The sequence below is a fragment of the Paraburkholderia panacisoli genome, from assembly GCF_008369935.1.
Classification (GTDB): domain Bacteria; phylum Pseudomonadota; class Gammaproteobacteria; order Burkholderiales; family Burkholderiaceae; genus Paraburkholderia; species Paraburkholderia panacisoli.
Genome location: NZ_VTUZ01000030.1, coordinates 57,672 through 115,342, shown reverse-complemented (window position 1 = coordinate 115,342; position 57,671 = coordinate 57,672). Strand labels below are relative to the sequence as shown.

Here is a 57,671-nt window from a genome sequence, read left to right as displayed (position 1 = left end):
ACAGAGGGGCGGAAGGGGTCTCGATAAGGGTCGCCACACGCTTTCGCGTAAATGTTGCAGAGTCTGCGGTGGTTGCGCTTGAGAGTGGATTGGGCATCGGCGAGGTACCTGCTTATTCGGCTGTGAGAGCCTTACGCGACGGAACGCTGGTTCGCGTGCTTCCTGAGTTTACGCTTCGCCCGAGAAGTATTTTTGCACTATATACCCCGAGTCGATATCTCGTCGCCAAGGTCAGAACGTGGATCGATCATGTGAAACATGCGATGCCGCAACACCGGGCGGCAGAGCGAGCGATTCTGACTGCGTCTGCCGCTCTCCCAATCGAAGCCGCGACCTGCTGAGGGAGCCTTGGAGTAAAGCTTTATGTGATCGTTAACCATGCGTCAAAAGTGTCTCAGTTTTTCGCCCCTTGTTGCGTGCTTACGTAAGAGATATGCCGGACTTCCTCCGGCGGCTGGCCTGCTGATACGTGTTCTACGGAACGCCTGTGACCTGCGCGCGGCGTCCGGTATTTCTCGAGCAGGAGCGCATATCACAGACAGCCGCCGTCGATTAACTGCGATGGCCCCTGATGTTGGCTGTCTCGATAGTGCCTGGAACTGTCGACACGTGACACGTCTCGGGCTTGCTGGAAACCCTTACCAATGGAGAACCTGATGTTTTCGACCGACGAGCAGCCTAAGCGTTTCAGCGAAGTTCATGGAAAAAAGATGGCGTACGTCGACGAGGGCGACGGGCGGCCGGTCGTCTTCCTCCACGGAAATCCGACATCTTCTTACATCTGGAGAAACGTGATACCGCACGTGGCACCCTACGCACGGTGTATTGCGCCAGACCTCATTGGCATGGGCGACTCTGAAAAGCTCGAAGAAGGCGATGCGAATCGATACAGTTTTGTGCAGCACCGACGTTTTCTCGATGCTTTTCTGGAAAGCATCGATGTGACTCGTGATGTGGTTTTGGTGGTACAGGATTGGGGAGCCGCGCTTGGGATGGACTGGGCACGGCGCCACGCACGCGACGTGCGCGGCATTGCTTACCTGGAAGCGATGGTGCGCACCAGAACGTTGGACGAAATGGACCCGATTGTCCGTAGCACGTTTGAACGATTGCGATCTTCCAAAGGTGAGGAAATGGTATTGCGGGACAACATCTTTATTGAGAAATTACTTCCCGCTCGCACGATCCGCGAACTGTCAGAGGTCGAAATGAACGTATACAGGCGACCCTACCTCCGGGCGGGAGAAGATCGACTGCCGACCTTGACCTTCCCACGTGAGATACCGATCGACGGGAAGCCTGAGCAGGTGGCCAAAATTGTTGATGATTTTTCACGATGGATGGCCGAGACGGATGTTCCGAAGCTGTTCATTAACGGCGATCCGGGCGGTATCCTCGTTGGCGATATGCGGGAGCTGTGTCGCACCTGGAAAAATCAGGAGGAGGTGACAGTTAAAGGGAGTCACTTCCTGCAGGAGGATTCCCCTCATGAGATTGGTGTCGCAGTTGCGGAGTGGCTTCGGAAATTGGCCTAAAGCAGGAGCTTTATCAGCGTTTTCTCTTGCTGCGGAAGTTACGTCGTTGTCGCCGAACAGCTCACGATGTCCCTGCTGGATTTTTGATGGTTTGTGAACGCGCTCGCGGACGTGGCGTATGCAGGTGGAGAGACTCGGCCGTGTGCGAGCGCACTGCGTCTTACCAACGTAGCCCACATCGGGGGTCGAGCCGTATCGTATCTTGTATAGCTGTGATTCGACAATCATGGCCACGGCGCGATGGCATAGCCCAAAATTCGTCAAGCGGGAACCGGGTAGAGGCTGTCTTCGTTTCGCTGAATTGCCCCTTACTCATTGTTAACGCCCGGCCAGAACTCTTTTGGAGTTTGCTTTCTCGTTTGTTAGCCGCGGTGGGAGAGTGTGATCAATCTCACCCGCGGGCACCTGCAGCCAGCAGAAACACAAGTGCTATGTCGAGACTTTCAAACGCGCTGTCTGATTAAGAGCGTTTCTGGCGGCTCACCTACAATCTTTTTTCGTGGAGCAGCCATGTCCTCAGCAGAAGAGCAGTCCAGAAATTCGTGTGCAATCCTTCAAGAGATTACTTGTCTCGAAACAAACGACGGGCGGACAGTTGTTTCGCTCCATGGAAGCCAGACGTCCTCTGATGTCTGGAAGAGCGCAATCCCTCCCGTGGTACCCGATTCCCGGTATACGACGCTTGACCTGTTGGTTGGTCACGATTGGGTTGGCTGGTCATGGATTGGACATGCTATCGTTCCTTCGCGGCACACCAAAGCGTCTATTTCTAGTGAATCGTGTAGCTGCGGGGCTGGAGCGAAGGTGGCTAGTTCAGATCGTCTTTCTTCAGGCGGCCGCGCTAAGGGGAAGCGAGCAAGATTGTATTGCATGGCAGTCGGTATGTGGAGGAGCTTCTTTCAGGCTACCTCTTGCGGGCGCGATCAGATGCCGAAATAGCGGAGCACCTACTTCTCCATCTTGGTAGCTAGCTTAGAGTGTCGGCCAACTCATACATGTTCCGGTAGCAATTCTCGAATGAGGGCGTACCGAATCGTGTGAGTCCGGCCGTCCAAGTCGGCGCCGAGTGAGTCGCGTTCCGGGGGGCTGGCTAGGATGCCAGATTGATGATTGCGGCAACGGAAAGACGGTAAGCGCGAATTTCAGCACACGCGAGATTTTCGGGGCACGACCCTCGAAGTCGCTCAGAACGGCATTTCGTCGAAGTGAAGCGTTGCGTGCTGACGTTTGACACTCTTCAGCCAGCTCTTGAGTGTCCTGATCTCTTCGAACACCAGCAGGTCTTGTTTCAGGTCGCGTACGCTTTGCTGAATTCCTGAGATGTCGCCCGTGAGGTTGCGCACGACTGTGTCAGGAGAGATGTCGATGAATGGCGGAATTCCATAGGCGTGCCTGAATCGAGCTTCGACATGCAGGATTTCCTGATCCAGTTCGCCGAGTTGCTCCTTCAGGATCGCGTTGTAATGCTTCAGCCGGTCTTCGCTGATATTGTTGATCGCGCTCTGATCGATATGTTCAAGCTCCAACTGCAATTCCAGCAGCTGTAACAGATTGTTTTTGCCATAGGCCTGGTTGGCCCGCTGCATCAGTGTGGTCTTGCGCTGGCGCTCCTGGGGATCCGGTTCACGATCGGGATGAAGGGCACTGGCAAGTTTGCGATAGACCTCGCGGATGGACTGGCTTAGCTGTGCCTGCTCCTGCTCCTGCCGCGCCTGCGCGGCGAGCTGCTTCGCCGACTTTTTCCGTTTGGCACGATGTTCCTCTTTGGCCTGATTTTCAGCCGCTTCCCGCGCCTGTTGCTCTTCCATTTTCGCGTGCGCCCGCTGCAACAGATCTTCCGGTGAGCTCATGTCGATATCGTCGCCCAGTTCCGCACCGAGCATCGCCTCCAGCACAGACTTCATGTCCTCAAGTTCGGCCGCTGCTTCGCTGTCATAGTCGGATTGACTATGCCTGTTGTAAATGGCTTTCAGTTGCGCATCGTCCTGCTCTTCGATCAGATCGCCCGCCAGGCCGGTGATCAGCTCCGAGATCGTGCGGCGTTCGGATTTCGTCAATCCTTTCTGGTCGTAGGCCTGCTCAAGGCAATGAACCATCTTCACCTGCAAATCCGTGCAGATCTTCTCGAGTGGAAGGAACTCGTCGGTGTATTTTTTCTGGAAGACTGGCCCGACCACCTCCCACGCGCCGAGACGGTGACGCCGCTTTTCAATCTGCCGGATGAGCGTGTTGAATGCCTTCTGGCCTTTTGACAGACTGGCCTTGTTGTGGCCCGGGGCAATGCTCACGGACCTGCGGTTCGTCCTGGTCATGGGATGCTTTTCTCCGATTGCTGCGCGAAGTGACGCGAGGCGATATTTTAACCGGCCTCCCGGACCTGCTCCCGCTGCAGAGAACTCCCATCCCGTCGTGCTGTTACGCGCCGGCATCTGCGACACGACTGGCGATGATGGCTTCATAGGGGCGAGCATGGACGCACCGCGAAGTTGTCGCAACGATGACGTCCGAAGCATGCTCTTGAGCAGTGCACTTTCGCATATCAGGGCGTGTTCGTCGAATCCTGCGGCTTCGCATCCCGCAGGGGGTCCTGCGGATCGAAGTTGAACGGCAAGAGATCGCTGACGTCCGCGTCGGGAGCACGCTGCGGCAATTCGGTCAGCACATGCAGCAGGTACGCGTATGGCTCGACGCCGCAGGCGCGGCACGTCAACATCAGGCTGTACACCATCGCGCTTGCTTTCGCTCCGGCAACCGTGTCACTAAACAGCCAGGAGGATCGGCCTGTACACAGTTCGCGATCATTCTGCCCATATCGGGCAGGAAGTTGAAGTCCATTACCGTTGGCATCCTTTGTATGGGCGTCGCGTCAAGGTACGAGACGTCGAGGAGCGAAGCGGCGGTCGCGTGGTGCACGTCGAGGCCAGCCCAGGCGTAGTGAGGGTGGTGTCGGCGTGGATGCTGGATCGCGTCATGTGTTCTGCCATGGCGTTGGGCGAGCCGCGCGTCACAGTTGCGGTGCTGAGCGAACTCGACCGGCTGCTGGTTGACTGGCGCTTGCGAGCACACTCGTCGGACGGTTCCACTACCGTCCGGGAGAAACGCAATGGACAAGCTGCCAAGGGACGTACTGCTACGCCCACAACCGCCTGCACTGACGCTGTCTCAGATGAGTCTGAGGTTCGACACCGCCGAGCTTCAGGGAATGAGCGCGGCACAGCGCGCACGGGCAATCACACACCTTGCGAACGTGCTGCTCCAGAGCGCAGGCGTCGCCATCGGCAAGGAGTCTGACGATGACGAACACTGATCGTCTGCCAGCGCCTCTGCTCCAGCGCAAAGCAGTAGTTTATGTCCGACAGTCGACGCAGGCTCAGGTCCAGATGAACCTCGAGAGCAAGCGTCGCCAGTACGAGCTGGTGGGAGAAGCAAAGCGTCGCGGATTTCGTGACATCGAGGTGATCGATGATGATCTCGGCCGCTCGGCCAGCGGTACGGTCGCGAGGCCCGGTTTTGAGCGGCTGGTGGCGTTGCTGTGCGCCGGCGAAGTCGGCGCGGTCCTTTGTCTGGATGCATCACGTCTTGCCCGCAATGGACGTGACTGGCACCATCTGCTCGAACTGTGCGGTCTCGTTCAGGCGAGGGTTATTGATCTTGATGGTGTGTACGATCCTTGTCGACCAAACGACCGGTTGCTGCTGGGCATGAAGGGTAGCATCAGCGAATTCGAGCTCAACGTACTTCGAACAAGGATGTTGGATGCAGCTCGCGCCAAGGCTCAGCGGGGCGAACTGCGCATTAGCGTACCAATCGGCTATCTCTGGCACCGTGATATTGGGCTAGGCCTGGATCCAGACCAGCGGCTTCAGGAGGTCATACGCCTGATCTTTGCCCGCTTTCGTGAACTGGGCAGCGCGCGCCAGGCCTTCCTGTCGTTGCTGGCCGAACAGATCCACTTTCCAAGACCGACCGACGGCAGGACGCTGACGCAATTCGACTGGACGTTGATACGTTATCGCAACGTCATATCAGTGCTTAGGAATCCGTTCTACGCCGGAGCTTATGCATATGGCAAGAGTGGCAGCCAGACGACCATCGTTGATGGCCGTGCACACAAGACGTACAAGCATCGTAAGCCGTTTGATCAGTGGGAGGTCATACTCAAAGAGCACCACGAAGGTTACATCGACTGGGCGGAGTTCGAACGCAACCAGAAGGTGCTCGCCGCCAACGCCTATGGCAAGGCGGGCGACGTAAAATCTGGACGTGGCGGGCGAGCCCTGCTTGCAGGGATGCTTGGATGCGCGCGTTGCGGCCGGCGCCTGTCGGTGGCCTATACTGGACGCACCCCGCGACCGGTCTATCGATGCTATCGCTTTGATCTGCCGCCGAAGTGCATGAGCTTCGGCGGCTCCCGGATAGACGTCGCGATCGCAAGAGAGCTGATGCGTGTCGTCGAGCCGATGGCGATAGAGGCGGCCTTGCTGGCCGAGCAGATGCGTATGGATTCCATGAACGAGCAGCGGCGGATCATCGAACTTGAGCTGCAGCAGGCCCGATACGAAGCCACGCTGGCAGAGCGCCGCTACGCTGCCTGCGACCCCGATAATCGTTTGATTGCCGCGCAACTGGAGAAGAACTGGGAAGCGGCCTTGCATCGTGTGCAGGCCTGTCAGGCGCGCCTTGAGGCGGCGCTTGCACCGGCAGCATCGGCTCCTGCTCCCGATTTCACGAAGTTGGCCGAGGACCTCGATGCTGCCTGGAATGCTCCAGGCGTCAACATGCGCACACGCCAGCAGCTGGTTCGGGCGTTGATCGTCGATATAGTCGCGGACGTGGACGAGTTGACGCGCGAAGTCATTCTCACGATTCATTGGCACGGTGGTCAACACTCGCAGGTGCGGATCCGCAAGCCCAGGACCGGAGAGCACGGGTGCAGCACCTCCGACGAAGCGCTCGCGGTTATCCGAAGCATGGCAACCCGATGGTCTGATCAGGACATTGCCGCCTCACTAAACCGGATGGGCATACGCACGGGCCAGGGCAAGACCTGGACTGCGCATCGGGTCAGCTCAATACGGCGAGTGCGCGATATCTATGCGTACAAGTCGGCTGAGAAGGATGGTGACTGGTTGACGATGTCCGAAGCGGCGAAAGCGCTTGGTGTTACCCACTACATGATCCGGCGTCTGATCAACGACAAGATTCTTCCCGCCGAGCAGGTAATGCCCGATGCCCCGTGGCAGATTCGCGCGAGCGATCTGCGCACTGAGGCAGTTACAGCTGCGCTGACGCGCAAACATCGCCCGTGTCGCAACGAAGTTGAAGGGCAACTCCCAATGTTTACCGAGGTTTCGCAAGGAGGTGCACAATGAACGCCCCGTCCAGAATGGTCTGATGTCTCGTTCTATGACGTTATTGTCGACGGGGGCACGCCCGTCGCTCACGTAGCGACTGAGATATGTCCACTGCTTGCGTGTATATGAGATCGCCTTGCCCAGCAGGCTTTCTGGCAGGACCTGCGGCGCCTGTTCGTCCAGCCACTTTCTGAACGCTTCGAGTAGTGGCACGCTGTGCTGCTGGCGCAGCCGGTATGTGTAGTCAGCGCGCGTCTCGCCTTCGGGCAGATCGGCTTTGGCCAGCGCCTCGACCTGATAGAGCGCCTTGAAGTATTCCAGTGCCTGCGCGGCACGGCCGCCGGGTTTCTTCATGCCCTTGAGCGCGTCGACGAAGGCTCGACGGGCGTGAGCCAGGCAGCCGAAGTGGGTTGGACCTTCGAGCGTGCGCCAGGCGGCGTATCCGTCCGTCATCAGCAGGCCTTCATAGCCGGCGAGGAACGCTTGAGGATATTCCTGCCCGCGCCCGGGCTGGTAGTCGAACAGCACGACCGGCTGCGCACAGTCTTCGGCACTGCGGTAGACCCACATATACGATGTGCTCTGCGCAGCCTTGCCAGGCTCCTTGAGCACCTGCACTGTTGTCTCATCGCCATGAATCAACGGCTGCGACAGCAGCGTCCTGCGTAATGCCTCATAGAGCCGGCTGTAATGCAGTTCAGCGGGCCGGATGATCCAGTTTGCCAGCGTGCCACGCCCGACTTCGATATCTGCGCGCACGAGCGCGTGAGCCATCCGGTACAGCGGCGTACCATCGACGTACTTTCCTGCGGTGACGGTGGCGATCATCGCCGCACTGGCATTGCTGCCCGGCAACGGCTGCGCTGGCATCGATGCGGTGATCACCGGCGTGCGTTCGGCATGGCGTTCGCAGTGGCGGCACGCGTACTTGAAGCGCACGTGCTGCAGCACGGACGCCTTCACCTCGATATGCAATTGTTCGCTGACCTCTTCGCCCATGCGGTGAAGTGCGTTTGCGCAGCATGGACAGACCTTCTGCTCTTCGGGCAGGTCGTATTCGATGCGCTGACGTGGCAGGTGCGCTGGCAGCGGTTTGCGTCCGGACCTGTTTCGTGCCGGCCCGGGTACATCTGGCAGGCCAGTATTGGGCAGCGCGACCGTGTCTTCGGCATCGACGGCATCATCGTCATCGCGCTCGGTGGCGGCGATCTGTTCGGCCTCGTCGAAGACGCGATCCCTGAGCTTCTCGCTGCTCGGCGCGAAGCGCTTGCTCTGCGCCAGGCGGAACTGCTCCTCCAGTTGGGCAACCCGCTCGCCCAGTTGCCGGTTGCGTGTCTCGAGTTCACGGATATAGGCTTGGGCGGCCGGCGGCAATTGGGAGAAATCGTCTTCGTTCATGCTCCCATGGGTAGCGAAGAACTGCGTGCGATGGGTTTACGGGAATTTGTAACCGTCTAGTCGCTCCGTTGTTTTACCGGCAACGCCCCGGCGTTCAACTCGCGTGACGGTACCTCCGTGATGGATGGCGCCGCACTGCGTCAACGTCAATGCCCTCAAGGAGCCAATGCAGTTGTTCGGTCGTCAACTCGATTACCGCCTGTGGTTGACGTGGCCAGACGAAGTGGTCCTGCTCAAGGCGCCGCAGCAGCAGCCAGAAGCCGGTGCGCTCGTAGAGCAGTAACTTGACCCGGTTGCGTCTGCGATTGTGGAAGGCAAACACGGCACGCGCAAACGGATCGAGTTGCATGGACTGCTCGACCAGTGCCACCAGGCTGTTGATGCCGGCACGGAAGTCGATCGGCTCACGATGCAGGAAGACCTTCAGGTCCGCCTCGAACCGGAACATCAGGACGCTCCCAATGCGGCAACCATCGCGCTCACGAGTGCGGCATCGTGTCCTGAACATTCGAGCTCGAGCTTCACGCCGTTGGGCAACTGAGCCGACAGCCGCGCCGCCAGTGCCGCTCGTGGCGACACAGGCGAGCGCTCCGGGTCAGGCAAGGGCCACGCAGCGCGTGCCGGAGCCAGCGCCGGCGCAGGGTCATCGATCGCGACGACCGGCACGAAGGCTGATGACGTAACGACCATGCCGTCCTTCACAGGGGCATTTGCCTGTTCACGCAACTGAACCCATTTGCGCAACTGGTTGGCATTCACCCCAGCCTTCAGAGCCAGGCCAGACAGCGATGCGCCCGGTTGCAGGCAGGCATCAATCAGTCGTTGCTTGTCCGCACGGTCGAAGCTTCGCTTGCCGCCGGCACCAACGCGTGTCACCCGCAAGGGCAAAAAGGTCAGGTCATCCTGGGTCATGGATTGCGTCCGCAAGTTGGGTTGCGGACGCAATCGTGGACCTTCTCAGGCACGGAAGCTAGGTGGGCAGAAACTCGCGCTTACGAAAGACGCGCCTGCCCGATTCAGACATAATTCCCCATTACAGGCTTTCATTCTGTGATTGCAGGGGATATTTACACCAACGTTCGACTCCCTAGTTGTCCGACAGGGCGGCGCCGTATCTACATTTCGCCGGCGGTTTCGTTTGAAAGACCGCACGTCCTTATTCCAGGAGTAATCGTTCATTGTCGGTCCTTCGGTTGGAAGCTCTAGCTAGCTGGAATCACGTGTTGTGCCAGTGTCCCCTCGCAGCAGGATTTCCACCTCTCTAGCATCAATCAGTAAGAATCCGGAGGTTTGCTGCTTTGCGCCCCGTTTCGCGACTGCGGCGATTGACGCGATTTCTACGCTGCTGTACGGCGAAGGGCTGCCGGTCGGCTCCACGTGCACACAGCCGATCGCCATCGTGACGCAATCGAAGAAAGTAGCATTGCCGCGCCGGTCCTCACCGTGAATACCGCCGGGCAGGAGGTCGGCCGGCGCATAAAAACGCTTCGCGCGCGATTGAACGCGTGGATTGCGCGTGGCACGCGTTCTTTCCAGTCGTCGCTCTGGAACAAAATCAGGAAATCATCACCGCCGACGTGGCCGAGAAAGTCACGGATAGGGTCGCACACAGTGCCACAAGCACGGTCGCGGCGAACTTCAGTACCTCGTCTCCTTGCCAGTAGCCATACTGATTGTTGAAAGGTTTGAAGTGATTCAGGTCAACGTAGCAGGCATGGAAGCCGGCGTCATTGTCGAGTAAGCGGGTGATGTGCGAACTGATTGGGATATTGCCCGGAAGAAAGGTCAGCGGACTGGCGTAACGTGCGGCTTCGATGCGCGCCTCGGTCACTGCGCGCACAAGGGTTTCGCCAGTGCCAAGACCCGCATATTTGCCGTTTTCGGTAATCACGAAACCGTTGGCTAAGTATCGCTGATCCTCGCTTGCCAGGAGCTTGGCCATCTCTTCGACCGTCATTGATCTTTCGACGATCACAGGCGACGCATGAGCGAACTGTAGGCAGGAGCGTTTCCCAAACGGTTCGCGATGATAGGGTAGGGCGTAGCGGTCCATAAAACCACGCCGGTTGATTAGCGTGACCGGTTGGTCGTTCTCGACGATCGCGACCGCATGCAATTCGGGGAGCCGGTTGAACAGCTCGAGTACATCGTTGTTGATTGCATGGCGCGGCAATGCAGGTGCGTGAACCAGCATCTTTGTGGCTGCCATTCCTCCTGATGTCAATACGCGTGTGTCTCTTGTTGGCTCGGGAAACACCGCGATGTGCTTGCTGTGCAACAACGCGGTTGCGTCGGGGTCAATTGAGCGCAATGGCTGAGCATCGGGTTTTCCAAAGTAAAATCCCTGGCCACAGGTGATGCCCATGTCACGTACGACAATTAGATCCGCTATATTATCGATACCTTCGGCAATGAGTCGAGTGCCGCTTGCTTTCGCAAAGTGCTGCATTGCCTTGACCGCTTCGAACTTGAGCGAGTCATTCGCGATCCCATGGATGAAGAAACGATCGATTTTTACGACGTCGGGTCGCAGGCGTACCCACAAGTTCATGCTTGCATTCGCGGTCCCATAGTCATCCAGCGCGAGTTGTACGCCCGTGACTCGCAGTGTTGCTACCGTCGAAAGGAATTTGCCAGTGTCATGGATTATGCTTTGTTCCGTCAACTCAAGCACGACCCGCGTTGGATCTATCCGGGTTTCTCCGAGAGGATCAAGCGCATTACTGGGTCCAACCACGATCTGCTGAAGCGCTTCTGCACTGAAATTGAGAATTAGCTTACCTTCGCACCAAAGTCGTGCGAAGGCTTCGATACAGGTTTGCGCCGACGCCCGCTCCAGGTCAATGGAGCAGCCTTCTGCCTTCGCCTGTGTGAACAGCGCGTTTGGCATCTCAAGTGGCGTGCTCGCTGGTCCGCGAATCAGACTTTCGTAGCCACAGATTGAGCCGCTTTCGAGGTCGACAATCGGTTGGAACACGGCTGACAAGCTACGTTGGGAAATCAGGTTTTTGATTCGCGGAGCTTCCAGTTTCGACTGCATATCATGCGGCATCGGCCGTCACTCGCAAAGTAAGGAATACGAATTTACGTCAACAATCTCCCGCAATTTAATGAAATCTGAGTGAAGCTTAGACGCCCTGGCAGCGCAACATAGTGCGCTGACCGTGGCGGGTCGAAGTTTGAGCTAACGTCAAGAGTGGTGTATGGGCAGCCTGATGGTCGGCGATTTCAAGCGGCGAGTTTCTGCTGAACCGGTTGATCGTCCTGCACCGGTTCACCGTCCCTGAAGGCAATGCCCTCGAGCAACAGCTTGATCTTTTCGGGGCCGTTGATACGGCGCCACGTTTTCTCGGCTTCCTCGATCAGTTTGAATGCCAGACCTAGGAAGGTCGGTCGCGACACGCAGTTGCGTGTACGCGTCGTCCGGTGGCGTACGGTCGCGAACGTCGACTCGATCGCATTCGTCGTGCGCAAATGCTGCCAGTGCTCGGCCGGGAAGTCGTAATACGCAGCAGACTTTCCCGATCCTTCTTCAACGTCTCCGTCGCCTTCGGATATTTCGCCGCATAGACCGTCACGAAACGATCGAACGCGGCGGATGCATCGGCGCGCGTCGCGGCCATCCAGATCGCCTGAAGGTCTGCCTTTGCGCGCCCCTGTTGCGACTTCGGCAGCGCATTGAGCACATTGCCCATCTTGTGAAACTTATTCCGACCTCGGAATAAGTTTCATTACGCCGAATTCCGGATTAGGCCGATGTGGAGTGGGGATGCCACGCCGTTGGCGGTGAGCGTGCAGTAGGCGTCGGAATAATCAGAGCGACTCTAGGAAGGCCAGGAGCTTGTCGGTGGGACAAGATCGACCCGGCTTCGCGGTGGGCATTCGAGCGCGGTCGAGGGCTTGCTCCTTGATGCCCAAATGCGCATGAAGATAAATCGCGGTGGTGTCGACGCGCTCATGCCCTAGCCATAGAGCAATCACTGTGGGATCTACGCCTGCTTCCAGCAGCCGCATTGCCGCGCTATGTCTCAGTACATGGCAAGTGATGTTCTTCTTTCCCAATGTCGGACACGTGGCAGATGCTGTAGTTACGTGTAGTGCGATGCGGCGCTCAATCGCGTCTCGGCTGAGCGCCGCTCCGGCACGCGTTGTGAACAGCCGCGCCGACGGATTGGCGTCACACTCGGCGAGCCAGGCGCGGAGCACGTTGACCACCGGGACAGTCAACGGAGTAATGCGATTCTTGCGGCCCTTCCCCTGGCAGGCGAGATGTGCGCCGACGCCGATGTGAACGTCGCTCTGTCTCAGGCCGATCAACTCTGAGATTCGCAAGCCGGTTTGCACGGCAACCAATAGCAAAACGTGATCGCGGCGGCCTGACCACGAGGCGCGATCGGGCGCCGCGAGCAACGCTTGCACTTCGGCTTCGGTGATAAAAGCAACGATGGCACGCTCAAAGCGCTTGGATTGGATCGCCAGAACTCGGGCGATGGTGGCCGCGTATTCGGGGTTGCGTAATGCCGCGTAGCGAAATAGCGAGTGGATGGCGGCAAGCCGAGCGTTACGGGTGCGTGCGCTATTTTTGCGATCCAGTTCAAGATGGTCCAGGAAGGCACAGACAACCGGCGCATCGAGGTCAGAAAAATCGAGCGCCGAAGGTGATTTGCCGACTCGCTTCGCACAAAAGCCAAGCAACAATCGCCAGGTATCGCGATACGCGGAGACAGTGCATGGGCTTGCGTGCCGCTCGCGGAGGAGCCGATCAGTGAAAAATGCCTGAAGGGTTGTGGCAAGTGCTGTCATGCTCGTTCTCCACGTGGATGCTCCAGACGCTCGGCTGCCTTCGCGAGCAGTTCCGGTGCTGCCGATAGATACCAGTAACTCGACGCGGGATTGGCATGCCCAAGATACGTTGAAAGCAGCGTGAGACGCTGCTGCGTATCGGAGCCATCTCGATACGCGCCAAGTAGCGCGTTGACGGCGAATGCATGGCGCAGGTCATGGATACGAGGGCGACACCGACCTGTGCGCTGGGTAAGAGTGACTTGGCTCACCAGGCGCTGAAATGTCCAGCGAACATTGCAGTACAGGAGTCGATTGCCAGTCGGGGAGATGAATAGGGCCTCGGATCTCGCGGCGAAGGAAATACGGTTGCGGCGGGTAAGATAGCGCTTCAGGGCCGCGACCGCCGTTGGGTGCAATGGAAGTTCCCGCATCTTATTGAACTTTGCCTCCCGGATAATGAGCGTACCGTTGCGCGCATCGAAATCCTGACGATCCAGATTGATCGCCTCGCCGACACGCATACCGGTGACGGTGAGTAACCCAATCAACGTCTGGTAGGTTACCGCTCGCAGTGGCGAGCTGAGCATCCCGGCGGCGTTGATCAGTTCGACAATCTCGTCCTCGCGATACAGATACGGGATAGCTCGGTGAGCCCTCCAGGGCAGCAGGTCCGGCGGCGGCACCTCAACAGCCGGATCGGTGATGTGCAGATAGTTGGCGAAGGCACGAACTGCTGACAGACGATAGGACCACCAGTTGTTACAGGCGTTCTTCGGTTGGCATGCCCATGTCAGAGCATGTTGCGTCGTTATCGTTGGCGCTTCGGTATCCAGAAAGAAGTTAATGAATTGATTTAGCAGCTTCTCCTGTCGTCGCAATTTATACCCCAAGGAGCGACGCAAATTCAGGTAGTCAGCCAGCGCAAGATGTAAATCGTTCATGCTTCACCTCCCGGCCATGCTCGGGCCAGTAGGCGCAATCCCTCGCGGTCAACCTTGGCATAGATTGCCGTGGTCATCAGACGGCGATGGCGCAGCACTTGTGCGACTCCGGGAAGCGCGACACCGGAGCGCACCATTTGAGTTGCAAGTGTGTGACGTAGCCGATGGGCTCGCACGTTAATGAGGCCCGCGCGCGAAGCGGCGGCAGCCACCGCGTCTGTAATACCGACGGACGAGAGTGCGCGGTGAGGGGCCCGTGTACGTACAAACACGGTGCGGCCCTGCGCGGTATCGGGTCGCCCGCGTTGAAGATACGCTGCCAACGCTTCGCCGACATCCGCAGGCAAAGGAAGGCGTTCGAGACGCCGACCTTTGCCTCTGACAACGAGCTCACCTGTGCGCCAGTCGATGTCGTCAAGATTGAGCATACGTACCTCGCCAGCACGCAAGCCCAGACGCGCGAGCAACATCAGGATTGCGAAATCGCGACAGCCGCTACCGGTGCGCCGATCGCAGGCTGCGAGTAGTCGTTCCACATCGCATGGCTCCAGTGCGCGTGGCAACCCGGCCAAGCTCCATCCTGCAACCGACGGGACTGCTGTGTCCAGCCGCTGCGCTATCAGCCCCTCCATGTGCAAGTAGATCAGCAATGAACGTAGTGCGGTAACCGCGAGCTTCGCTGAACCTATAGAGCGTCCGCGGCTAGCCGTGAGCACAAATCTGTTCAGGTGCTCTGGCCGCAAGTCCGTCCAGTCGAGTTCGTCGCTCACAACTCTGTCCGTAACAAGCGGACGTACCATATCTACATATCCACGAGCGCTGGTGGCGACAAGCCCTCGCATATCGAGCAGATATTTGTGATAGCGAGCAAGCAGTGCCTCGTCAGGACCCAACACTGCTGATTCGGTTGCCACGTCGACTCCAGCGCTACCAAGGTAGTCGACCAGCGGCGCCAGCGCTTTGCGTGAGAGCCACAACGTGTAGCCCTGTGCGCGTCGCGCATCCAGGAATTCATTGTTCTTCGTATACGCGTTTACATCCAAGTATGGAGTGCGATTGTTGAGGTGCAACACGCAGTAAAGCGATCTATACGGGCATCGCATGCTGAAATCATTGCTCACGATAGTGACAGGTCGTGTGATGTACCCAAAGGCTCTTACCTGGGCCGCTGCGATGCCCGCGTAGTCGTTGATGCCGAGTCGGAGGTGTCGCTGATAGCCGTGGTTGCTGTGCGATCACTTCACCGCCAGGTAGGACCCAAAGCGACCGCTGATCATAAGCAAACTGATCGTTTTTGATGGCAGGCATGCAGCTTTCGCTCGATGGCGTTCAAGCCTTCATCGCGAACTACGTTGAACTGTAGACGCAGGTGCGATCGTCCGAATTCTAACCGTATGTGTAGACGCCTTTGCCAGTTTTGCGTCCCAAGTGTCCCGCGCTAACCAGTTCCCGCAAGAGGCGGCATGCGCGGTATTTCGGGTCTCCAAAGTCGCGTGCAAGGACGTCGAGAATCGCTAGGCATACGTCTAATCCGATAAGGTCCGCCAATGCAAGCGGGCCGATCGGGTGACTCGCACCGGACCGCATGCCCGCGTCGATTTCCTCCACACTCGCGATACCCTCGGCCAGTAGGAAGAATGCTTCGTTGATCATCGGAAGGAGAATGCGGTTTACCACAAAACCTGGCGAATTTCTTACAACAATCGGCGTCTTGCCCAGCTTCGTCGTTAGCTCTCGAACCTTCTCGGTTGTAGTCGCGCTTGTCTGCAGGCCCTGGATGATTTCTACGAGCGGTAACAGCGGTACCGGATTAAAAAAATGCATACCGATGAAACGGGCTGGATCGGACAGCGCTGCACCGAGAGCAGTGATTGAGATTGACGATGTGTTTGTCGCGATTACAGTGTGGGTTCCCACGACAGCCTCAATTTTTCCCAGTAGTGTGATCTTCGTATCGACATTCTCGGTCACGGCTTCGATGACGATGTCTGCGGACGCGAGGCTCTTGTAGTCTGTCGACGTAGAAATTCGTGCTAGCGCTAGCTGTGCCGCGCCGGCGTCGAGCTTGCCCTTTGCGACAAATTTCTCCAGGCTACGGCTGGCAGACTCCACCCCTTCTTGCAACGCTTTTTCACTGATGTCGACCATGACTGCATCCAGGCCGGCCATTGCCGCGGCTTGTGCAATGCCATTCCCCATCGTGCCGGCACCGAGGATACCGACTGTTTTGATCGTCATATGTCACTCCTGTATTGAATTGCCCTGGAACGCCGGGCCTCTCACTGTAGATTCTCGAAGACGGCGGCGATGCCTTGCCCGCCACCGATGCACGCGGTCACGGGCGAAAAGCGGCCGCTGATACGGCGCAATTCGTAAATCGCCTTGACGGTGACATGTCCGAATACGGCATGACCAACTTCGTTTCCGCTGATACCGGTACGCGTTATCGATTCGCGTACGATCAGTGCACCCAGAGACGTGGAGGGACGTCTTTCAAAGTGCCGCCGAAGGTTCCGATTGCTGTCCGGGCTCCAGAAACGATCATGATTTCTCGTTTCGCGGGTGTGGTCCTCCCAATTGACGAACGCCCTGGAATGGCGAGGTGACTCATTACATATTCGGATAGTTCGGACCGCCGCCACCCTCAGGCGTCACCCAGACGATGTTCTGGGTCGGGTCCTTGATATCGCAGGTCTTGCAATGCACGCAGTTCTGCGCGTTGATCACGAGACGTTCGCTGCCGTCATCGTTCTTCACGAATTCATACACCGCTGCGGGGCAGTAGCGTGACTCCGGACCGGCATAGGTCTGCCAGTTCACATTCACCGGCACTGAAGGGTCTTTCAGTGTCAGGTGAGCCGGCTGATTCTCTTCGTGATTGGTGTTCGAGATGAACACGGAAGACAAACGGTCGAACGTCAGCTTTCCATCCGGCTTCGGATACGTGATGTGCTTGCACTGCGATGCAGGTTTCAGCATCTCGTGATCGGAATGCTGGTGATGCAGCGTCCAGGGCACGTTGCCGCCCAGCAGCTTCTGCTCGACGCCCACCATCAGCGTGCCCAGGTACAGGCCCTTGCTCATCCACTGCTTGAAATTGCGCGCGCGATGCAGTTCGGTGTGCAGCCACGAAGTCTTGAAGCTCTCCGGATAGGCGGTGAGCTCGTCGTTCTGACGGCCTGCCTGCACCGCGTCGAACGCGGCTTCCGCGGCCAGCATGCCGGTCTTGATCGCCGCATGCGAACCCTTGATGCGCGAGGCGTTCAGGAAGCCCGCGTCGTCGCCCACCAGCGCGCCACCCGGGAACACGAGCTTCGGCAGCGACATCAGGCCGCCCGCCGTGATCGCCCGCGCGCCGTACGACAGGCGCTTGCCGCCTTCCAGAATCGCGCGGATTGCCGGATGCGTTTTATAGCGCTGGAATTCCTCGAACGGCGACAAGTACGGGTTCGTGTACGCGAGGCCGACGACAAAGCCCACCACCACCTGGTTGTTGTCCATGTGATAGAGGAACGAGCCGCCGTAGGTGTCCGATTCGAGCGGCCAGCCGGCCGTGTGCATCACCAGACCCGGCTTGTGCTTCGCCGGATCGATTTCCCACAGTTCCTTGATGCCGATGCCGTAGACCTGCGGATCGACGCCTTCGCGCAGCTTGAACTTATCGTTCAGCTGGCGGCCCAGATGCCCGCGCGCGCCTTCGCAGAACAGCGTGTACTTCGCATGCAGTTCCATGCCGAGCTGGAAGTTCTCGGTCGGCTCGCCGTCCTTGCCGATACCCAGGTTGCCGGTCGCGACGCCTTTCACGGAACCGTCGTCGTTGTACAACACTTCGGCGGCCGGAAAACCCGGGAAAATCTCGACGCCGAGCGCTTCGGCCTGCTGGCCGAGCCAGCGCGTGACGTTCGCGAGGCTGATCACGTAGTTGCCGTGATTCTTGAAATTGTCCGGCAACGCCCAGACCGGCACGCTCTTCGAGCCGGTTTCGGTCAGGAAGAGGAAGCGGTCTTCGGTCACGTCCACCGTCAGCGGCGCGCCTTTTTCTTTCCAGTCCGGGATCAGTTCGGTGATGGCGCGCGGATCCATCACCGCGCCCGACAGGATATGAGCCCCGATCTCCGAGCCTTTTTCCAGTACGCACACGCCAAGCTCGACGCCTTTTTCCGCCGCCAGCTGCTTCAGGCGGATCGCTGCGGACAGGCCAGCCGGGCCGCCGCCGACGATCACGACGTCGTATTCCATCGACTCGCGTGGACCGTACTGTTCGATGAGTCTCATATGGGATGAGTTTTCAGTGCTTTCCATCAGAACTGATCTTCAGCGAGAGCCAGTACGCCTTCATTTCCCTTCCCACTGACGATCGACGTTTCAAGCGCGGCGGCCTGCGGAAGCACATGCTCAGCGTAGAACTGTGCCGTTGCGATCTTGGCACCGTAGAACGACGGGTCTTCCTCGCGTTTTTCTGCCGCTGCCAACAGCGCACGTGCCATCTGCCAACCGCCCAGGATGAGTCCAGTGAGCTTCAGATAAGGCACGCTGCCCGCGAACACTGCATTTGGGTCGCGCTTGATATTGGCGATGACAAACTCCACAGCCGCCTCCAGTGAGCGATGTCCTTGCGCCAGTTGTTTTTGCATCGATTCGAACGCTGCCCCCTGATGGCGACCGAGCGTTTCGACCGTCTTTGCGATGCCAACCAGCAGGTACTTCGCAACGGCGCCACCGTCGCGCACCGTCTTGCGGCCAATCAGGTCGTTCGCCTGAATGGCGGTTGTGCCTTCGTAGATCGGCAGGATGCGCGCGTCGCGATAATACTGCGCGGCTCCTGTTTCTTCCATGAAGCCCATGCCACCATGCACCTGCACGCCAAGACTGGTCACATCGATTGACAGTTCCGTGCTCCAACCCTTGACGATCGGCACCAGGAATTCGTAGATCGCCTGATGCTCGGCGCGCGTCGCTTCATTTGGATGGTGATGGCCTATGTCGCAATGTGCTGCGGCTACATATGCCAACGCACGCGACGCCTCGGTCAAGCTGCGCATCGTTGCGAGCATGCGGCGCACATCCGGGTGGTGGATGATCGCGACCGGCTGTTTTGCAGAACTGCCGACGGGGCGGCTTTGCACGCGCTCTTTCGCATAGGCGGCCGCTTTCTGGTACGAACGATCTGATATTGCGACACCCTGTACGCCCACCGCGAAGCGAGCTGCGTTCATCATGATGAACATGTACTCGAGGCCGCGGTTCTCTTCGCCAATCAGATGGCCGATTGCGCCGCCATGATCGCCGAACTGCATCACAGCGGTTGCGCTCGCCTTGATGCCCAGCTTGTGTTCGAGCGACACGCAATGCACGTCGTTGCGTGCGCCCAGCGAGCCATCATCATTGACAAGAAACTTTGACACCACGAAAAGTGAAATGCCCTTAACGCCCTCGGGAGCATTTGGCGTGCGCGCCAGCACGAAATGGACGATGTTTTTCGCCATGTCGTGTTCGCCCCAGGAGATGAATATTTTTGTGCCAAACAGCTTGAATGAACCGTCGGCCTGCGGCTCGGCGCGCGTGCGCACCAACGCAAGATCGGAGCCTGCCTGCGGCTCGGTGAGGATCATCGTCCCGGTCCATTCACCGGAGATCAGCCTCGGCACGTACGCCTGTTTCTGCACTTCGCTGCCGGCAGTCAGCAGCGCTTCGATCGCGCCGTCGGTTAATAACGGACACAGCGCGAACGAGAGGTTTGAAGCGTTGAGCATTTCAAGGCAAGAGGTTGCTATCAGCTTCGGCAGGCCCTGACCATCGTACTCGACCGGATGCTGCACACCTTGCCAACCGCCTTCGGCAAACTGCCGGAAAGCCTCCTTGAAGCCTGGCGTTGCGGTAACGACGCCGTCCTTCCAACTGCTGGGATTGCGGTCGCCTTCAACGTTCAGCGGCGCCAGCACTTCGCCGCACAGTTTCGCCGATTCTTCGAGGATGGCCTGAGCGGTGTCGAAATTGGCGTCTTCGAAACCCGGCAGCGTAGTGATCTCTTCGAGATCCGCCAGTTCCTGCATCACGAACAGCATGTCCTTGATGGGCGCGGTATAGCTCATCGCGCGTCTCCTTCACATTTTGCGAGTGGTTGACTGTCATGCTCGACCAGGCTGGGGGGCAGGGCGGGGGTGAGACAGGGCGGTCAAAGAGCTGATCGTAGCCTTCGCGACTTTTACGGACAATGTCCAAATCTGCCCTTTCAATGACAAAACTTGCCAATTAAGAATGTTGTGTCCCAACACCGTTACCTGTTAATTCGACCAGACGCTGGCGTATACCTCCAGGCATAACATGGTCGTGCCGCGAGGCGGGGAGATGCCGCACGTTCGTGCGACGACCGATTCCGTACCGGTTCCCGACGCATCAAGACCGTGACGAAAGAACTTACCTGGAAGTGACATTGACAGAATCTGTGTGGTCGTGATGGTTGCCGTCGTTGCTTCGGAAAGCGGCACAGCACTATGAGGGAGCAGCGTCATGGCGCGCCGCGTCGCGGGTTTGTAGCAGTAAGTGCTGGGTCTGCTCAAACCTGATCATCGCGTTTAAAACCGGGTCCTACGCCCTAATGCCGTTCAGTCGCTTAACTGAACGGCATTAAGTTCTACACCGATACGGGATGCGACACTTATCAATCGGCGAAGCGGCAGACCAGCTGGGCGTGGCAGTGGGCACACTGCGGCGCTGGCACCGGCAGGGGCGACTCGCGCCGGCGGGGCGCACTGTTGGCGGACATCGACGTTATCTGCACGACGCGCTGCGTTCGGGTCTGGGTGCTACGCCTGCACCAGTGGGCAAAACCGTCTGCTACGCCCGTGTCTCTTCGCATGACCAGGCTGAACAGCTGAAGACGCAGGCGGCACGGCTCGGAAAGCATTGCGTCGACGCCGGCTTCGCGGGTGTCGAAGTCGTGACCGACCTGGGCAGCGGTCTGAACTACCGCAAGAAGGGGCTGCAGCGACTGTTGCAGGACATTTTGCGTGGGCGGGTCGCCCGTCCGGTGCTGGTGACAAAGGGCCGGTTGCTTCGCTTTGGTAGCGAACTGCTGTTTCGCATCTGCGAATTCTTTCACGTTGAAGTTGTTGTCCTCGACGCAGCGGCTGCCGTCTCCCGGGAACAGCAACTGACCGAAGACCTAGTCGAGATACTGACAGTCTTCTCATCGCGCCTGACGGCTCGCGCAGCCGCAAGAATCTGCGGGCTGGGCGCCTGATGCAGGCGACGACCCAGACGCGCCTGCGCTGCCGGCTTCCGATGCGCAACTGCTCGAGCGGATCGCCGGCCTGTACGGCTCGATGAAACGCAAGCTGTACGCGCGTATTGCAGCCCACGGCGGTAAGGCGAAGTCACACAAGACGACGTTCTGCCGGGAGCACGGCATCTCCGCACGCTTGTTCAATGCGATGGCGATTGAGCTGCAGGGCCTCATCGACGGCACGCGCGAGCTGCTCGGCGACGAACGCAGAAGTCTGGAGAAAGGTATCCGCCGACAGGCGGCACAACTCAGCGCCCGGCGCCAGCAGATTGCGCAAATCGATGCGGACCGTCTGCGCATGAAGCCCGGGCGCGAAGCGAAACTACACCGAACGGCCCATCAGAACGTCATGTCCCTGGTGCGCCTTGAATCGAAACTCAGGAAGATCGAGGCGCGGCTCGCTGCCAACGTGCCGGGTATCTGCTTTGGTACGCGCAAGCTGTTCGGGCAGCAGCACCATCTGGAGCTGGCCGGTTTCGACAGCCGCGAAGCGTTGTTGCGCGAATGGCAAGCCGGCCGTTCGTACCGGGTATTCTTTGTCGGATCAAAGGACGAAACGGCCGGCAACCAGCTGCGCCGGCTTCATGGAGCCGCCGATGGCACCTATACGCTGAAAATCCGGGTGCCGGACCGGCTGATCTCGCCCGGCGGTGACAGATACCTGCTCGTGGGCAACGTCACGTTCGGCTACGACCGCGAAGCGCTCGATGCGGCGCTGGAAGCGAATGTCACGCTGAGCTGGAGACTGCACCGCGACGAGCGCGGCTGGCGGGCATTCGTGTCGTTCAACCACGAGCCAGCGGAAAGGACCAAGCTGGATGCTGCGCACGGCGCCGTCGGGATCGACTTCAATGCCGACCACCTGGCGGTGACGGAGACCGATCCGTTGGGCAACCTGCTCAGGACAAGGCGGTTCCCACTTCTGAGGGAGGACGCGGGCACCGGGCAGCGCAACGCGGTGCTTTCTGACGCGTTGACTGCGGCGGTGGTCTGGGCGAAGGGCGCGCGCAAACCGGTCGTGGCCGAGGACCTGGACTTCACGGCAAAGAAGAAGGCAATGGCGCAACTCAGTCCGAAGGGAGCGCGCATGCTCTCGGGTCTGCTCTATGCAAAATACCGGCAACTGCTCGAGTCGAAATGCTTGCGGGCGGGTGTCGAACTGATCAGGATTGGTCCGGCCTACACGTCGACCATCGGTGCGGTGAAATACGCATCGCGACGTGGCTGGAGTGTGCATGCTGCTGCGGCGGGCGTGATCGCCCGTCGCGGGCAGAAGTTAACTGAACGTCTGCCAAGCGCCGGCACGGCTGTCCGTGTTCCGGTGCGGGGTGGTCATCACTCCCTCGAGCTACCTGCAAGGAAAGGCCGGGAATCGCGTGTGGCCGCCTGGCGCGGCGTTCATGCGGCGTACAGCGGTGTGATGCGCGAGCAGTGGCTCGCCACCCGGAGTGGTTCGCCGCGCCGGAGTGCGAAAGGTACCTTTGGTCGCGGCGGCAACGCCGCGCCCCTCAGCAGGGACAACCGTTTGCCCTGCAAAGACAATCTGCATGAGCAGATTTGTGCACGTTGAAACAAACGGCAAGAGGTTAGGCGAGTTCCGGGGACCAATAGCCCGGTTACGTGATCTGTTGCAGTGTGATGACGGTGAAGGAGTCGCGAGCCGGAGATCGGTCTGCCGGCTCGCAACGTGCCTTGTAGGTCAGCGTAGAATCACCGAGAACAAGATCTCTTTGAAGTTGACAACGGGAGTGGGATCTCGGTGCACTTTCGCCATCAAGAATGCGCCCTGCAGAGAAGCCACGATAAACGAGGCAAGTTCCTCGCAATTGGTGCCGGCACCAAGCTCGCGTGCTTTGACTGCCGCCGTCAGGCAATAGGCGACGCATTTTTCGATTTCTGCAAAAATCTCGACGATTCGCAGCCGTATAGATTCGCTGCTGTCGCCTGCCTCTATGGCGAAATTACCGAATAAGCATCCGTTGCGGGAATCGTTCCGGCTTATGTGCCTGATGCTTGCGTCCATATATTTGCGTAGCCTGAGCAGCGGAGCGAGTTCGTCATTGCACAGCGTCTCGCGAAGGTCAAGGCAAGCACCGGCAAAATACAAATCAATCACTTCCAAACCAAACGCTTCCTTAGACGCGAAATGGTTTGTGAACGATCCGTGTGGCACTCCCGCCGCCTGGACGATGTCCCGCACGCTTGCGCCATTGAAGCCGTGCTCATGGACGACACCCATGCCTTTGGCGAGGAGAGTATCTCTGTGTGACGGTCTGGACATGATGATGCTCGTGAATTATACGCTCGTACATATTATAGCGCAATCGAACGGACGTCCTGACGCCTCTTGGTTCTGCACCATTAAAGCGCAGCGGAAGTGGCGCCTGTCTCCGCCAAGATTTTGTGCAGCGCAGAGTCGTCTGGCGGGACAATCGCTCATTGCATGCAAGCAGTAACCTGTGAAGCAGTACGATCCTCCGCTTTTGTCGGGGCGGGCAATGCCGAATTTTTCTCGCCGGCGACGGCACAATCGATGACGGTGCAGCCTGCGGTCGAAAATCCAACCGCCTAGGCGGTTGGACACTCATAGCAAGCGTTTCCTGCCGCCGCGCACTATCGGTTGATCGCCGCCTGCCAGCCCGCGTCTAGGGGTCGAGGCGTAAGCCTTATGAGAATTCGGCAGGTCCGATCTGGCCGCACGAACAACGAAGATGGACGACCGATCACTTGGCTGACTGATCTGGTCGGTCTCGTAGGAGCTCGTTCGTTCTGCTTGCGAAGTTAGCCAGCTGCGTCAGCAGAGGAGGACGCGTCAGCGTCCAACCTGCGGTCTTCGGCGATTTGCGTCCACAGAGTCGGGCAGGGGCTCCCGTGTTGGTGGGGAGACTTCAAAACCGCCATAACACGGGCCCTGCGAATGCCTCTCTTCCTGTGCCAACAAAATCAATATGATCGTACATATGGTAAGTGGGAGGCCGCTGTCAATCGCACAGATCAGACGGTGAGTGAGTTTGCCTGCATTGATTATCCACGGACGATGCGCATCGATTATTGACCTTGAGAAAAATTCATGTTCCAATATGTACAGACATAGTGCTTTTGCGATTGGCCGCGTTCCAATCTAGCGGATATCGTGCAGCCTCGCACGCGAGGCTTGGTCATGCACACTTTGTCCCACGTATCCAGTGACCGGCGTAGCAAGGTCACTGACAGCAGTGCACCAACCCTGCACGCGTTCGTCCGGCAAATTTGTTAGTGCGTACTACGCCCTCCTGCTGCGCTATTGTGCCGAAAGCCAAGATATTTCTGGTTTTGGCGACCCACTTGAGAGGTAGATGGATATGGATCGACTGCAGGCCATGAACGTCTTCACGAAGGTGGTCGAGACCAGCAGCTTCAGTCGGGCGGCCGGCGTGTTGGACTTACCGCGCGCTTCCGTTACGGTAATTATCCAGCAGCTTGAGGCACATCTAAGGGTGCGGTTGTTGCAGCGCACGACGCGCCGTCTGAATTTGACTCCCGATGGAGCGGCCTACTATGAACGCTGCGTAAGAATTCTTGCGGATATCGAAGAAACGGAGAGTTCGCTCGAGAATTCCGGAAAGGCGCCTAGAGGCAAATTGCGGGTAGACATGCCTGGGGCGCTGGGCAGAATGACCGTTATGCCCAGAATTCACGAGTTCCATACCCGCTACCCGGGCATCGATTTGATGCTGGGGTTTGGGGACAGGCCTGTTGACCTGATTGAGGAAGGTGTTGACTGCGTTATTCGTATCGGTACTCTCCAGGACTCCAGGCTTGTAGCTCGCCGCATTGGCGTATACCAAGGTGTAACCGTTGCGAGCCCTGACTATCTGAAGCGATGTGGCGTTCCAGAGTCAGTCGAAGATCTGGAACGTCATGTGGCCGTGAACTATTTCTGGGGGCGGACCGGCCGCATTATGGATTGGACCTTCGAGGTGGACGGTCGTCCGGTCAAGGTGAAGGTGAAAGGGCAGATCGCTGTCAACGATGCGGACGCATATGTCGAAGGCGGCCTTGAGGGAATCGGTATCATCCAGGCTGCCCGATTCATGGCGCTGCCGCATCTGAGGTCGGGAAGGTTAGTAGAAATCCTCTCGCAGTGGAAACCGCTACCTATGCCGATTTCCGTGATCTATCCGCACAATCGCCACCTCTCGCCAACGGTGCGGGTGTTTGTCGACTGGGTCGCTGACCTCTTCAGTGAATGTGAGCTGTTGTCCGGGCAGGGGGATTTGAAAGTGCATCGCAGTCCGACATTGCTCGCCAGCGTAGATGATTCGAACCGGCTGGACGCAGCGACCAACGCAGCAGCGCCCGTCACCTGAGACAAGGATGCGGGAGGCTGAGAGATCGTTGCTCAAATGCTGCTCGCTTGCGGTGCCGCAGCAGCGGTTTCGGCCGTGAAGTCGCGTGCCGACTCGGCCCCACCCCTGTGCGTGGACTCTCACAAAAGTCGAGAATGGATATTGAATCGCCGAATTGCGGTGGCTCCTTACGCTGAGGTGTGCGTGCGGCAGTGCGTCTATCAATCTTAGATTCGATCAACGACGGCTATGGTTTCGTCGCAGCACGTGGATGGGTGCGTAGCTGGCAGATGGGCGACGCTGACCGGATGAACAATCGACAGCATCCACTCGCAAGGTATTTCACGGCGAACACCTCCGTTTAATGCATCCGTCCCGGGCATACATCTCTGCGGGGGCGTTTTCTACGACGCCGTGCAAAAAAATATTGTTGGCCGGGAATGAATTGTGTTTCGTGCGGAATTGGATTTATCTATGTGCCTGCCGAGGCCAAAATGAGCGGATACCATTTAGGGGACTGCGCGAGGGCGTCGGCGCACAACATGGCAAAGCTTACTGAGTTGGGTCTCTGTGTCGAGGATGTGGCAATCACCGGCCATGCCCAACCTATTATCCTGCGTAGCTATCGGCCATCGCACAGCGGTTCCGCTCTTCCCCTGATCATCTATTTTCATGGAGGCTCGTTCACGGGTGGCACGTTGGATGACGGCGATGTCGCAGCGAAGGCCATTGCGCGTGGCACGCCGGCTTGGGTCGTTTCAGTCGGATATTCATTGGCACCCGAATACCCGTTTCCTCATGCGCCAGAAGATGGATGGCGCGCTCTTTTGTGGGCTTGGACGTGCGCGCGCGATCAGCGTGCCGATCCTCGGCGAATTGGCATTGCTGGCCACGATGCAGGCGGCAACCTGGCGACATCCGTAGCGGCAATGGCGCGAGATCGACACACGGCGCATATCAGCGCGCAAGCTCTGCTTGCGCCACTACTCGACCCGAGTATGACTCGTCTCGCCGAAGATCTCGAAGGGGACGCTCATTTCGACTTGGGAACGTGCGCGAGTTGCTACCGCGCATACCTCCCGACCGCGATGCAACGGCTACACCCGTATGCCGCGCCGCTCGAGTCTCGGCGATTGAGTGGGCTGCCGTCCGCGTTGATTGCAAGTGTGCACGGGGACAAATTGCACGTCGAAGCTGAGCGATACGCAAGTGAGCTGATTGCGGCAGGTGTCAATACCGAGGTCATACGATATCGAGATACAACGCGTAGAGAGATTGCTGGGCATCCTGCGGCACTCGAAGACGTGATTGGTTTTTTTCAAAAGAGACTGTCCAAGCGCCATTCAAGACGAGTCAGCTGACCTTCATGCTTTGGAACTCCATGCCCAATACGGGTGAACGTTGCTCGTATCGTCCCATCGCCCACTTCGGCGGTGCTACTCGGTCGTCGTCTGTCGGGCACGCACTTAAAGCGACGTTACTTGGGCAAAGTCAGGGGTGCAGAGGCAAGGCTGCTAAACATTAGGTTCCGGTTCCTGCGTGAGTAATACCGCGTCGGTGCGCTTGACGCCAATCGTGGAGTAGGTCACGGGCTCTACGACTCTCTGCGGTGAACTGGCGGTTGTCCACAAAACGTCGTAGTAAAGTTGACTGCGCCGATCCGGTCCGTTGGCCATTGAATTTTGCGTTGCGCCGTTGGCGGACAGTTTCACGCGACCATGGCGGATCTGCGGTCCTGGTTCATTCGGGCGCAGCCCGTCAATTGACGCGTGAGCACGAGCGTATATCCTCCTATCCTTTTTGCCCACTAGCGTAGGTTCTGTCGCGGATTAGGTACAGGCGCGTACATCGTCAATCATGTCGTGAGCTGCTGACCAGGCGCTGTGAGTGAAATTTAGACGTATGAGGCAAATTTATGAGTTCGCCGTCTGAAAGCAACAATCTGCTCCCAGCAGATTTATCCGAACATCCGGGCTACTCGAGGGTGTTTCAACCTGACACTCTGACTTTTGGCCTAATTACTCCAATAGAGGGATACGGACACTCTCCGAGCCCGACAATGGAAAATCACGTCGCGATTGCGAAGGCAGTGGACAAGTTGGGCTTCACGGCGATCTGATTGCGTGACGTTCCGCTCTTCGACCCGGGATTCAACGATGTGGGGCAGATCTTTGACCCGATCGCGTACGCAGGGTACCTTGCAGCACTAACAAGCGAGATTGTAATCGACACTGCAGGAATTGTTATGCCGCTGCGCGATCCTCTGACGATTGCGAAGCAGGCCACCAGTCTGGACCAATTGACGGGCGGCCGGTTTATTTTAGGCTTGTCCTCAGGCGACCGACCTATCGAGTATCCGATATTCGGTGTCAATTATCATGAGAGAGGCGCCCGTTACAGAGAGGCCCGAGAAATAATTCGGGTAGTAACTGAAGCGGATTTTCCGAGATACCACACCGAACATTTTGGGAGCTTGGAGGGACAGGTAAATCTTGTGCCGAAGCCCTTCGTGCGAAGGCTACCAACCGTCGCGATTGGGAGGGCGGGGCAACAAGTCGACTGGCTCGCTAGGGAAATGGATGGCTGGATCTGGCACGGCTGCGACCATTCGCAGGTCCCGAAGATCATCGAGACGTGGCGCAATTCACATGAGCAGCATTGCTTCAAACCATTCGGCTACGGAACGTATTTCGATTTGAGCGCTGACAAAGATGAGCCTATGATCTGTAGCGGCGTAATGATGCGAGGAGGTCGAAGATCGCTAATTGACTTCTGGAAACGACAACGCGATCAAGGTGTGTCTCACGTGGCCTTGAATCTAAGGACGTCGAGACGTCCTGCAATCGACGTCCTTCAAGAATTAGGCAAACATGTCTTGTCGCAGTTTCCGACTGTTTCCAGCTGACCAGAGTAACGGAGAGCTCGATGGATTGGTTGGGCTAATTATGCCGGGACTACGGCACCACACTGGCTACAGTCTTTGTCGTCCGGGGCGAACTGGTTACTGCGCTCGTGGTCCTTGAGGCTGGGCAGGATTTGACCGAGGCGGAGCTTATTGCACATTGTGGTGGACGCTTGGCCGGCTACAAATGCCCTAAACGTATTGAATTTCGTGATGAGCTTCCGCGAAATGCTACCGGGAAGTTGCAGAGATATCTGTCGCGTAAGCCATATTGGGAAAATCGTTCCCTCCGGGTCAATTGGGATGTGCGGCGCAGCACCTGAAGTGTTCCTGCGCCAGTTCAAGACTCAGGCTACCTTTCGCTCGTTCGACCAGGACCACAATTCTGCCGGCGACAGCGCTTTCGAGTACAGGAAGCCCTGTAGTTCATCGCAGCCGACGTCGCGCAGAATCTGCGCCTCTCGCTCGCTTTCGACACCTTCAGCGACCACCTGAAGGCCCAGCTCATGGCCCAACTCGATGATTGCCTTGATGATCGCGAGGTGGGCCGGCGCGTCCAGCATGTCGTGCACAAACGCGCGGTCGATTTTGAGCCGGTCAAGCGGAAAGCGGTTCAGGTAGCTTAGGCTCGAATAACCCGTGCCGAAATCATCGAGAGACAGCTTGACACCGAGGGCGCGAATCGCCCTGATCGCTTCCAGATAGTTCTCAGCGCTGTCCATAAGGACGGTTTCGGTGATTTCCAGTTCCAGGCCGCCCGGCGGCACCCGATGGGTCGCAAGGCTATCGCGCAGCGTCGCGAGCAGCCCCGGATCGCACAGCTGAATCGCCGACAGGTTGATCGAGACGCGAATGTCGAGCAAGTCTTGGGTTCGCCATTGGGCAATCTGACGGCAGGCTTCGTTGACCACCCACGCGCCGATTGGAATGATGAGACGAGTTTCTTCCGCGACCGGGATGAATTGCGACGGTGTGACAACACCCATCTGCGGGCTGTTCCATCGCAGCAACCCTTCGACAGAGCTCAGTGTACCGGTGCGGGCGTCGAGACAGGGCTGATACGCGAGTTGTAGCTCGTTCCGCTCGATCGCGGTGCGCAGACCTGCTTCGAGCGCCAGGCGATAACGCGTTTGCTCGGCCATATCCGGCGAAAAGAACTTGACCAGGTTGCGTCCGGCCGCCTTGGCCTGGTACATCGCCGCGTCGGCGTTCTGCATCAACGCTTCGATGTCCAGACCATCGTCCGGATACAGTGCAACGCCGACGCTGCAGGAAACCTGCAAAGTGACTCCGTTGATCTCGTGCGGTTCCCGCACAAGCGGTATCAGGCGTTCGTCGATAGTGCGTGCCACGTCCGCCGCATTCGTGATTCCATTCAGAATGACTGTGAACTCATCGCCGCCCAACCGGCTGACCGTATCGTTGCTGCGCACGGCTTGTAGCAGTCGTCGCGATACGGATCTCAGGAGCCCGTCGCCGATGTGGTGGCCGAGCGAGTCGTTGATGTTCTTGAAGCGGTCCAGGTCGAGAAATAGAACCGCGACACGTTGTCCGGTGAGTTGCGCGTTGGTTAGCACGACGCCAAGTCGTCTGGCAAATAGCGCACGATTGGGCAGCTCGGTGAGGACATCGTGTTCGGCAAGAAACTGAATACGGGCCTCGCTCTTCTTCCGGTCAGTGATGTCAACCAGTGTGCAGATGTAATGCGACACGTTTCCGCACTTATCCCGAACGGCGCTGATCATCAGCCACGTCGGATATTCTTCCCCCTCGCGTCGACGTACCTGCGCTTCCCCGTGCCACGTGCTTGAGAGGTCGACCCGCGCGATGACGTTTTCGATCACACTGTCGCTTTTTGGGCCAACTATAAAAGCCGGCGACTTGCCCACGACGTCGTCAGCACGATAGCCGGTCGCACGGTAGAACGAGGCGTTGGCGGTCACGAGCCGCTGGCTGTGGTCGAGTATCAGGATCGCTTCAGACGACGCCTCGAATACCTTGCCCCACAACTCAAGACGTTGCTCCATCAGCTTGATCTGGTTAATCGGCGTGAACGCAGTCAGCACCGCATCTCGTCCCTGGAAAATCAACCTCCTCGCCGACAGCATTGCCCACGTCGGCTCGCTGGTGGCTTTCCAGCGCACTTCAAACTCGTCGACCACTTCGCGATCCGATAGTTGCTGAAAGAAGCGGGCTCGAACCGCAGAGTCGAGTCCGAAGGCCCATGGATCGGTGGTGCAGCCATTCAACCAGTAGAGCGCAGCTTGGTTGGCATGGAGCACCTCATGGCCTGGAACGGCCGTGACCATCATCGGCACCGGCGTGGCTTCGACCAGTGCGAGCTGCGCAGCCGATGCGCGAGCTGTGGCGGCCAACTCCTTCTGCACATCCCTCTCGCGATCGAGTTGTTCCAGCATCTCGTTGAAGCCGCTTACTAGCTGGCCGATTTCGTCCTGGCTTTCCCAACTTGCGCGCAGTGAATGATCGCCGGTGCGACGGACAGTGTCCATCACGCGCGCAAGTTGACGCAACGGCCGCGAGATTTGCTGGGCGACGAAGTAAACCATGCCGAGTATGCTGCATAACAGGAAGAGCGCGGTGCCCATATGTAACCACATGCGCTGGAATAGTCCCCGCACTCGCGCGTGCAGCAAGTCGTCCAGCTGCTTGCCGGTGTTGGTCCATGCCTCCCGAACGTGGCTAACCAGCGTTTTCTGGGCGGCGTCGACGGTGTGCAATTGGTCTGGGTCGACCACGCCACTGTCCACTACGGCGCGCGCGGCATTGCGAAAGGTTTCAATCGATTGCCGCATCTGCTCGACCGATGGCCCGAGCGTCACATGAAGGCTTGGGTCGGCCGCAGTCGTTTCGGCGAAATCGGAGCGCAGGTCCTGAAGCACGGCGTCGAGTTGACCTTCCAGCACAAGATAGCGCGTGCGCACCTCGTCGTGCGTTCTCGAACGGTGCGGTGCGCTGTGCAGTTGCCGACTGATTCCGTTAACGGAATCGAGCAATGCCGGATAGCGCAGAATCGACAGCGACACCGAGTAATAGCTGTCGAGGTCCGGATCCAGAATCAGATTCGACTGGTTGCCCACGCGCGTGATAAGTTCGCGACACGCTTCAAGCGCTTCGCTCACGGCTGCAGGCGTGGGTTCCGATTGGTGCGCCAGCACCTGGAGTGCCGCACGCACGCGTCTGTTAGGCGCGGCACTCTCCATGTCGACGCCGTAAAGGCGTTCAGCATCGGCGAGACTAATCGCGGCGTGTCGCAGCGAGGCTGCGGAGGAGCGCTCGCCGGCGCCGGAGAGGGCGACGTCGACCAGCGCGTCGCGTACAGTGCTCACATAGGCATTGCCGACGATTTCCTTGTTCGAGAAATCGATGCCGATATATTTCTCATGTATCAGAATGCCGCTGATGTAAAGGACGGCGCTCAGATCCAGCAGATAGATGAGCAGGAGTTTTCGACCCACGCGAAGGCGTGCGAGAAACCGAAAGAAGAGATTGCGCTTCATAGGTAGGACGGCGTCCCATTGGGGGCTTGCGTCGGGACTTCAGGCACGCTGGCTGGCGGCGAATTGTGCCGCTTGTTATCAGGAGAGGTCTCACCAGCCCTCATCTCACACGCTGAATGGTCCACAGTCGAACTCCAACGAAGGAAAACGTAGAGCGGATTGCAGATCCGCGCATAATAGAAAACATCTCAACTATGCTCAATATCGGCGTGACAGACGCCTTCTTTAGCCTTCGCTTAATTTTCACAAAACCGGTGCGGTAGTGCGAGAGAGAAGGGAGGAGAACGCGTGCGTTGGCACGCATCATTCATCTTTCACGTTCACGTTTTAGAACTGCATACAGAGCTGTGGTATGCGAGCCTTGGCTTACCACTCGGACGGCTTGCCGCAATGAGCGTCATCGACGGGAGGGGCGGCGTTGCGGCGAATGGTCTTGGCGGAAAGCGTAACGTGCAAAATCTGCCGCGCATTAGAGCATAGCCCCGTGGAATCAGTTGCTGGTTGAGAGGCGGTCCAGTTCGATCGCAAGTTCGTCGATGTACGGATCTTTCATATCGCAGTTGAGCAATGCTGACTGTAACCGGCGAACATAGTCCACATTGCTCCCCATTAAGCCCGATGCCACTGCCACGAGCGGTGCAATGTGCAAAACCTGCGCATTTGATTCGTAGAACACGTGTGCCGGATTGGCGACAAAGGCCAGTGCTTTTAGTAACCGTCCGCTGTCAAGTGTGATGTCTGCCCAAATTGGCGTGTATGCGCCGGTTAACATCTCGCGGGTCCAGACGATCCGGAGTTCTTCATCCAGATTGGCCGCGAGAAGTCGCAGCGCGACCCCGCGAGTAGATCCTCCCGGTTCAAGCGACAGCATTCTTCCTGGTGTTTCCGTACTCCCTCGGCCGGCAATTACACGCAAGCAGAAGCTTCGATGCCATCCTTGCAGCGTGGCGATTTCCCGGGCGTCGTATTCGAACAGTGGATTCCAGATTAGCGACCCGTAACCGAATAGCCAAACCTCACCACTGGCCGGTCGGGACTTTAGCGCCTCACTCAGAGATTGGTTTATCTGCTCCTGGGTCCAGAGGACCTCGCTTAAACAGTCGGCAAAGGACCGGAGGTAGGTTCCGGACAGAATCGATTTTCTCGTCATCATTTCTGACCTCACTTTTCTGGATTTACGCCGTTCTACTAGAGCCCACACAACTAACCGTCAACTGCAGCATGCGACGTACAGGGGTTATCCGCCGTAGAGTAGGGATGCATGGACGTCATGGCGAACCGAAGCGCTTCGACAAGTCTCAAATCAAAAAAACTCCTGTCGCCAGAGCTTGTACGCAAGGATGAAACTGGACCTCAAGGAGCACGCGCGTTCAACTGAACCGCACCCCGCTCGACACTGTAATCCCGGCGACCCAACGTTTGAGTGTCCGTATCGGCCTTCTAGAACACTTTGTTTATCGAACACTCTATGCAAAGCGCGTGGCAGCGGCGGATAACCTGGCACATAGCATCGGCAGTTTGCTCTTCCAGTCAGTGATTCGAAGTGGCTATGCACATCCGTGCATAGCGTCAAAGCGCTGCACGGATTGGATTGCTTTCGCTCGGGTCCTCTTGCCCAATAAGGTGGTATTACATATTTCGGATCATGGTCTCGCCGAACCCCGAGCACGAAACTTGTGCCGCGCCTTGCATCAGCCGCGCGAAGTCATACGTAACCCGCTTCTGTAGGATTGATTCTTCCATCGACTTGATGATCAAATCGGCTGCTTCGGTCCAGCCGAGGTGGCGCAGCATCATCTCCGCCGAGAGGATTGCCGAACCCGGGTTCACGTAGTCTTTGCCCGCGTACTTTGGCGCAGTGCCGTGCGTGGCTTCGAACATGGCCACCGAATCCGACATGTTCGCTCCCGGCGCAATGCCGATACCGCCGACCTGTGCCGCCAGCGCGTCGGAAATGTAGTCACCGTTCAGGTTCAACGTGGCGATCACGTCATACTCGGATGGGCGCAGCAGAATCTGCTGCAGGAACGCGTCAGCGATCACGTCCTTCACCACGATGTCGCCGCCCGTCTTCGGGTTCTTGATCTTCATCCACGGGCCGCCATCAATCAGCTCAGCGCTGAATTCGTTTTGCGCCAACGAATAGCCGTAGTCACGGAATGCGCCTTCCGTGAACTTCATGATGTTGCCTTTGTGTACCAGCGTAACTGAGCGGCGATCGTGATCGATCGCGTATTGCATTGCCTTGCGCACCAGACGCTCCGTGCCTTCGCGCGACACCGGCTTGATGCCGATCCCCGAGGTTTCCGGGAAGCGGATCTTCTTCACACCCATTTCTTCGCGCAGGAACTTGATGACCTTCTTCGCCTGTTCCGACTCGGCAGCCCATTCGATGCCGGCGTAGATGTCTTCCGAGTTCTCGCGGAAGATCACCACGTTGGTCTTCTCGGGTTCACGCACCGGTGAAGGCACGCCCTTGAAGTATTGCACCGGGCGCAGGCAGACATACAGATCGAGATCCTGACGCAGCGCGACGTTCAGCGAACGGATACCGCCACCGACCGGCGTGGTGAGCGGCCCCTTGATCGAGACGACATATTCCTTTACCACCGCCAGCGTTTCTTCCGGGAGCCAGACGTCCGGGCCGTAAACCCTTGTTGCCTTCTGGCCCGCATAGACTTCCATCCAGTGGATTCGCTTCCTGCCCGCGTAGGCCTTCTCAACCGCCGCATCGACCACCTTGAGCATGACCGGCGTGATGTCGACACCCGTGCCGTCGCCTTCGATATACGAAACGATGGGCCGGTCAGGAACACTGAGCGAAAAATCGGCGTTAACGGTGATCTTGTCACCGTCGGTCGGAACCTTGATGTGCTGATACGGCATTGGGAACTCCGAAAGCGTTATGTGGGAGACGGCTCGCTTTGGTTCATTCTTCGAACGGCTCTGCGATCGGAATCCCTTCGCCGCGGAAGCGACGAAGGGGCTCGACGCTAGCTTGCGGCAGCGCGTAAGCGACTCAGCGTGCTTTGCGTGGCGTCTACCGAGCCTGATCTTAAAATTCGGCCTACATCAACACGAATACCCCGAACTCGGGTGCATCGCTGGTCCACGTTCGTCCGGCTGTCCAGCCGGCATCGGAGGCAAGGCTGGCGAAGGAGTCGGTGGTGAACTTGTGTGAGTTCTCAGTGTGCAAAAACTCGCCTTTTTTGAACGCGAACGTCCTGCCGGCCGCATTGACTACCTGGTCGACGCGACTGACCAGGTTCATTTCAATTCGAAGTTGCTCACGATTCCAGACGGCGAGATGGTCGAAGGCGTCCAGGTTGAAGTTGCCGAGGAGCTCGCGATTGATACGGGTCAGGAGGTTCTTGTTGAAACTGGCGGTGACACCTGCCGCGTCGTTGTAGGCGGCGAGGAGCGTGGCTTCGTCCTTGACCAGATCTGCGCCCACTATCATCAAGGCATCGTCTCCCAACAGGCGGCGGGCCGTTCGAAGAAACGTTACGGCCTGATCGCGCGTGAAATTGCCTATTGTCGACCCCGGAAAGAAGCCGACTTTGGGGCGACCCTGTGCGATCGACGGCAGCGTCATGGCGCGCGTGAAGTCGTCCACTGAAGGTGCGACGATCAGGTTAGGATAGTTTTGGTTAAGGCGCGCAACAGCTGCGGCCAGCGCATCGGCGCTAATGTCAATGGGGACGTAAGCGCTAATCTGCGGTGCCGAGTCGAGGATTAGTTGTGTTTTCTCGCTCGCTCCGCTGCCAAACTCGACCAATACAGTGTCCGACGGTATCAGGCCAACAATCTGGCCCATTATCTGTTGCAGCAGTGCGGTCTCAGCGCGTGTTGGATAGTACTCTGGCGTCCGGCAGATTTCTTCGAAAAGCGCCGAACCGGCAGCGTCGTAAAAGTATTTCGGCGACAGTGTCTTGTGTTTGACAGACAAGCCAGCAACCACTTCGGCGGCAAATCCCTCAAACCCAGCAAACGGACCCTTCACGTCGGATGCGTCGCGAGCCAGACGAACGCCGGAAAACATCCACCGCTGGTGCGGATAGAAGAAGTTTCGATAGGTATCGCGCGAGTGGCTCGCAGGTGTCACGCTTGCTCCGCCGCGCAGTACCATCTGGCTGGCCATGAATTTGCCGTTGTACTCTCCAACCGCATCAGCCGATGCGCGGAAACCGGGATACGGGCTATAGGCGCTTTGCGTCCATTGCCACGCTACGTCGTCCACCTGTTCCAGGAGACCGTTGCGCGCGCTGATTTCCCACTCTGCCTCGGTCGGCAAGCGTGCGCCGGCCCATTGTGCATACGCAGTAGCTTCGTAGTAGCTGATGTGCGTAACGGGGGCTGCCTCGACAATAGGGCGCATCCCCGCCAATGTCATACATGACCAACCTCCGTTCGCCCGTTCCCAGTAGAGTGGGGATTCCCACGACTCGGCTTGCGCCCGTGCCCATCCATCTGAAAGCCAAAGCTCCGGACGCCTGTAACCATCCGCGTTCATGAAAGCAAGCCACTCGCCATTGGTGACGAGGCGATCTGCTATCTCGAACGATTCGGTCCACACCCGGTGTTTTGGTCGCTCATTGTCAAAGGCGAATTCGGTTGGATCCGACGCGTTTCCAATCTCGGTCAAACCACCCTGAGCTCGCAGGAACCGGCCCGTTCGACCCGCAGAGTCGGGCGTCCAGCATAAGTCGTAAGGTGGTTTAAGTGGCGACTGTGCGAATAGATGCAAGACATCCATAAGCAACAATTCCTGGTGTTGTTCTTCGTGCGCGATTCCAAGGCGAACCAGGGATTCGACCTCCGGCGACAGGCCGGAGCGCAGCAACACGCGCATATGGCTATCGACATAGTGCCGATAGCTCATTACGTGTTCAACTGACGGGCGGGTCATTAGTCCGCGCTTGGGCCTAGGTTGCCGCGGTCCCAACGACTCATAGTACGAGTTGAAGAGATAGCCATAGATTGGATCGTAGACTTTATAGATTTCCGATCCATTCATGAGCAGAAATGTTTCGAAAAACCATGTCGTATGTGCCAGATGCCATTTCGCAGGACTCGCGTCCGGCATGGACTGAACCACCATATCTTCGTGTCCCAGCGTTGCGACGAGGCTCTCAGTTCGGCCGCGCAACTGCAGGTATTGCTGGAGTAAATCGTCGCGGCCGACGGGATTCAGCCGTTCACTAATGTTCGGATTCATGGAAAGATTTCCTGATGACGGGCGCAACGGAGAGCGGCGGGAGCCGCACTCCCGGTTACAGGAGAACGCAGCAGATGTGTCGCCGGTCGCCTTGCTCTAGTTGCTTTCAGTCCGGACGGAAAGGTAAAAAAAATAGGCACGGGCGAAGCCGTGCCTGCGACGAAACGGGCAGACAGGGAGGAGTACCCCAACCCTATCGGATGGTAGCCAGATTGGCTATCCGGATATAGTTGGGTCTGACGAAAACAGAACTCAGCCTAGACGAACAATGGGCGGCCCGTCACAGCGCGGGCTACGAAATTGTCCGAATGGGCCGGCATGGTATTCGATGTGATACTTTCTACCGTTCCGACCGGCAGAGCGAGGAAAACCTTGAGTCGAGGTTTCGGGGAACTCGCGGTCACCGTTGACTGGAACTCAAACATAACAACATATTATGAAATGACGCGGCTTCCACCTTTAAATCCTCTTCGCGCATTCGAGGCGGCAGCCCGTCTGAAGAGTATCCGCAAGGCTGCCGAAGAATTGTCTGTGACTTCCGGTGCTGTCAGCCGGCAGGTCCAGCTGCTCGAGGACCACCGTGGACTGAAGTTGTTCCGGCGTGAACCGCGGGCCGTCCTTCTAACGGCCGCAGGTGAGCAATACTTTTCTGCGATTACGGTACATTTTAGGGGGATCCGCGAAGCGACCGAGAAGCTCACTGGGGCGCGCGGCCCTGAAGTATTGAAGATCCGTGCCTACACCACGTTTGCCATGAAATTGCTTATCCCCCGTCTGTCGAGTTTCCAATCGCTCCACCCGCACATGGAAGTGAGGATCACTACTTCGCCGGAGGAGATGGATTTCGAACACGAGGATATCGATGGCGCGATTCGCCTCGGCGACGGTAAATGGCCTAATTATGAAATGGACAGACTTGTTGACAATGAACTGTCCCCTATGTGTACACCAAGCTATCGGGATCGCATGAACTTTCGAAGCGGAGCGGATTTAAAGAATCTGTCGCTGCTGCATTCCCTTGCGCGCCCGGATGATTGGATGCTCTGGTTGAAGGCCGCCGGGTTGGATGGAATCGACCCTTATGCCGGACAGAAATATTCGAGTTCCGTGCTGGCCTACCAGGCAGCACTTGAAGGGCAGGGTGTCGTGATGGCGCAACGGGTCCTGGTCGCGGACGACCTTGCGGCTGGGCGATTGATCGAGCCGCTTGACCCCGTGCTCGATCGAGGAGAGTTCACCTATTACCTGGTGTACCCAAGGGATCGCTCACACAACCCAGCTTTCCGTCAATTCAGGGCCTGGCTGATAGAGCAGGCACAGACCCCGTCGTCACAAATGATACGGGATTGATTCGCACGTAGGTGGCAGATGCTTGCAGATTCGATCCCGATCCCGACGCATTCAATGGCCGGTGATTCGCGCATCACTACAACGCAAGCGCCCAGGTCTGGTTGTCTGCCGTCCTCGGTGTCCATGTCATCACCGCAGCTCACTAACTACGCTTCGGTCCTCGGCGCTCCGATACGCGGCATCGGCGAACGCATTGTCCCATCCTTGCGATGGGCCATTGCGGCGGCCGCCGCGTGGATATTCGTCCTTACGTCGATGGCAGTTAGCATCTGACCGCGCTGCGTCTCATGCATTCTTTGTCTTGCGCGTTTCCCGATTGCGCACACCGCATTCTGCTTCATGGAATTCAACGCCGAAGCCGCGATGGTGCTTGCCGCGGTCATCGGAAGACGCAGGCTGTTCGGTCAGCAGCATCACCTCGCGCTGGCGGGGTTCAGGGACCACGATGCGTGGCTGCTTGCCTGGCAGGAGAGCCGCTCGCATCAGGTCCATTTTTGTCCGTTCGAAGGACGAGACGGCGGGAAACCAGCTTTGCCAGCTGCGGCAAACGGCAGATGGTCATTACCAGTTCAAGGTCCGTGTGCCCGATTGCCTGCGTAACAGGGGACCGGAAACATCTCGTCATCAACGGCGTGACATTCAACCACGACCGTGCAGCGCTGGATGAGGCACTGGCTGCGAATGCCGCCCTGAGCTGCCGTCTGCACTGGGACGGACGGCACTGGCGCGCCTTTGTGTCTTTCGATCACGCGCCGGCGCGCCGCGTCACGCTGGACGCGCAGTACGGCGTAGTCGGAATCGACTCCAATGCCGATCATCTGGCGGTCACGGAGACCGACCCGTCTGGCAACGTGCGCCGTACGCAACGCTTTGCGCTGCTTCGCGAAGACGCCACGTCGGGGAGCGCGAGGCTGTGCTATTTCGTTCTGTACGAAAAGGTGGTTTTGGGAAATGTTCGCCGGCCCTAGTAGACCGTCTGTTTTTTCAGCAATAGCACGCCAGCCGTCAATTCGATCTGTAGAATCGCGCATCAATCCCTAGGCCAGTTCAGTGGGTGGGCTGCTTGAGTGATATGTTGTTGCCTGTCTCAGCGACTTTCTTAATCAATTGCACGGCGACCGATCCATTGGCAGTTGTTGTCTCGGCTATGCTCTTCTCTGTGTCTAGCAGTCGCTCGACCAGCAAGCCATCGGAAGCCGGTGCGATGTGCCCGGCGTACGAGGCGTCGATCATGGGGCAGTTAGCTGCATCTTCATTGCCAATGCGCTTGACGTGGCGCGCAAACGCCGGAGCTCCGCACACAGCAGGTTTACTGAACGTTTCACAATTGCCACGATTTCCCTTCTGGAAGACATCGTGGATGTCCGGATACGTCCGCGTCAGTTTCAACCTCCGCAGGATCATTGCGGTCCTTGCGTTGACCGAACTGTGCAGTACGATCGGGTCGGCGAGTATACGAAATTCAGCACCTCACCGATCGATGTCGGTCGCCTGTGCTTGCGCTTACGTGTTGCGACTCCTATCGCTGCGACGCCAGCAAACGACTCACTCGTCGGACCGTGTTTATAGACGGAATTGCGATTGGCATAGTAAAAGTGCCGCACGGGACTTTACCTGCATTCAGCTTCGCAATGGGTGACGGGGAGCTATCGCCTTCGGAAGCCGAACGCCAGAACCACCCTAACCTATACCGCATCCTTGCGACCATGGCGTGAACTCTAGGACCTAACCTCGATGGCCCACAAGCGAGTTTTTATAGAACCTTGCTTGACTTATTCTCAAGCGTGAAGCGCGTCTGTGGAGACGCAGCCAACCATGGAGAATTGGTGTCGGACGGAAGCCGCAACGACGGGGCGTACTCGGAACTGCTCGAAGCACCAATACGATAGGGATTTCCCGGGAGGCATCGTTGCAACGGTCTCGGTCAGGCATCGGCCAGTTGTGTGGATCGGCTTCGGTTAAAAAATGTTAAGCGAACACGTAGAAAATGTTATTTGTCTAAAAAGCGACTCGGGCTTAACGTGTGGTCGTATAACGAAGCGCCTGTGCGGCGGCCCGGCCAGTACCGAATGAGGCATTGGTCTGTTATGACACGAGGAACCCATGGGGACGAATAGGCAAGAGGCCGGAATGTGATGAGTGTAGTTGAACCGATTACTGATAGAGCACCCGAGCGATTTGACTACATTATCGTTGGTGCAGGATCTGCTGGATGTGTGCTTGCCAACCGGCTGTCAGTTGATCCAGCGTGCAAAGTGTTGCTGCTGGAGGCTGGCTCGGACGTTGAAACCTTCTGGGTTCGTGCTCCAGCCGGATTGCCGTTTTTGTTCCAGAATTCAAGTGTGAACTGGAAATCATCTAGTGAGCCAGTGGCGGACTTGGATGGCCGTGAGATCTACTGGCCGCGAGGCAAGATCGTGGGTGGCTCGAGTGCCATTAATGGCATGCAGCATGTGCGTGGAAACGCTCGCGACTACGACGATTGGGCTGCTGCGGGAAATCACGGATGGGCTTACGCGGACGTCCTGCCGTACTTCAAGCGTATGGAGAATAATCTGGATGGAGGCGATGACTGGCGCGGCGTCGGTGGCCCTCTTCAAGTTTCCCGGGGTGCCTACAGGCATCCGGTAACGCAACAATTTATCGAAGCCACAGCCGGATTGGGAGTTCCCCTCAACCCGGATTTCAACGGAAAACAGCAAGAAGGCGTGGGCTACAGTCAGCACACCATAGCGCGCGGCATCCGATGCTCCGCTGCTCGTGCCTACCTGGGGCCGGCACGTACGAGGCCAAACCTGACAGTGCGCGATCGTTGTCTGGCGCATCGCCTGCTGTTAATCCGCAATGAAGTGATTGGTGTGCTGTATGAGCGCGACGGTGCCCTGTTTCGTGCCTTTGCAGCGCGCGAGACGGTGATTAGCTGTGGTGCAGTTGGGAGCCCGCAGTTGCTCATGCTGTCTGGCATTGGACCTGCCGAAGAGCTTCGCGCGCGCGGGCTTTCGGTGCAAGCAGACGTGCCCGGCGTCGGCAAGAATCTGCAGGATCATCTGGCCGTCAATGTCGGTTATGAAGTCAAAGCGGGCATGTCAATGAATGCGACGCTCTCGGGCTGGCGCAAGTACATGCGCGGCATACAATATCTGGCGACACGTGGCGGTCCGCTAGCAATGGGCACGTCCCACGCGCTGGCGTTTGTTCGTAGCCGCCCCGACCTCGACAGACCTGATATGCAGATTAGCTTCCGGCCGTGGAGTTTTACTTTCGAGAGCACCAAGCTGCGTGTGCATCCGTTCCCAGGCATACAGATCGCCTCGATGCAGTTGCGCCCTCGCTCGCGAGGTTCGGTGGGACTGAGGGGAGCGTCTGCGCGCGATGTGCCTGCGATTCGCCCGAACTATCTGAGCGACCCGCGTGACGTGCAGTGCGCATTGCATGCTTTACAGTTCGCCCGCGATATTGCACGTACTGCACCCTTGCGCGATTCCATTGTGCGCGAGCACTCGCCCGACACCGAAGAGCGTACCGAAGAGCAAACCATCGAGTTTCTGAGACGCACTGCCCAGTCGCTATATCACCCAGTAGGCACGTGCAAAATGGGATGCGATGCGGATGCAGTTGTTGACAGTCGCTTGCGTGTGCGCGGCATACGACGGCTGCGCGTCGTTGACGCTTCGATCATGCCAACTCTGGTCGGCGGCAACACTAACGGGCCGACCATAATGATCGCGGAGAAAGCTGCGGATATGATCCGCGAAGATGAACTGGCCGCCTAATTGGATTCTGAACACGGAGATTTAGATTGTGAGACATGAGCAACACTTCATTGACGGTGTGTCCGTCCCCCCTGGTACGGCGCAGTATATGGATGTCTTTAACCCAGCCACTGGCGAGAAGGTCGCCGCTGTGGCACGGGGCGATGCTCGAGATGTTGATTTGGCAGTCGCAGCGAGTAAGCGTGCGCTGCCTAGCTGGCGGGACGTGCGCCCGGCAGAGCGTGGCCGCGTGCTCACCCGCATGGCCGCGCTTATCCGCGCGCATGCAGGCGAATTGGGCGAACTGGAACGCGAGGAGACCGGCAAGCCGCCGACGCAAGTAGCTATAGAAATGGAGAATACCGCTCAGTATTTCGAGTTCTATGGCGGCTTGGTGAACGCACTTCAAGGCGAGACGATTGACTTAGGGGCTGGATACCATTCATACACGCGGCGTGAGCCGTTCGGCGTAGTCGCGACGATTCTGCCGTGGAACTTGCCACTTAACCAGGCCGGCCGCGCCATCGCGCCTGCGCTGGCGTCGGGCAATACAGTAGTGGCCAAACCCTCGGAGGTGACGTCCACGACCCTGCTACGCCTGGCTCGCATGGCGGTTGAGCAATGCGGCTTGCCGCCCGGCGTGCTCAACGTAGTGACCGGAACCGGTCCAGAAGTCGGCGCAGCGCTGGTGGAACATCGCGATGTGCGCAAAGTCGCCTTTACCGGCTCCGTACGTGGGGGGCGCGAAGTCGCTCGTGTCGCTGCAGAGCGGCTCATCCCGCTGACGCTTGAGTTGGGTGGCAAGTCACCCGACGTGGTGTTCGCCGACGCAGATCTGGTCCAAGCCGTGCCCGGGGCCCTGCGCGGCTTTGTCTTCAACGCTGGACAGGCGTGCGTAGCCGGGACGCGCGTGCTTGTGGAGCGATCCATCCATGACGCTTTTGTCGAGGCTATGGCCGGCGCGATGCGCAATCTCAAAATCGGCTCCGGGCCCGATGCTTCCGTTGGCCCGATGACGACCCGCCAACAATACGACAAGGTACGGGAGTACTTTGATGTAGCGCAGGAGGAGGGCGCGGTGGCAGCTGTTGGAGGTAATCTTCCCGACGCAACTGAGTTGCAGGGTGGTTGGTATGTCACCCCAACTCTTTATACGGGCGTTACCAACAAGATGCGTATCGCCCGCGAGGAGATCTTTGGTCCGGTTGCGTGTGTTATCCCGTTCGACGGTGAGGACGAGGCAGTGGCTATAGCCAATGATTGCGATTTCGGTCTCGCAGCGGGCATCTGGACACGAGATCTGGCACGCGCCCACCGCGTGGCGGCACGCCTCGAAGCCGGTCAGATCTACGTCAACGAGTATATGGCGGGCGGTGTGGAGACGCCTTTGGGCGGCTACAAGCTCAGTGGCTACGGGCGTGAGAAAGGTATTGAGGCTTTGTACAACTACACGCAGGTCAAGTGTGTAACCGTGCGTCTGTAACGGACCGTCTGGTGGGAACTGCAATCGCGCTTGAGCAGGGCAGGATTCCACCAGTCTCGGACAAAGAATGCGTCCGCTACAACAACCGGAGTAGCGATGAGACTCCGTCGTCCGGGACGGGCCATAGAAAATAGGGTATATCGTTGTCCATTAAAAATAGGACAACGATATACCGATATCTAATTTGTGGTTTCAACTGGAAAGACGAGATGATGGCAAACGGATCCTCAGCTGATCAAGACGGGGCGGCGGATTTTCAGCCGGAACCGCTTCGTGTGCTTCGCGAACTGTGGCAGATGGCCGGTCTGGATCCAAGCGCGCTCGACAAAGTCGTAATGAGCGGATCCGACCCGGTGTTCCCGTCCTCGTTTGCGATCGGTACTGCCGCACAGGTAGCCATTGCCGCTGCGGCGTTGGCCGCCTGCGAGTTTGGCCATCGCCGAGGTGCTCCCCGCCAAAACGTCAGCGTGGACATGCGTCACGCCGCTCTGGAGTGCACTGGCTGGTTTAGCGTCAATGGCCACTCTCCGGAACTTTTCGACGCCCTCTCGGGTTTGTAGCGCTGCCGGGATGGCTGGGTACGTCTGCACGCTGTGTTCGAGCATCATAGGCAGGGTGCGCTGCGCTTGCTAGGCCTCGACCCGCACAGCGCAACACGTTCTGACGTTGCGGAAGCTCTTGGTTCGTGGCGTGCTGTGGATTTCGAGACTCTTGCTGCCAACACAGGCCTAGTCGTGACGGCGCTGCGTACGTTTGCCGAACGGGATGCATCGCCGCAAGGAATGGCGATTGCCGCGATGCCACTGTTCTCCATTGAGCGCATTGGCGATGCGCCGCCACGCGACTTGGCCGCCGCGTCGTACGCGGACAATACGGCCGCGATGCCTTCGCCTCTGGCAGGCGTCCGCGTGCTCGACGCGACGCGCATTCTCGCCGGCCCAGTGGGAGGGTGGACCTTGGCCGGGTATGGCGCAGACGTAATGCTCGTCAACGCGCCTTATCTGCCAAATATTGAGGCGATAGCGGAAACCAGCCGCGGTAAGCTTTCCGCGCACGTCGATCTTGGGTCGCTCGAAGGACGGTCGACTTTCGAGCGGTTGCTGGATGGGGCCGATGTTCTTGTGCAGGGATATCGTCCTGGCGGATTTGAGTCGCTCGGATTTGGCCCAGGAGATATCGCCAGTCGCCATCCAGGAATGGTGTATGTAACGCTGACGGCATACGGTCGAGATGGCCCGTGGGCGACACGACGCGGGTTCGACTCATTGGTCCAGACCACTATGGGCTTCAACGCTGCAGAGGGTTTCGCGGCAAGTCAAGAACAACCTCGCGCGTTCCCCATGCAGTTTATTGACCATTGCACCGGATTTCTTATCGCTGTGTGCGTCGCAGCGGCACTGATCCGGCAAAGGGAGCAGGGGGGCACCTGGCACGTGAATCTCTCATTAGCACAGACTGGCCATTGGCTGAGAGGCTTGGGGCGCGCAGCCGACGGGTTTGGGGTATCGGTGCCAGACGCGGAGGAATATCTCGAGACGTGCGAGTCGGGATTTGGTCAACTGCGCGCTCTTCGCCATAGCGCGAATCTATCCCACACGGATGTGTCATGGCTACGACCGTCCATGCCACCCGGAAGTCATCCGCCCGTGTGGCCAGAAAAATGAAAATGTGATTAGGGAGCATGGGGTGGCGCGACAACAGTCTGCTCATTCAAAACTGCGCCATCAAATTTGGGACAGATGTGCCGGCGTTCTGCCTTTCCTAATGATTGGCTTGGACTGATTTGTCCCAACTTCGTTTGCATTGGATTGGGGCTGACGACGAAGGGCCGGGAGCGTCGGTAGAGCGATCAATAAGAAAAAATGTTGGCCTGAGGAAATCTCGGAAATCCCCGGAGCAGCATGTAGTGTGTTAGCTGCAGAAGCCTATTTTAAGTATAGGCGATTAAAAAATTGGATACAATGAAAAAGGTAGGATGGCTTATCATAAATACTTCGTCAGCGATATCCGGATTAGCGTGGGGGTAGCCATCTGTCACTCTGTTCGGGATCGTCGATGTCGGTATCGTGAGCCGGTCGCAGCAGGCCGCAAGTTCTAGTCAGAACGCAGGGTGGCTCTGCGATTGCAATGAACTCGGGCTTCTGGACGCCATCGCAGTGGGGGATTCTCGGCAAGGCGGATCTGGGCGGGGGAACTAAGGCGATCTTTAGCCTGATTTCCACCATCAACCGTTGCAAACGGGGCAGGAGGGACGACGTCCAGATTCTTTGACCGAAATGCGTATGTTGGGCTGTCTAGTGATAAGTGGGGAACGGTTACGTTCGGGCGTCACTACACGCCTCTCGCTGAAGTGTTTTACGCAGCGGACTCTCTTCACGTTGGAAATAGTGCCTCGAATATGAACATTCGTTTCGGCTACTTGGGAGGTCCGGGTACGGTGATCGCCGGCAACTTCGGTTCTGATTCAGGGCTTGCATCAAATAGCCTCGACCGTCAAGATAATTCAGTGAAGTACGCATATGCGAATCACGGTGTCACAGTGACTTCCATGTATGCGTTCGGTGGTAATGCCGGCAATTTTCAAGGGAAATAGCTCGCTCGGTGGCTTGCTGGGTTATGACACCGGTTCAGTGAGTCTGCGCGGTGCCGTCATGCAGTTCAAGGACAAGAATGGCGTGAACCTCAACGCGTACGCCATCGGAGGCGTCTATTCCATCGGGACTGTTCAGTTTAGAGCAACATGGGCACTGAATGAGATTCAGAGCGGTAGTTCCGTATACCAGCATCTTAAGACGCAGGTGTACTCTGGCGGCGCGAACTGGTTCGTTACGCCTTTTGTTAACCTCACACTCGCCTACTACCATGGGAAACGAAATAGCGACAATGCGCCTGACCAGGTCGCGAACAAGCTCTACTTTGCGACCGAATATTTTCTGTCGAAGAATACCGAACTAATAGGGCTCGTCGATTGCGAACGTTTTAACGGTTTTGTTCGGCTTTGGATACCGGTACGCCGCTGAGAAATGTGAGACTTGCTCAAGCTGTTTGTCAATCAGCCCGTCCAGTCCGTGTATGCGTCTTCGAATCCCATCTTCCGGTTTCCTGTAACCGGCGTACCCGGCTTACGGACGACCCCTGCCGTACCCAAACGCGGACGCATTACGCGCTGTAGAATCGGTTTAGTTCAAATCGCGCTCGACGAGGGAAATCGACATCGCCTCACGCAAAGTCCGCGCTTTCTCCCGCAAATTTGCCGACGCTGAAGCGACACCCTTCACGTGTTGGACGTCGCGCTCCAGCATCGCGTCCATCTCCCCCATGCCCCGACTGAACCGGTCGACATCGTGGCTCTGGGCATCACTTGACGCGCTGATATGCTCGATCAACCTGGCCACGTCTCCCACGTGGCCGACAACGTGCTGCATGGCCGTGCCGGCGCGTGTCGCGAGCGTCGAGCCGTGCTCGACGCGCTGCAAGGAATCACCAATCAGGCCTTTGATTTCGCGCGCAGCGCTCGCGCTCCGATGCGCGAGCGTACGAACCTCCTCGGCCACCCCCGAAAACCCCCGTCCGTGGTTGCCCGCACGGGCCGCTTCGACCGACGCGTTGAGCGCGAGGAGATTCGTCTGAAACGCGATGCTCTCGATCATCGTGATCATTTCGCCCATCCGATGCACGGTGTGATTGATCTCGGTCATCTTATCGACGACCGCGCTGACGACCTGTTCGCTTTGCTGTGCCGCAGTTGAAGTTTGCCGCGCGAGGCTGTTTGCCGATGCCGCATGTTCCGCGCTTTCCCTCACCCGTTGCGCGATCTGCTCCATCGCCGTGTTGGTCGCGTTGAGCGTTTCGGCTTGCGTGCTGAATTGCTGCGACAAGGTGTGGTTTTCGGCAGCGATGTCGTCCGATGACACAGCCATCTGGTCGATCGTCGTGGTGATGCCTCGCATCGCGTCGTGGATGGCGTTGAGTGTGTCCTTGAAGGTACGGCTGCTGGTGCCGTTGAAAAGGACCGTTCGTCGCCGATTGTGGAACTTGGGGGCGAACGGTGGCCGGCAATACCGAGGCTCGCGTCGCCGTGCCTTTGTCGATTCTCTGTGGCGGCTTGGACCGACTCAAGCTCAACGATAAGTTCCAGGGTCCAACTATCATTATCGCGACAATTGTTCAGCGGCCGGACATATCAGACTGCGTGGTAACCTCTACCAGCGCACGCTCCTCGTTCAGGACGCCCGACGTACATTGCAGTCGGCGTTAGGTGCCGACCCCACGCAGACAAGGAAAGAGGACCTGCCGACCCTGTTTCGACCGGTGCTTGATCCCTTAGGCATGCCGCCGGGTATCAGCGAAGCTCCTCGTATCAGGACCGTGGTAACGACTCTGAGCGGGCGGGCAGGTGCTACGTCGCGTGGTGTTGATTGGCAGTCTTCGCGTTGCGTTCGCTCTTGCCGGATTGGCGCACGCATGGTTCACACGAAATTCGGTTGACGCTCCGCCTGCCGAAGATGATGGTAGTGGCGTGGCGGCGGCACCTGCCGACAGCGGTGGACCGGAAGGCCGCGATCCAGACGTGTTTGCAGACGACACGTGGATGCGCCTCTGCCGTTGTTGTGAAAAAAATGCTATCAGCGACGCAGCCAGCAATGTCAATGACAAGAATCTTCGCGTAATCGCCCCCGTTCAATACGTGCGGTTTTTCCCGGTGGACCTCGCCGTTTCGGCAGTCGCCGGTAATCGCCCAGCGATATGATAATGACCACCGCGTCCGCGCGGTGATTGTGCTGCAATTGATTCGATGGGGCTGTTCTTCGTGGAACGGTTACCCCGTTCGAACTAACATCTCGATTCACAGCAGCGCTGCCTCTCCGTACGATACGAGAATCAAGGAGCCATTTGCGCCGTCGGCCGCTTGGCCGATCAGTCCGTATGTAGATGTCCGGTTGCTCGTTTTATGCGATCATCGGGAGCGAGTTGCTCGTACGCGCCTTCAAGTGCGATGCGTGACGTGAGAATCGCGCGATCGTTGTTCGCATGACGCTGTGCAGGTATCAGGTAACGGATGCCACCATGCCAATGCTTGGCGGCTGTTGATGGTCGCCGAGAATTTTTGACCAGCACCAGCACCAGTGGCGCGACTGCCCTGATCGTTGTCTTCTCGATGTGTCGATTTCCTGAGGTCTCGCACGTCGCTGATCTTGAGGAAGCCTTTATTGACAGCACCATTGTGCGAGCCCACCAGCATGCCACCGGCGCACCCAAAAAAACGGCGATCATGCGACTGGTCACTTGCGCGGCGGGCTGACAACGAAGATCCATGCACTCGTCGATGGCTTAGGAGTGCTCGCGCGCTTTCGACTGACTGGCGGCCAGACTGGCGACAGCCCCGAAGCGCTGCCTTTGCTCGGCGAATCTTAAGTTACAGGCTTCTGCTAAACCTTGAGATGTTGTCGCCGCGAGCACGAAAGCACGTGGCGTGCGTGACGCGATGCTTCGAAGCGTACGAGCCGATCTAGAGCAGAGTGAATAGTGTCGGCACGAGCGCAGCCTAGCTGGCCTCGAATGGGTTTAGCGCAGTTATGGACTAGCCTCGTCGTCGCACGGTGGTGCGGTCCAGTTCGCTAAATTCCTGGTCGGACAGGGTAATCGCACCGGCAGCAACGTTCTCTTCGAGATGCGCAACCTTTGACGTGCCTGGTATCGGCAGGATCACTGGGCTACGTTGCAACAGCCACGCAAGGGCGATCTGCCCCACACTTGCCTTGTTGTTCCGCGCGATCGCTTCCAGCAGCGACCCAGTCCGTGTCAGCTCGCCGGCCGCCAATGGATACCAGGGGATGAAGCCAATGCCGTGAGCCGTACAATACTCCACGACGTCCTCGCTGCCCCGGTCACCAAGGCTGAAGCGATTCTGCACAGTTGCCACTTTGAAATATTTGGACGCCGCCTTGATGTCAGCCACCGATACTTCGCTCAGGCCAGCATGGCGAATGACGCCGATGTCGATAAGGTGGCGCACGGCGTCAAACTGCTCGTCTCGCGATACTGACGAATCGATGCGATGCAATTGCCAAAGACCGATTTGTTCAAGACCTAAACGGCGCAGGCTGTCGTGTGCCTGTTTAATCAGGTACTCGGGTCGACCCTGCGGCACCCACTGATTGGGGCCTGTGCGGGTGAGTCCGGCCTTTGTTGCCACGAGCATCTTCGTGTCATATGGATGCAGCGCTTCCCGGATCAATTCTTCCGAGACGTTGGGCCCATAGGAGTCTGCCGTGTCGATGAAATTTACGCCTAGTTCGGGAAGACGGCGCAGCACGCGAATTGCTTCTGCGCGATCGAGCGGCATACCCCAGATGCCAGGGCCGGTGATTCGCATGGCGCCAAATCCGAGCCGTTGGATCTGGGTGTCGCCGCCAATCTTGAAGAATTGTGGGTTGTTCAATTTAGTCTCTACCTGCAGTTTGATAGTGGCCATGCCTAAGGAACTACCACCTGGTTCTGGAGGAGGGCGGTCCGGGCGGGGACTGCCGCGACACCAGCAATACGATAGGAATGTTTCACAGGCAGAGGGTTTTCATCCGGCTTCACAAGACGACGTGTGAAAGACCGGTGAGCTGTGCTTTGCCGATGCGCCGCAGCCGGCCCCTTTACAAGACGTTTGGAATCGCACCCTGTGTGCGTATCAGGTGCCAGTCAACGCCGACCGTCAGAAGTAGCGCCGCCACTTCGCAGGCGGCGGCAGTCCATCCCAGATCATCTACAGAGGCGAAGCTCAAAGTGAGGGACCCGAGTGCAGCGCCGAGTGGAAAGCCGAGATACATAAAGGAAGCATTCATTGACAGGGCGATCGGCGTTCCGCTCAACCCGGCGAGATTGATCAAACCTGCTTGCTGCGCCGGGTAGAAGGACCAATGCGCAATGCCCCAGGCAACCACGGCAAGCAGGACAGGAACGAGCGCCAGTGTCGTCGGCAACCAGCGCGCGCTCGCGGACATGAGCGAAAAAGCCAGAATCGACACCGTCAAGCAGGGGAGTATTACGCGGCGCGGGCCAGCGCGGTCCACTGCTTTGCCGCCGATGAACACACCGATGCCGGCCGCAACGCCCCACGTGAACAGCACGTAGCCGATTTGTGCGCCATGCAACGGCGTGGTTTTGGCAACAAACAGCGCCAGGTACGTATAGATGGTATAGGCGCCCATGGCCCAAAGCGTGGTGACGAGCAAGGTCATCAGGATGACCGGTTGGCGTGCGACACGGATGCGTTCGCGCAGTGCGGCGGTAGGCAATCCGGCGCCGATTGCGCGTGGAAGGCCGAACAGCAGACCTGCGACGGCGGCGGCGGACAGGACGGCGACGCCGCCGAATGTCATGCGCCAGCCGAGACGGTCACCAACTAGCGCCCCCAGCGGTACGCCTAGGGCAACTGCGATCGTCAGGCCGCCGTTGACGATCGCGAGCGCCGTTCCGCGCCGTTTGGGACCAGCGATGGCGCCGGCCAGTGCGTTGGCGCCGGGAACATACAGGCCGGCTGCGGCCGCGAGCAGGATGCGGGCCGCCATCAATTCCCAATAGTTCTGGGCCGCCCAGGCAACGACGTTTGCAAGGGCGAACGTCGAGAGCGACAGGATCATCAGCGTGTGCCGACGAAAGGTTCCAGTGAGGGCTGTCAGAATTGGCGAACTGAGCGCGTAGGCCAAAGCGAAGACGGTCACCAGTTGGCCCGTGGTGACAATGCTTGTATGCAGGTCTGCGGCGATATTGGGCAGCAGGCCAGCAACCATGAAGCTTTCGGTACCAACTGCAAATGTGCCGAGCGCTAGCCAGTACAGTGAGGTCAGTGAGGCGGGTGTAGCAGGGGAGTTCATCATGTGTTCCGTTTACTCTGCCGCCGCGCTGTTGTTGGCGGACAGACAGCCGGTATCTCTAGAGAAGATGACTTCAGCAGTATGGCCGTTGACGTCGCCGGCGGAGACGGCGAGGCCACTGTCGAATTTAGACATGGAGGAGAGTGTATGGATTGACTGGGCCAAGAGAAATAGAGGTGGCCGCGCAAATTCGGACAGTCGGATAAGTGGAATGCTCGGGGCCTGAGCCGGCGATAATGCCGACAAAGGAACCAGGAAGATGACGAAGAGAACCCGACGGACGCACTCAGCGGCGTTCAAAGCGAAAGTGGCGATGGCGGCGGTCAAGGGTGAGCGGACGCTAGCCGAATTAGCGCAGCAGTTCGATGTGCACCCGAACCAGATCACCGAATGGAAGCGGCAGTTGCAGGAACGTGCCGCCGACGTGTTTGGCGCAGGCGGTACGGCGCCGAGCGAGCCGCAAGTCGATTTGAAGGAGCTACATGCAAAGATCGGCCAGCCCACGCTGGAGAACGATTTTTTAAGCGGCGCGCTCAACAAAGCGGGATTGCTGAGCGCAAAACGATGATCGATCGTACGCACGCATTGCCGGTCTCGCAGCAGGCGCGACTCGTTGGTATCGCAAGATCGAGCGTGTATTACCGGGCGCAACCGGTGAGCGAGGCGGACCAGTTGCTGATGCGCCGGATCGACGAACTGCACATGGAGTTTCCGTTTGCCGGAGCGCGGATGCTGGCGCGACTGCTTCGTCGCGAAGGACACCAGATTGGCCGTCGGCGCGTGCGCACGCTGATGAAGCGCATGGGTATCGAGGCGCTGTACTGCAAGTCGAACACGAGCCGACGCAATGCGCAACACGAGATCTGGCCGTACCTGCTGCGGGGCATGACGATCAATCGGGCAAACCAGGCCTGGGCACTGGATACGAGTTATATCCCGATGGCGCGCGGCTTCGTGTATCTGACCGCCGTGGTGGACTGGGCCAGCCGGAAGGTACTGGCCCACCGCGTAGCGATCACGATGGAGGCGATGCACGCTGTCGAGGCGTTGGAAGAAGCGTTCGCGAAGTACGGGCAACCTGAGATCGTCAATACCGACCAGGGCAGCCAGTTCACCGCGACAGCGTTCACCGAGGCTGTGCTCAGCCGGGGCATCCGCTTGTCCATGGACGGCAAAGGTGCCTGGCGAGACAACGTGTTCGTCGAGCGCGTGTGGCGAAGCGTGAAATATGAAGAGGTGTATCTGAAAGCCTATGAATCGGTCAGCCATGCCCGCCGCTCTATTGGCGATTACCTGAACCTTTATAACCACAAACGGCCCCATTCGAGTCTGTCCGATCAGACGCCGGATGAGGCATACTTCGCGACGCTGCCTGCGATCAAATTGGCAGCATGAGTGCCCCGGACGTTCCACTTAAAAATCTCAGAAGACTGTCCGAACGGGTGAGGCCACCTCTTGCTCAGCGAAGAGCACATCATAGCTAAACCTACTAAAGTCGAGGACGTCCGGCAAATTGGGAAGTACCTCATGGCGGAAGAACGCAGCGCCCGCGTGCACGCCGCCCCAAGGCAGATAGTTCGGCGCTGTGGTCGAAAAGTCCGGATGCAGGTAAGGGGCGAAATCAGTCAGACGGCCCTGTACGCCCGCTTGGTAGTAGGCATCCACGACTGACTTGCTCTGTTCGCTGGTGGTCTTGACGGTCATAAGTGTGTTCCTTGATTACTTCTGGTAAATGGGCGAAGGCGCCAACGAGAGGTTTAAGATAAAGGTTAGGCGAATATTGCCGAACGGGAAAATACTTAATAAGTTCGACCGCATGCCTGTGAGGCATGATCCGGCCAAAGCGACATCGCTGTGTGTTCATGGCGTTCGCCCGACCTCCCGATGAACGCGTACGGGCGACCGCTATCCAAAGCGTTCAGATTTATCCCCGGCCTGAAGACCTCGGCCTTCAGGCCGGGGATGAAAGGCGGATGCCGACAGCGCAGCAGGAATATCGTGATTTTCCGAAGAGATTCGCAGGGGTGCCTATACGGAGCAACAACCGTATTGGCACATGGACCTCAACCCGCGCTCTCCGCTTCCGCCTTAAAGATAGGCACGCGCAGCTGCTGCGTGAGCTTGCGTGCGAGGTCAATTTCGTGTGGACCTACTGTAACGTGCTTTCGATGAAGGTGTGGCAGCGCGAGCAGAGTTTCCTGTCGAGCTACGATTTCCACCCGTTCACCAGAGGCGCTGGCTAGGCCGGGCTGCACCTGCACTTGCAGACCATTCGGGCAGTTGCAGAGGGATGCGCAACCCGCCGCAAGCGGGCGCAGAAGGCGAGATTGCGCTGGCGTGTGTCAGGCGGGCCGCGCCGCTCGCTCGGCTGGATTCCGTTCAAGGCGAGTGCGATGCGGTATCGCAACGGCCAGGTGTTCTTCGCCGGCACGGCGCTGTCTCTATGGGACAGTTACGGACTTGCGAACCATGACCTTGGCGCGGGCAACATCAGTGAGGACGCGCGTGGCCGGTGGTACATCAATTTCACTGTGAAAGTAAAAAAGGGTCTTCGCGGAAAAGTGTGATGGTTTTTCACGATGAAAACGTCTGAGAGCCAATCTGGGCAAGGATTTGCGCGTCTTGATGGCCTCGCGAAATCTGGCATGATTTCGCGATGGCTACTTCACGCAAACTCAAGCGTCTGTCCGACGCATACCGGTTCGACGGATTCCGTCCTTGCGAAGCGCTGCGCGGTGTCTTCGGTGATCGCATGGCACGCGTCGTTACACTGGTTCGGCGCTCAAAAAAACGGCCTGCAAAGGATGTGGTCGACTGTGCTCGATTCACGATCGCAGGCTGCGTCGCGTTCGAGATCTGCCGAATGGCGATGTACGGATTTACCTGGAACTCGAAGCTCGTCGGGTCCGCTGTCGATGCGATGGCAGCGTGAAAGGCGAACGACTGAGCTTTCTCGCGAATAATCCGCACTACACGAAGCGCTTCGCGTGGTACGTCGGTCGTCGCTGTCGCGAGAGCACGGTCAAAGATGTTGCTGACGAATTGCAATTGCACTGGCACACGGTCAAGGAACTCGAGATGCAGTACATGCGGGCGCAACTGGAGCGGTTCGGCACGCCCGGGCCGAAGGTCATCGGCATCGACGAGATTTCGATTGGCAAGGGACAGACGTACCGCATTGTTGTGAGCGACCTGATACGGGGCCGTGCGATCTGGTTCGGTGGCGACGATCGAAAGGAGGCCAGCATGCATCAGTTCTATGACTGGCTGGGCGAGAAAAAGGCCCGCGGCATCCGGCTTGTCGTGATGGACATGTGGCGGCCGTTTTACAACGTCGCGCAGGAACGCGTGCCGCATGCGGCCATCCTGTACGACAAATTCCACGTCATAAAGCAGCTCAACGAAGCCCTGGATGAAGTGCGCAAGAGTGAATACGCTCGCCTGCAAGGCGAGCAGCGGCGCTACATCAAAGGCCAGAAGTACGTTCTGCTCAGTCATCGCGAGAACCTGTCGATGGAAGGCAGGAACGCGTTGAAGACGCTTCTCGCAGCGAACCGACGTCTGAATATCGCGTACCTGCTCAAGGAGTCGTTCGGGCAGTTGTGGGACTACGAGCGCGAAGGCTGGGCACGTCGCTTCTTCGAGAACTGGAAAGCCAGCCTGAAGTGGCAGCGTTTGAAGCCCTACGAGAAGTTTGCCGAGATGGTCGAGCGTCATTGGGACGGGATTGCTTCCTATTGCAAACCGGAAAACAAGGTGCCGCTCGGCTTCGTTGAGGGACTCAACAACAAGATTCGGGTCTTCCAACGACGCGCGTACGGACTGCGAGATGAGGAGTATCTGCGCCTAAAGATCCTCACTTGCATGCTGCCTCGAATCTGAAAAATGGCAACTTTCCATCACACTTTTCCGCGAAGAACCGTAAAAAAGACACCCAGGCCTGCGACCGTGCAGGTCGAGAAGTCAGTCGGCATCGACCTGGGCTTGAAGGACTTCGCGGCAACGAGCGACGGCTACCTCTTTACGCTCGACCGACACTATCGCAAGCTCGAACAGGAGCTCGCGAAGGCTCAACGCGCCAACGGGAAAGCGCGCGCGCGTGCGATTCACGCGAAAATAAAGAATTCACGGAAAGACCAGTTGCACAAGCTTTCCACGGCGCTCGTCGAGGAGTACGGCGCCATCTTCATCGGCAACGTGAACGCTTCGCCACTCGCGCGAACACGGATGGCGAAATCCGTGCTCGACGCGGGCTGGAGTTCGTTCCGAACCATGCTGCAGTACAAGAGCGATGACGCAGGCGTGTGGTTCGATGAGGTCGATGAAGCGTATTCAACCCAGGCCTGCAGCTGCTGTAAAAGGCGCACGGGCCCGAAGAGCCTGGAGGGTTTGCGAATAAGGGAGTGGCCCTGCCCCGAGTGCGGTGCGTATCATCATCGCGACATCAACTCGGCAGAAAACATTCTCACGGTGGGACGTCGCCGTCTTGCAGAAGGAATCCCCGTCCTTCCCGCGCCCAGCGCGGCAGCCGCAGGCTGAGGGCGGGGAGGACGTCAACGCGCTGGTCTTCATACCGTCCAGCCCCCCCCAAAAGGAATCGTTTGACCATAAAAGAAATCGCTTTCCGGCCCCGCAAGAAACAGCACGGTCTGGGCACATTCGCGCATGCTCGCGAGCCGCCCAGCGGGACATTCGGCGAGGCGCTCACGGAAGTCGGCTGTTTGCTGATATTCCGGAGGAAAATACGTCGGATTGTCGACGTAAGTTTGGGCGGTGGCGTTGACGTTGATATGAGGTGCAACTTCGAGCGCCAGATTGCGCAAATAGGCAAGTTGTGCTCCCCGGGCCGCGGCATACAGGGCGACGCCGCCGGCCCGGCCGCGAAGCGCAGATGCACTTCCGGTAACTACAATCTTGCCTCGCTTTCGTTCGAGCATTTGTGGCAAGACGGCACGCACCATGCGGTGGAGCGGATAGAAGACACCCTGAAAGATGCGCTCCATTTCCCTTTCGTCATTGTCGACGGCCTGAATGAATTCGAATTCAACTGCATGGTTGGCGATCAGAATATCTACATGACCCACTTCGCGAACAAACTCATTTGCGTCGGCCTGGCTTTTGAAAGCACGGTCGGTAGGGAACACGGTGCCGCCTTCCTCTCTGAACAGTTCGACGATTCCTTGGCCACTGTATTTGTCCTTGTCGGTGACGATGATGCGTTTTCCTTCCAAACGGCCTGCCATGATGCTGTCTCCTTGATTGGCAAGTGAGCGCCGGGCAACGCCCAGGGCGAAACTGGTAACGTGTTGGCGCTTCCTCAAACTTGCAGCACTGACACGGTTCGCGAGTTCAAATAGGCATCCATCGCCTCCGGGCCTCCTTCCGATCCGTACCCGGAATCCTTGACGCCCGAGAACGGTAATTCAGGCCACGTGGCGGCGGTTTGATTGATCCAAAGCATGCCGACCTCGACCCCACGCGTTAGCAGGCGTGTGTTGCGCAGCGATTGAGTGAAGGCGTAACCGGAGAGCCCGTAGGGCAAACGATTGGCTTCAACGATCGCGTCTTCCAGCGTGTCAAACGGTTGAATGGCCGCAATCGGTCCAAATGGTTCGTCGTTAAAAACGCGGGCTTCTCGTGGCACGTCAGCCAGCACCGTGGGCTTCCAGAAATTGCCGGTCGTTCCGACGCGCTCCCCGCCGGCAACAAGTGTCGCGCCGCACTCAATGGCGTCACGGGTGAATCCGTCCATGGCTGCTATTCGACGCGGATTAGCAAGCGCACCGATCTGCGTGCCGTCGGCGAGGCCATCGCCGATCTGCAATTTGCTCGCGCGACGGCCGAACTCCCGGCCAAACTCAGCGGCAACGTCGCGCTGCACCAGAAAACGTGTTGGCGAAATGCAGACTTGGCCCGCATTACGAAATTTTCCGGCGAGGGCGGCGTCAAGAGCG

At 58.1% G+C, this 57,671-nt stretch carries 44 protein-coding genes and 8 pseudogenes (2 of these 52 cut by a window edge); 25 read left to right on the top strand and 27 right to left on the bottom strand.

The genetic code is table 11. From position 1 onward, the window contains the following. Together FVF58_RS33850 and FVF58_RS33845 are read left to right on the top strand one after the other, a co-directional pair. Window positions 1-341, top strand: the final stretch of a protein-coding gene (locus FVF58_RS33850; RefSeq protein WP_342802423.1) for a LysR family transcriptional regulator. 685 nt of this gene lie to the left of the window's left edge; 341 of the gene's 1,026 nt are visible here — the last part of the coding sequence; its start codon lies beyond the left edge, outside the window; it ends in the stop codon at window positions 339-341. Between the two features lie 303 nt (window positions 342-644). Continuing rightward, on the top strand, window positions 645-1,535 hold the full coding sequence (locus FVF58_RS33845) for a haloalkane dehalogenase (protein WP_223191186.1): 891 nt from the start codon (window positions 645-647) through the stop codon (window positions 1,533-1,535). 1,184 nt (window positions 1,536-2,719) lie between these two features. On the opposite strand, the gene FVF58_RS33840 is transcribed toward FVF58_RS33845, so the two are convergent. Together FVF58_RS33840 and FVF58_RS33835 are read right to left on the bottom strand one after the other, a co-directional pair. Further along, window positions 2,720-3,847: a J domain-containing protein gene (locus FVF58_RS33840; protein ID WP_149674089.1), complete on the bottom strand. Its 1,128-nt coding sequence runs from the start codon at window positions 3,845-3,847 to the stop codon at window positions 2,720-2,722. Window positions 3,848-4,074: 227 nt separating this feature from the next. After that, a pseudogene (locus FVF58_RS33835) lies at window positions 4,075-4,332 on the bottom strand (transposase domain-containing protein); the annotation flags it as partial. Window positions 4,333-4,638: 306 nt separating this feature from the next. Between FVF58_RS33835 and FVF58_RS33830 the strand changes: the two are divergent. Continuing rightward, entirely contained in the window at window positions 4,639-4,842 is a 204-nt protein-coding gene (locus FVF58_RS33830; protein WP_149674088.1) for a hypothetical protein, read from the top strand. Further along, window positions 4,829-6,907, top strand: coding sequence for a recombinase family protein (locus tag FVF58_RS33825; protein WP_149674087.1), 2,079 nt, complete (start codon window positions 4,829-4,831; stop codon window positions 6,905-6,907). Before FVF58_RS33830 ends, FVF58_RS33825 begins: the two co-directional genes overlap by 14 nt. On the opposite strand, the pseudogene tnpC reads toward FVF58_RS33825, so the two are convergent. From tnpC to FVF58_RS33770, 12 genes and pseudogenes are all read right to left on the bottom strand, one after another. Next, window positions 6,908-8,287 (bottom strand): annotated as a pseudogene (gene tnpC, locus FVF58_RS33820) (IS66 family transposase); the annotation flags it as partial. Window positions 8,288-8,381: 94 nt separating this feature from the next. Continuing rightward, entirely contained in the window at window positions 8,382-8,735 is a 354-nt protein-coding gene (gene tnpB / locus FVF58_RS33815) for an IS66 family insertion sequence element accessory protein TnpB (protein WP_188130999.1), read from the bottom strand. Next, the gene (gene tnpA, locus FVF58_RS33810; protein ID WP_149674085.1) at window positions 8,735-9,199 is read right to left on the bottom strand and encodes an IS66-like element accessory protein TnpA; all 465 of its coding nucleotides are present in this window, start codon (window positions 9,197-9,199) and stop codon (window positions 8,735-8,737) included. The genes tnpB and tnpA overlap by 1 nt, the downstream gene beginning before the upstream one ends. Window positions 9,200-9,493: 294 nt before the next feature. Beyond that, window positions 9,494-11,339: pseudogene (locus FVF58_RS33805) on the bottom strand (EAL domain-containing protein). Window positions 11,340-11,515: 176 nt separating this feature from the next. Continuing rightward, window positions 11,516-11,982: pseudogene (locus tag FVF58_RS33800) on the bottom strand (transposase). 118 nt (window positions 11,983-12,100) lie between these two features. Next, the gene (locus FVF58_RS33795) at window positions 12,101-13,090 is read right to left on the bottom strand and encodes a tyrosine-type recombinase/integrase (RefSeq protein WP_149674084.1); all 990 of its coding nucleotides are present in this window, start codon (window positions 13,088-13,090) and stop codon (window positions 12,101-12,103) included. Then, complete coding sequence (locus tag FVF58_RS33790) at window positions 13,087-14,013, bottom strand: tyrosine-type recombinase/integrase (protein ID WP_149674083.1); 927 nt, start codon at window positions 14,011-14,013, stop codon at window positions 13,087-13,089. The genes FVF58_RS33795 and FVF58_RS33790 overlap by 4 nt, the downstream gene beginning before the upstream one ends. Further along, window positions 14,010-15,086 (bottom strand): tyrosine-type recombinase/integrase, encoded by a 1,077-nt coding sequence (locus tag FVF58_RS33785; protein ID WP_246217281.1) that lies wholly within the window; start codon window positions 15,084-15,086, stop codon window positions 14,010-14,012. The genes FVF58_RS33790 and FVF58_RS33785 overlap by 4 nt, the downstream gene beginning before the upstream one ends. A gap of 313 nt (window positions 15,087-15,399) precedes the next feature. After that, entirely contained in the window at window positions 15,400-16,251 is an 852-nt protein-coding gene (locus FVF58_RS33780) for a 3-hydroxybutyryl-CoA dehydrogenase (protein WP_149674082.1), read from the bottom strand. Window positions 16,252-16,403: 152 nt separating this feature from the next. Next, window positions 16,404-16,624, bottom strand: a pseudogene (locus FVF58_RS53220) (thiolase family protein); the annotation flags it as partial. Then, a complete protein-coding gene (locus FVF58_RS33775; RefSeq protein ID WP_149674081.1) occupies window positions 16,624-18,288 on the bottom strand; it encodes an electron transfer flavoprotein-ubiquinone oxidoreductase in 1,665 nt (554 codons plus the stop codon). The gene FVF58_RS33775 and the pseudogene FVF58_RS53220, both read right to left, overlap by 1 nt. A 26-nt stretch (window positions 18,289-18,314) precedes the next feature. Further along, on the bottom strand, window positions 18,315-20,105 hold the full coding sequence (locus FVF58_RS33770; RefSeq protein WP_149674080.1) for an acyl-CoA dehydrogenase: 1,791 nt from the start codon (window positions 20,103-20,105) through the stop codon (window positions 18,315-18,317). Between the two features lie 557 nt (window positions 20,106-20,662). On the opposite strand from FVF58_RS33770, the pseudogene FVF58_RS33765 reads away from it, so the two are divergent. After that, window positions 20,663-21,342, top strand: a pseudogene (locus FVF58_RS33765) (IS607 family transposase). Beyond that, window positions 21,339-22,868, top strand: coding sequence for a transposase (locus FVF58_RS33760; RefSeq protein WP_246217279.1), 1,530 nt, complete (start codon window positions 21,339-21,341; stop codon window positions 22,866-22,868). Before FVF58_RS33765 ends, FVF58_RS33760 begins: the two are co-directional and overlap by 4 nt. Before the next feature lie 129 nt (window positions 22,869-22,997). Here the strand turns inward: FVF58_RS33760 and FVF58_RS33755 are convergent, their stop codons facing one another. Next, the gene (locus FVF58_RS33755; RefSeq protein ID WP_149674078.1) at window positions 22,998-23,579 is read right to left on the bottom strand and encodes a TetR/AcrR family transcriptional regulator; all 582 of its coding nucleotides are present in this window, start codon (window positions 23,577-23,579) and stop codon (window positions 22,998-23,000) included. Window positions 23,580-24,639: 1,060 nt separating this feature from the next. Here FVF58_RS33755 and FVF58_RS33750 point away from each other — a divergent pair. From FVF58_RS33750 to FVF58_RS54505, 4 genes are all read left to right on the top strand, one after another. Then, window positions 24,640-25,647, top strand: a complete 1,008-nt coding sequence (locus FVF58_RS33750; RefSeq protein WP_149674101.1) for a LysR family transcriptional regulator — start codon at window positions 24,640-24,642, stop codon at window positions 25,645-25,647. 521 nt (window positions 25,648-26,168) lie between these two features. Beyond that, window positions 26,169-26,987: an alpha/beta hydrolase gene (locus tag FVF58_RS33745; protein WP_149674077.1), complete on the top strand. Its 819-nt coding sequence runs from the start codon at window positions 26,169-26,171 to the stop codon at window positions 26,985-26,987. A 758-nt stretch (window positions 26,988-27,745) separates the two neighbouring features. Beyond that, the gene (locus FVF58_RS33740) at window positions 27,746-28,531 is read left to right on the top strand and encodes a TIGR03571 family LLM class oxidoreductase (protein WP_246217278.1); all 786 of its coding nucleotides are present in this window, start codon (window positions 27,746-27,748) and stop codon (window positions 28,529-28,531) included. A gap of 62 nt (window positions 28,532-28,593) precedes the next feature. Further along, entirely contained in the window at window positions 28,594-28,851 is a 258-nt protein-coding gene (locus FVF58_RS54505) for an AMP-binding enzyme (RefSeq protein ID WP_149674100.1), read from the top strand. 24 nt (window positions 28,852-28,875) lie between these two features. Here FVF58_RS54505 and FVF58_RS33730 read toward each other — a convergent pair whose 3' ends face one another. Beyond that, complete coding sequence (locus FVF58_RS33730; protein ID WP_246217277.1) at window positions 28,876-31,134, bottom strand: bifunctional diguanylate cyclase/phosphodiesterase; 2,259 nt, start codon at window positions 31,132-31,134, stop codon at window positions 28,876-28,878. 39 nt (window positions 31,135-31,173) lie between these two features. Here FVF58_RS33730 and FVF58_RS53215 point away from each other — a divergent pair, with 39 nt between their 5' ends. Next, window positions 31,174-32,052, top strand: a complete 879-nt coding sequence (locus FVF58_RS53215; RefSeq protein WP_246217276.1) for a hypothetical protein — start codon at window positions 31,174-31,176, stop codon at window positions 32,050-32,052. Window positions 32,053-32,536: 484 nt separating this feature from the next. Here the strand turns inward: FVF58_RS53215 and FVF58_RS33725 are convergent, their stop codons facing one another. The 3 genes from FVF58_RS33725 to egtB form a co-directional block, all read right to left on the bottom strand. Next, on the bottom strand, window positions 32,537-33,199 hold the full coding sequence (locus FVF58_RS33725; protein ID WP_149674075.1) for a gamma-glutamylcyclotransferase: 663 nt from the start codon (window positions 33,197-33,199) through the stop codon (window positions 32,537-32,539). 476 nt (window positions 33,200-33,675) lie between these two features. After that, on the bottom strand, window positions 33,676-34,932 hold the full coding sequence (gene icd, locus FVF58_RS33720) for an NADP-dependent isocitrate dehydrogenase (RefSeq protein ID WP_149674074.1): 1,257 nt from the start codon (window positions 34,930-34,932) through the stop codon (window positions 33,676-33,678). Window positions 34,933-35,113: 181 nt separating this feature from the next. Next, window positions 35,114-37,264: an ergothioneine biosynthesis protein EgtB gene (gene egtB, locus FVF58_RS33715; protein ID WP_149674073.1), complete on the bottom strand. Its 2,151-nt coding sequence runs from the start codon at window positions 37,262-37,264 to the stop codon at window positions 35,114-35,116. Between the two features lie 300 nt (window positions 37,265-37,564). Here egtB and gcvA point away from each other — a divergent pair, with 300 nt between their 5' ends. Further along, window positions 37,565-38,614 carry a transcriptional regulator GcvA gene (gene gcvA / locus FVF58_RS33710; protein WP_342802422.1) on the top strand — a complete coding sequence of 350 codons (1,050 nt, stop codon included), beginning with the start codon at window positions 37,565-37,567 and terminating at the stop codon, window positions 38,612-38,614. 285 nt (window positions 38,615-38,899) lie between these two features. On the opposite strand, the gene FVF58_RS33705 is transcribed toward gcvA, so the two are convergent. Further along, window positions 38,900-39,106, bottom strand: a complete 207-nt coding sequence (locus FVF58_RS33705; protein ID WP_149674072.1) for a hypothetical protein — start codon at window positions 39,104-39,106, stop codon at window positions 38,900-38,902. A 242-nt stretch (window positions 39,107-39,348) separates the two neighbouring features. Here FVF58_RS33705 and FVF58_RS33700 point away from each other — a divergent pair, with 242 nt between their 5' ends. Beyond that, window positions 39,349-39,582, top strand: a complete 234-nt coding sequence (locus tag FVF58_RS33700; RefSeq protein ID WP_149674071.1) for a hypothetical protein — start codon at window positions 39,349-39,351, stop codon at window positions 39,580-39,582. Window positions 39,583-39,661: 79 nt separating this feature from the next. On the opposite strand, the gene FVF58_RS33695 is transcribed toward FVF58_RS33700, so the two are convergent. Next, window positions 39,662-40,018 (bottom strand): hypothetical protein, encoded by a 357-nt coding sequence (locus tag FVF58_RS33695; RefSeq protein ID WP_149674070.1) that lies wholly within the window; start codon window positions 40,016-40,018, stop codon window positions 39,662-39,664. 731 nt (window positions 40,019-40,749) lie between these two features. Here FVF58_RS33695 and FVF58_RS33690 point away from each other — a divergent pair. The 6 genes from FVF58_RS33690 to FVF58_RS33670 all read left to right on the top strand — a co-directional run bounded on the left by FVF58_RS33690 (window position 40,750) and on the right by FVF58_RS33670 (window position 46,869). After that, window positions 40,750-42,387 carry a GMC family oxidoreductase gene (locus FVF58_RS33690; protein ID WP_149674069.1) on the top strand — a complete coding sequence of 546 codons (1,638 nt, stop codon included), beginning with the start codon at window positions 40,750-40,752 and terminating at the stop codon, window positions 42,385-42,387. An 88-nt stretch (window positions 42,388-42,475) separates the two neighbouring features. Next, window positions 42,476-43,849: an aldehyde dehydrogenase family protein gene (locus FVF58_RS33685; protein WP_149674068.1), complete on the top strand. Its 1,374-nt coding sequence runs from the start codon at window positions 42,476-42,478 to the stop codon at window positions 43,847-43,849. Between the two features lie 143 nt (window positions 43,850-43,992). After that, complete coding sequence (locus tag FVF58_RS54500; RefSeq protein WP_342802421.1) at window positions 43,993-44,409, top strand: hypothetical protein; 417 nt, start codon at window positions 43,993-43,995, stop codon at window positions 44,407-44,409. 135 nt (window positions 44,410-44,544) lie between these two features. Further along, window positions 44,545-45,513 carry a CoA transferase gene (locus FVF58_RS33680; protein ID WP_342802420.1) on the top strand — a complete coding sequence of 323 codons (969 nt, stop codon included), beginning with the start codon at window positions 44,545-44,547 and terminating at the stop codon, window positions 45,511-45,513. A 626-nt stretch (window positions 45,514-46,139) separates the two neighbouring features. Continuing rightward, the gene (locus tag FVF58_RS54290) at window positions 46,140-46,442 is read left to right on the top strand and encodes a porin (protein WP_281291316.1); all 303 of its coding nucleotides are present in this window, start codon (window positions 46,140-46,142) and stop codon (window positions 46,440-46,442) included. Continuing rightward, the gene (locus FVF58_RS33670; protein WP_188130998.1) at window positions 46,417-46,869 is read left to right on the top strand and encodes a porin; all 453 of its coding nucleotides are present in this window, start codon (window positions 46,417-46,419) and stop codon (window positions 46,867-46,869) included. The genes FVF58_RS54290 and FVF58_RS33670 overlap by 26 nt, the downstream gene beginning before the upstream one ends. Window positions 46,870-47,028: 159 nt before the next feature. On the opposite strand, the gene FVF58_RS33665 is transcribed toward FVF58_RS33670, so the two are convergent. Beyond that, window positions 47,029-47,769 (bottom strand): methyl-accepting chemotaxis protein, encoded by a 741-nt coding sequence (locus FVF58_RS33665; RefSeq protein ID WP_246217274.1) that lies wholly within the window; start codon window positions 47,767-47,769, stop codon window positions 47,029-47,031. A 488-nt stretch (window positions 47,770-48,257) separates the two neighbouring features. Between FVF58_RS33665 and FVF58_RS33660 the strand changes: the two genes are divergently transcribed. Then, window positions 48,258-48,599, top strand: a complete 342-nt coding sequence (locus tag FVF58_RS33660; RefSeq protein WP_149674065.1) for a hypothetical protein — start codon at window positions 48,258-48,260, stop codon at window positions 48,597-48,599. 417 nt (window positions 48,600-49,016) lie between these two features. Next, a pseudogene (locus FVF58_RS53205) lies at window positions 49,017-49,252 on the top strand (transposase); the annotation flags it as partial. A gap of 178 nt (window positions 49,253-49,430) precedes the next feature. Here FVF58_RS53205 and FVF58_RS33650 read toward each other — a convergent pair. Together FVF58_RS33650 and FVF58_RS33645 are read right to left on the bottom strand one after the other, a co-directional pair. After that, a complete protein-coding gene (locus FVF58_RS33650) occupies window positions 49,431-50,291 on the bottom strand; it encodes an aldo/keto reductase (RefSeq protein WP_246217273.1) in 861 nt (286 codons plus the stop codon). A 205-nt stretch (window positions 50,292-50,496) separates the two neighbouring features. Next, window positions 50,497-51,717: an MFS transporter gene (locus tag FVF58_RS33645; protein WP_149674062.1), complete on the bottom strand. Its 1,221-nt coding sequence runs from the start codon at window positions 51,715-51,717 to the stop codon at window positions 50,497-50,499. Between the two features lie 259 nt (window positions 51,718-51,976). Between FVF58_RS33645 and FVF58_RS33640 the strand changes: the two genes are divergently transcribed. After that, a protein-coding gene (locus tag FVF58_RS33640) for an IS3 family transposase (RefSeq protein WP_149674061.1) occupies window positions 51,977-53,112 on the top strand; the annotation gives its coding sequence in 2 pieces (ribosomal slippage) (window positions 51,977-52,241 and window positions 52,241-53,112; 1,137 coding nt in all). Between the two features lie 27 nt (window positions 53,113-53,139). On the opposite strand, the gene FVF58_RS33635 is transcribed toward FVF58_RS33640, so the two are convergent. Then, window positions 53,140-53,421 (bottom strand): hypothetical protein, encoded by a 282-nt coding sequence (locus tag FVF58_RS33635; RefSeq protein ID WP_149674060.1) that lies wholly within the window; start codon window positions 53,419-53,421, stop codon window positions 53,140-53,142. A 689-nt stretch (window positions 53,422-54,110) separates the two neighbouring features. Between FVF58_RS33635 and FVF58_RS51680 the strand changes: the two genes are divergently transcribed. The 3 genes and pseudogenes from FVF58_RS51680 (at window position 54,111) to FVF58_RS33625 (ending at window position 56,256) form a co-directional block, all read left to right on the top strand. After that, a complete protein-coding gene (locus FVF58_RS51680; RefSeq protein ID WP_188130997.1) occupies window positions 54,111-54,284 on the top strand; it encodes a hypothetical protein in 174 nt (57 codons plus the stop codon). 229 nt (window positions 54,285-54,513) lie between these two features. Further along, window positions 54,514-55,599, top strand: a pseudogene (locus tag FVF58_RS33630) (ISL3 family transposase); the annotation flags it as partial. Between the two features lie 3 nt (window positions 55,600-55,602). Beyond that, a complete protein-coding gene (locus FVF58_RS33625; protein ID WP_281291314.1) occupies window positions 55,603-56,256 on the top strand; it encodes an RNA-guided endonuclease InsQ/TnpB family protein in 654 nt (217 codons plus the stop codon). A 29-nt stretch (window positions 56,257-56,285) separates the two neighbouring features. On the opposite strand, the gene FVF58_RS33620 is transcribed toward FVF58_RS33625, so the two are convergent. Next, window positions 56,286-56,960 carry an SDR family NAD(P)-dependent oxidoreductase gene (locus FVF58_RS33620; protein ID WP_149674058.1) on the bottom strand — a complete coding sequence of 225 codons (675 nt, stop codon included), beginning with the start codon at window positions 56,958-56,960 and terminating at the stop codon, window positions 56,286-56,288. Between the two features lie 74 nt (window positions 56,961-57,034). Continuing rightward, window positions 57,035-57,671: the final stretch of an NAD-dependent succinate-semialdehyde dehydrogenase gene (locus FVF58_RS33615; protein ID WP_149674057.1), read on the bottom strand. Its footprint extends 809 nt past the window's final position; 637 of the gene's 1,446 nt are visible here — the last part of the coding sequence; its start codon lies beyond the right edge, outside the window — the gene reads right to left on this strand; its stop codon occupies window positions 57,035-57,037.

Bases quoted from the DNA above. Each gene is read 5' to 3' on its own strand.
- FVF58_RS33845 (WP_223191186.1), top strand. From the start codon at position 645: ATGGAGAACCTGATGTTTTCGACCGACGAGCAGCCTAAGCGTTTCAGC.
- FVF58_RS33840 (WP_149674089.1), bottom strand. From the start codon at position 3,847: ATGACCAGGACGAACCGCAGGTCCGTGAGCATTGCCCCGGGCCACAAC.
- FVF58_RS33830 (WP_149674088.1), top strand. From the start codon at position 4,639: ATGGACAAGCTGCCAAGGGACGTACTGCTACGCCCACAACCGCCTGCA.
- FVF58_RS33825 (WP_149674087.1), top strand. From the start codon at position 4,829: ATGACGAACACTGATCGTCTGCCAGCGCCTCTGCTCCAGCGCAAAGCA.
- tnpB (WP_188130999.1), bottom strand. From the start codon at position 8,735: ATGTTCCGGTTCGAGGCGGACCTGAAGGTCTTCCTGCATCGTGAGCCG.
- tnpA (WP_149674085.1), bottom strand. From the start codon at position 9,199: ATGACCCAGGATGACCTGACCTTTTTGCCCTTGCGGGTGACACGCGTT.
- FVF58_RS33795 (WP_149674084.1), bottom strand. From the start codon at position 13,090: ATGACAGCACTTGCCACAACCCTTCAGGCATTTTTCACTGATCGGCTC.
- FVF58_RS33790 (WP_149674083.1), bottom strand. From the start codon at position 14,013: ATGAACGATTTACATCTTGCGCTGGCTGACTACCTGAATTTGCGTCGC.
- FVF58_RS33780 (WP_149674082.1), bottom strand. From the start codon at position 16,251: ATGACGATCAAAACAGTCGGTATCCTCGGTGCCGGCACGATGGGGAAT.
- FVF58_RS33775 (WP_149674081.1), bottom strand. From the start codon at position 18,288: ATGAGACTCATCGAACAGTACGGTCCACGCGAGTCGATGGAATACGAC.
- FVF58_RS33770 (WP_149674080.1), bottom strand. From the start codon at position 20,105: ATGAGCTATACCGCGCCCATCAAGGACATGCTGTTCGTGATGCAGGAA.
- FVF58_RS33760 (WP_246217279.1), top strand. From the start codon at position 21,339: ATGAAACGCAAGCTGTACGCGCGTATTGCAGCCCACGGCGGTAAGGCG.
- FVF58_RS33755 (WP_149674078.1), bottom strand. From the start codon at position 23,579: ATGTCCAGACCGTCACACAGAGATACTCTCCTCGCCAAAGGCATGGGT.
- FVF58_RS33750 (WP_149674101.1), top strand. From the start codon at position 24,640: ATGGATCGACTGCAGGCCATGAACGTCTTCACGAAGGTGGTCGAGACC.
- FVF58_RS33745 (WP_149674077.1), top strand. From the start codon at position 26,169: ATGGCAAAGCTTACTGAGTTGGGTCTCTGTGTCGAGGATGTGGCAATC.
- FVF58_RS33730 (WP_246217277.1), bottom strand. From the start codon at position 31,134: ATGGGCACCGCGCTCTTCCTGTTATGCAGCATACTCGGCATGGTTTAC.
- FVF58_RS33725 (WP_149674075.1), bottom strand. From the start codon at position 33,199: ATGATGACGAGAAAATCGATTCTGTCCGGAACCTACCTCCGGTCCTTT.
- icd (WP_149674074.1), bottom strand. From the start codon at position 34,932: ATGCCGTATCAGCACATCAAGGTTCCGACCGACGGTGACAAGATCACC.
- egtB (WP_149674073.1), bottom strand. From the start codon at position 37,264: ATGAATCCGAACATTAGTGAACGGCTGAATCCCGTCGGCCGCGACGAT.
- FVF58_RS33705 (WP_149674072.1), bottom strand. From the start codon at position 39,106: ATGGACCTGATGCGAGCGGCTCTCCTGCCAGGCAAGCAGCCACGCATC.
- FVF58_RS33695 (WP_149674070.1), bottom strand. From the start codon at position 40,018: ATGATCCTGCGGAGGTTGAAACTGACGCGGACGTATCCGGACATCCAC.
- FVF58_RS33690 (WP_149674069.1), top strand. From the start codon at position 40,750: ATGAGTGTAGTTGAACCGATTACTGATAGAGCACCCGAGCGATTTGAC.
- FVF58_RS33685 (WP_149674068.1), top strand. From the start codon at position 42,476: ATGGATGTCTTTAACCCAGCCACTGGCGAGAAGGTCGCCGCTGTGGCA.
- FVF58_RS33670 (WP_188130998.1), top strand. From the start codon at position 46,417: ATGCCGGCAATTTTCAAGGGAAATAGCTCGCTCGGTGGCTTGCTGGGT.
- FVF58_RS33665 (WP_246217274.1), bottom strand. From the start codon at position 47,769: ATGGCTGTGTCATCGGACGACATCGCTGCCGAAAACCACACCTTGTCG.
- FVF58_RS33645 (WP_149674062.1), bottom strand. From the start codon at position 51,717: ATGAACTCCCCTGCTACACCCGCCTCACTGACCTCACTGTACTGGCTA.
- FVF58_RS33635 (WP_149674060.1), bottom strand. From the start codon at position 53,421: ATGACCGTCAAGACCACCAGCGAACAGAGCAAGTCAGTCGTGGATGCC.
- FVF58_RS51680 (WP_188130997.1), top strand. From the start codon at position 54,111: ATGCGGTATCGCAACGGCCAGGTGTTCTTCGCCGGCACGGCGCTGTCT.
- FVF58_RS33625 (WP_281291314.1), top strand. From the start codon at position 55,603: ATGGCAACTTTCCATCACACTTTTCCGCGAAGAACCGTAAAAAAGACA.
- FVF58_RS33620 (WP_149674058.1), bottom strand. From the start codon at position 56,960: ATGGCAGGCCGTTTGGAAGGAAAACGCATCATCGTCACCGACAAGGAC.